This is a genomic window from Duganella sp. 1411 (assembly GCF_017833525.1).
Classification (GTDB): Bacteria; Pseudomonadota; Gammaproteobacteria; order Burkholderiales; family Burkholderiaceae_D; genus Rugamonas.
The window spans coordinates 340,854-397,411 of sequence record NZ_JAFICD010000005.1 but is presented as its reverse complement, the minus strand read 5'-3'; the positions used below and the strand labels follow the sequence as shown (position 1 = coordinate 397,411).

Below are 56,558 nucleotides of genomic sequence, written 5' to 3'. Positions count from 1 at the left end.
GCCGCGTTCGACCAGCCGCATTTCACACTGCGCGAGTCGCTGGAAGGCTATTACGGGCAGATGATCGCCCCGCTGCTGAACCAGAAGCAGGAGGCGGACGTGATGCTGCGCCTGTTCTTCCGCGAGATGCTCGAGCCCACCGGCTTATGGGTGGCGGAAGTGGAAAACAACATCAAGCCGGAGCACCTGGCGCTCACCCGGGTGCTGTGCCGCCATCTGGGCCTGGCCGGGGCGACCGACGAGGTCCACCGGCTGGCGTATGCGATTCCCGCGCTCTGCATACAATTATTGATCTCCCAGGACGTCATCAATGCCATCACGCCGCATATGTTGTCCACGCCGGAGGCGATTTCCGCGTGGTGCGGGCGGCTGGTCGACTATGCCGAAGCGCTGTTCAATGCCGAAAAACTTAGACTCCAAAGGAAAGCATGAAGATTATCGTCCGCGCGACGGCGGCATTGGCCGTCGCCGCAGCGCTTAGCGCCTGCGCCCTCACGCCGCCGGCGCCGCACGTCGACGCGCAGGCGCCGCAACAGTGGCAGGCGCCCTTGCCCGGTCCTTCGGACCAACCCCAACTTCCGCACAACGGCAACCAGGCCGACCTGGCCGACTGGTGGCGCCACCAGGCCGACGCGCTGCTGGTGCGGCTGATCGAATCGGCGCAAGCGGTCAGCCCGACGGTGGCGTCGGCCGCCTCGCGCATCGCGCAGTCGCGCGCCGACCGCGTGAGCGCCGGCGCCGCGCTGGTGCCCACGCTCGACGGCACGGGCAGCATCAGCCGCGCCAACCAGCAATCGGCGCTGCCGACGGGGACCACCTCGCAGGCGGCGCTGCAGACGGCGTGGGAGATCGACGTGTTCGGCGCCAACCGCGCCACCCGCGACGCGGCCCAGGCGCGCCTCGACAGCGCCCACGCGGGCTGGCACGACGCCCGCGTCTCGGTCGCCGCCGAAGTGGCCAACCAATACTACGCCCTGCGCGCCTGCGAGCAGCTGCTGGCCGTGGCCAAACAGGACGCCGCCTCGCGCGCCGACACCGCGCGCCTGACGCAATTGAGCGCCACCGCCGGCTTCGAATCGCCCGCCAGCCTGGCGCTGGCGCGCGCCAGCGCCGCCGACGGCAACAACCGCTACCTCACCCAGCGCGCCAGCTGCGACGTCGGCGTCAAGGTGCTGGTGGCGCTGACGGCCGTGCCGGAGACGGAGCTGCGCCAAATGCTGGCCAGCGGGGTGGCGGCGGCCGACGCGGTGGCGCCGGCCATGGCCATCAACGCGCTGCCGGCCAGCACCCTGAACCAGCGGCCGGACGTGTTCACCGCCGAACGCGAAGTGACCGCCGCCAGCGCCGAAGTGGGCAACGCCCAGGCGCAGCGCTATCCGCGCCTGACGCTATCGGGCTCGGTCGGCGTCGCCAACTTCCGCAGCGGCGGCGACAACACCAAGACCGATACCTGGACCATCGGTCCGCTGGCGGTGTCGGTGCCGATCTTCGACGCCGGCCGCCGCCGCGCCAACGTCGACGCGGCCGGCGCGCGCTACGACTACGCCGTCGCCAACTACCGGTCCACGGTGCGCACCGCCGTCAGCGAACTGGAACAGGCGCTGGTCAATCTGGACGGCACCGCCGCCCGCGCCGCCGACGCCCAGGCCGCGCTGGACGGCTACCGCGTCAACTTCACCGCCGTCGAGGACCGCTACAAGAACGGCATGGCGAGCCTGTTCGAGCTGGAGGACGCGCGCCGCACCCGCCTCGGCGCCGAACAAACCGTCATCAACCTGCAGCGCGAACGCAGCGCCGCCTGGGTGTCGCTGTACCGCGCCGCCGGCGGCGGCTGGACCGCGCCGGCCGGCGCCGCCCCCGCCGTCGCCAATGCCGCCGCGCCCAACGTCAAATAAAAGCAACCACACCGTCCATTATGAAAACTATCAAAACCAATCTGAAACCGCTTGCCATCGCCCTGCTGGCGCTCTTCGTCGCCGGCGGCGTCGGCATGGCCGTGTACTCGCCGGCCAGCCAGGCCGCCGATGACAAGAAAGCGGCGGCGCCGAAGCCGGCGCTGACCGTGACCACCACCAGGCCGTCCACCGCCAGCCTGCCGATCAAGCTGGCCGCCAACGGCAACGTCGCCGCCTGGCAGGAGGCGAGCGTCAGCAGCGAATCGAACGGCCTGCGCCTGACCGAGGTGCGCGTCAACGTCGGCGACGTCGTCAAGGCCGGCGACGTGCTGGCCGTGTTCTCGGCCGAGACCATCAACGCCGACATCGCCCAATCGAAAGCGGCGCTGCAGGAGGCCGAGGCCAACGCCGCCGACGCCGTGGCCAACGCCGCGCGCGCCCGCACCTTGCAAAACTCCGGCGCCCTGAGCGCGCAGCAGATCAGCCAGTACAACACCACCGAGCAAACCGCCAACGCCCGCATCGCCTCGGCCAAGGCGGCGCTGGCCAACCAGCAGCTGCGCCTGAAGTACACCAGGGTGGTCGCGCCGGACGGCGGCATCATCTCCGCCAGGACCGCCAACGCCACCGTCGGCTCGGTGTCCGCGCCCGGCACGGAGCTGTTCCGCATGATCCGCCAGGGCCGCCTGGAATGGCGCGCCGAAGTGGTGGCCGCCGACCTGCGCAACCTCAAACCCGGCACCGGCGCCATCGTCAAGGCGGCCAACGGCAGCGAGGTGACGGGCAAGGTGCGCATGATCGCGCCGACCGTGGACCTGCAAACCCGCTCGGCGCTGGTGTATGTCGACCTGCCCCCGGGCGCCGGCGCCGGCGCGGCGCCGTTCAAGGCCGGCATGTTCGCCAGCGGCCAGTTCGAACTGGGTAAATCCGACGCCCTGACCGTGCCGCAGCAATCGATCGTCGTGCGCGACGGCTTCAGCTTCGTGTTCCGCCTGAACGCCGACAGCAAGGTCAGTCAAATCAAGGTGCAACCGGGCCGCCGCCTGGGCGACCGCATCGAGGTCAAGGGCGGCCTGTCGGCCGACACCCAGGTGGTGCTGCGCGGCGCCGGTTTCCTCAACGACGGCGATCTGGTGCACGTCGTCGCCGAGACCGCGCCGGCCACGGTGTCGAAGTCGGCGTCGGCGGCCAAGCCGGCCGTCGTCAAGTAAGGGAACGCCATGAATTTCTCCTCCCTGTCGATCAAGAACCCGATCCCGGCGATCATGCTGTTCGCCCTGCTCACCCTGGCCGGGCTGATGGCCTACAAGGCCAATCCGGTGCAGGACTTCCCCGACATCGAACTGCCGATCGTCACCGTCACGGCCACCCTCGACGGCAGCGCGCCGGCGCAGCTGGAGACCGAGGTGGCCCGTAAGATCGAGGACTCCGTCGCCACCCTGCAAGGCGTGAAGAACATCCACACCACGGTGCTCGACGGCGTCTCGACCACCACCATCGAATTCGTGCTAGAGAAGCAGATCGCGGACGCCGTCAACGACGTGCGCGACGCGGTGGCCCGCATCAAGGCCGACATGCCGGCCGAGCTGCGCGACCCGACCGTAACCAAGGCCTCCACCGCCGGCCGCGTGGTGCTGACCTTCACCGCCTCCGCCGCCGAGGTACCCGGCGAGAAAATGGACAAGCAGGAACTGAGCTGGTTCGTTGACAATGTCGTCGCCAAGCGTTTGCTGGCGGTGCCGGGCATCGGTTCGGTCAAGCGCGTCGGCGGCGTGTACCGCGAGATCCGCGTGGAGCTCGACGACGCCCGCATGGCGGCGCTGCGCGTGTCGGCGCTGGACGTGTCGCGCCAACTGCGGCTGGTGCAGAAGGAAGCCCCGGGCGGACGCGGTGACGTCAGCGGCGCCGAGCAATCGGTGCGCACCATCGGCACCGTCAAGAGCGCGGCCGAACTGGCCGCCATGGACCTGCCGCTGAGCGACGGCCGCCGCGTGCGGCTCGACCAGGTGGCCACCATCACCGACACCGTCTCCGAACCGCGCGCCATCGCGCTGCAGGACGGCAAGGAGGTGATCGGCTTCGAGATCTTCCGCAACAAGGGCGCCAGCGAGCTGGCGGTGGCCAAGGGCGCGCGCGCGGCGATCAAGGAGCTGGAGGCGAACAACCCGAAGGTGGCGCTCAAGCAGGTCATCGACAACGCCCTGCCGGTCGAGGAAAACTTCGACGGCTCGATGGAGCTGCTGTACGAAGGCGCGCTGCTGGCGGTGCTGGTGGTGTGGTGGTTCCTGCGCGACTGGCGCGCCACGCTGGTGGCCGCCGCCGCGTTGCCGCTGTCGGTGATGCCGGCCTTCCTCGGCATCTACCTGTTCGGCTACACGCTCAACACCGTGACCTTGCTGTCGCTGGCGCTGGTGGTCGGCGTGCTGGTCGACGACGCCATCGTCGAAATCGAAAACATCGCGCGCCACCTGCGCATGGGTAAAACCCCGATGGAGGCGGCGATGGAGGCGGCCGACGAAATCGGCATGGCCGTCATCGCCACCACGTTCGCGCTGGTGGCCGTGTTCCTGCCGACCGCCTTCATGAGCGGCATCGCCGGCCTGTTCTTCAAGCAGTTCGGCTGGACCTCGGTGATCGCGGTGCTGGCGTCGCTGGTGGTGGCGCGCTTGCTGACGCCAATGATGGCGGCCTACCTGCTCAAGCCGATCGCGCACGCGGAGGAAAAGGACGGCTGGCTGATGGCGCGTTACCTGCGCGTGATGCGCTGGTGCCTGAAACACCGCGGCATCACGGCGCTGGCCGCCGCCGCGTTCTTCGCCGGCTCGATCTCGCTGGTCGGCCTGCTGCCCACCGGCTTCGTGCCGGCCGCCGACCGCGCCCAGACCCAGATCAACCTGGAGCTGCCGCCGGGTTCCACGCTGGCCGAGACCAGCGTCATCGCCGAACGCGCACGCCAGGCCGCGATGGAAGTAGCGGGCGTCAGCTCGGTGTTCAGCTCCATCGGCGGCGGCTCCAGCGGCGACGCCTTCGCGCCCGGCGCGGCGGCCGAGGCGCGCAGCGCGGTGCTGACCATCACCACCGTCCACCGCACCAAACGCAAGGAATCGATGGCCGACATCGACGACAAGATCCGCGCCCGCCTCGACGCCATTCCCGGCGCCCGCTTCAAGGTCGGCCCGCCGGACAACGGCGTCAAACTGCAGCTGGTGCTGCGCAGCGACGACCCGGTCGCGCTGCAGGCCACGGCGCAGAAGGTCGAGCGCGAAATGCGCACGCTCAAAGGCGTCGGCAACGTGCGTTCGAGCGCCTCGCTGGTGCGTCCCGAGATCATCGTCACGCCGGACTTCGCCAAGGCCGCCGACCTGGGCGTGACCGCCAACGCCATCGGCCAGACGGTGCGCGTGGCCACCGCCGGCGACTACGACACCGACCTGACCAAGATGAACCTGCCGGAGCGCCAGGTGCCGATCCGCGTCAAGCTGCCCGATTCGGTGCGGGCCGACCTCGACGCCATCGGCCGCCTGACGGTGCCCGGCAAAAACGGACCGGTGCTGCTGGCCACCGTCGCCACCATCACGATGGAGAGCGGCCCGGCGCAGATCAATCGCCTCAACCGCGCCCGCAACGTCACGTTCGAGGTGGAACTGGGCCGGCGCGCGCTGGGCGAAGTCGACGCCGAGGCGCGCGCGCTGCCGTCGCTGAAAAACCTGCCGCCGTCGGTCAAGATCGCGGAGCTGGGCGACACGCAGGAGATGGCCGCGCTGTTCGCCAGCTTCGGCCTCGCCATGCTGATCGGCGTGTTGTGCATCTACTGCGTGCTGGTGCTGCTGTTCAAGGACTTCATGCAGCCGGTGACGATCCTGGCGGCGTTGCCGCTGTCGATAGGCGGCGCCTTCGTCGCGCTGCTGATCACCCGCAGCGCGCTGTCGATGCCGTCGATGATCGGCTTGATCATGCTGATGGGGATCGTGACGAAGAACTCGATCCTGCTGGTCGATTATGCTATTCTGGCGCGCCAGGAAGGCATGAGCCGCTTCGACGCGCTGGTCGACGCCTGCCACAAGCGCAGCCGTCCGATTTTGATGACCACCATCGCCATGGGCGCCGGCATGATGCCGCTGGCGCTGGGCTGGGGCGCCGACCCGAGCTTCCGTTCGCCGATGGCGATCACGGTGATCGGCGGCCTGATTACGTCGACGTTACTGAGCCTGCTGGTGGTGCCGGCCGTGTTCACCTACATCGACGACGCCGAACACCTGCTGGGGCGCCTGATGCGCAAACTGCGCCGCCAGCCGGCGCCGGCCCCGGCGTCCGGACAGGAACCGCCGCTGCGCAAGATCGCCGGCGGCCATTAATCAAGCATCCATCAGGGAGACAAAAATGGAATACGAGATCAAGCAATTGCCGGCGGTGCGCGTAGCGTATCTGCGCTACAAAGGACCGTTCGGCGCCGCGATCGGCGAGTTCTGGAAGGAAGTGTTCACGCCGTGGCAGAAAGCCTTCGGCTTGGACAACCGCGTGACGTACGGCGTGGCGCAGGACGACCCGAGCACGACGCCGGCCAACGAATGCCGCTACGACGCCTGCGTCGAAGTGGCGGCGGACTACCCGGTCGCCGAACCAGCGCGGGAAGCGACGCTGCCGGCCGGGCGGTACGCCGTCGCGAAATTCCAGGGGACGGGCGACCAGATGCCGGCGGCGTGGGGAGAGTTCTTCGGGCAGATCCACGCCGAAGGCATTTTCGCGCCGGGACTGTGCATGGAGCGCTACGCGGCGGATTACACGATGGACCCGGAGACGGGCGTCTTCTCCGCCGAAATCTGCATCCCGGTGAAATAAGCAAACCACACCACGGAACCATGCCCACCACGGAGACACGTAGGGCGGATTAGCGCAGCGTAATCCGCCATGCATGCGCCGCCGCCGGAGCATGCATGGCGGATTACGGCGTTCCGCCTAATCCGCCCTACGGCCGCGCCACCCAACCGCCGCCCATGGCGCGGTACAAATCGACCGACGCCACCAGAATCCGCGTCCGCAATTGCAGCCGTCCCACATCGGCGCTATACAGCGTGCGCTGCGCGTCCAACTCCTCCAGGTACGAGGCATACCCATTGCGGTACCGGTTGTGCGCGATGCGCAGCGTCTCCGCCGCCGTTGCCCTGCGCGCGTCGTTCTGCACCGCCTGCTCCTTCAACTGATAAATCGCACCCAGGCTGTTATCGGTCTCCGAAAAAGCCGTGCGCACCGCGTTCTCGTAAGCGTAGGTGAGTTGATCGCGCTGCGCCGCCACGGAGTCGGTCTGCGACTGCACGCGGCCGCCCTCGAACACCGGCGCGGCGATGGCCCCGGTCAACCGCCACAACGCCGTCGGCGCATTCAGAAAATCGTGCATCTTCAAGCTCTGGATACCACCGACCGCCGTCAGCTTAAACGACGGCAGCAACTGGTCGCGCGTGGCCTGCAAATTGGCGTTGGCGGCGACCAGATTGTATTCCGCCCGTGCGATATCCGGCCGCCGGCGCAGCAGTTCCGACGGCAGCCCGGCCGGCACCGGCGGCGGCTCCAGTTGCCCCAGCTCCGCCCCGCGCGGGATCGGACCGGGATTGCCGCCGGTGAGCACGGCCAGCGCATTCTCCTGCTCGAAGATCGAACGTTTCAACTGCGGCACCTGCTCGGCGGTGGTCTGATACTCCGCCTGCGCCTGCAGCCATTCCAGCCGCGAACTGTAACCGACATCGAACTGGCGCTTGGCGAGATCGCGCGATTCCTCGCGCAGCTTGAGCGTCGCCTCGGTCAGCGCCAGCTGGGCGTCGAGCCCGCGCAAATTAAGATAACCCGATGCGACGGTGGCGGCGATCGACAAGGCCACCGCATCCGCGTTGGCCTGCTCCGATTGATAGGTGGCGGTGGCGGCATCGGTCGCCGCGGCCAGCCGACCCCAAAGATCGACCTCGTAGCTCGCCTGGATCTCGGCCTGATAGACGTTGGTGACGTACGGCGCGCCATTGGACGCCAGCTGGCGCGCGCGTGAGGGCGCCGTATCGACAATCACATTGGGCTTTTGCCCCGCCGCCGCCACGCCCACCAGCGCGCGGTATTGCGCCACGCGCGCGCGGGCGATGCGCAAGTCGCCATTGTGCTCCAGCGCCTTGGCCACCAGCGCGCTCAGAACCGGATCGCCAAAGGCCTGCCACCATTCCCGCTCGACCGGCGCGGCGCTCTGGCCGGGACCGGGCGCCGTGCGCCAGGCGGCCGGCGTTTGCAGCGTCGACGCGGGCGGCGGGCCCACCTTGGCCGCGCAGCCGGCCAGCGCCAGCGCGACCGTGACCGCGATCGCTACCGCGCCGGGGCGCAGGGGCATTGAAGACCGCCGGCATCTCATCGCTTGGCTCCGGGGGCCGCCGACACGGTGGTTCCATCCGCGTCGTTGAGCACAGCGGATGTATCGATGCTGACGATCACCGACATGCCGGGCGCCAGGCGCTGCGCCTTGGCCTGTCCCGGGTCGATGCGTATCCGCACCGGGATGCGTTGGGCGATCTTGACGAAGTTGCCGGTGGCGTTATCCGCCGGCAGCACGCTGAATTCCGAACCGGTTGCCGGCGATATGCGTTCCACCTGTCCCGTCAGCACCGCGCCATCGAGCGCGTCGACCTTGAAGGTGGCGCTCTGCCCCACCTGAACGTTGTTCATCTGCGTCTCTTTCAGATTGGCGATGACCCACAACTGGCGCGGCACCAATCCCATCAAGTTGGCGCCGGTGTTGACGTAGGCGCCTTTGCGCACGGTGACCTGACCAAGCTGGCCGTCCTCGGGAGCGGTGATGCGCGTGTTATCGAGATCCACCTTGGCCGCCTTGAGCGCCGCTTCGGCATTCGCCACCGCCGCCTCCAGCGACAGTTTGTTGACCGTCACCGATTGCACCTGCTGTTTGGCGATATCCAGATTGGCGCGCGCCTGCGCCACGGCGGCCGCCGTCTGCGCCTGCGCCGCCTTCGAGGCGTCCTGCTCGCGCAGCGACAGCGAGCCGTCGGCCGCCAGCGAGTTGACCCGGCCCAGATCCGCCAGCGACTTGGCCGCCTGCGCCTGCGCGTTGGCCAGCGTGGCCTGATTCAGCAGCACGCCCGATGCCGCCGTCTTGCGCGACTGGTCCCAGTTGGCCAGCGCCGCCTTTTGCGCGGCCAGTTGCGCCTGCGCCTGTTCATAGCGCTGCTGGTAGATGCGGTCGTCGATCTGGACCAGCAAGTCGCCCTGCTTCACCTGCTGGAAGTCCTGCACCTTGACGTCGATGACATAGCCGGACAACTGGGTGCCGATCAGCGTGACCTGTCCGCGCACCAGCGCGTTCTCGGTCGAGACGATGGCGCTGCTGAACGGCGGCAGCCGCCACGCGTACAGCACGATCAGCACCCCGATCAGCGCGACCAGCGAGAACGCGATCGTGGAAACGATCTGGCCGCGGCGGCTTGGCGGCGGCGGTGGCGCCGCGGCGGCAGGTGCGGCGGCGGCAGGAGCGGAGGAAGTATCGGGAGTATTGGTAGCCATGTCGTTCAGCGTGATCCGGAATTGTTAAGAGAGACGTTGGCCATGCCGGTTTGGGCGTTTTGCTCCGGTTTGGGCTGGCACACCACACAAATCGACCACAGGTAGCGCGCCAGCATCCAGGCGAACGTGAGCACCGCCACCAGCGTAATCATCAAAAACACATCGTTGTAGGCGAGGATGTTGGCCTCGCGCGTGGCTGCGGCGCCCAGCGTGGCCACGCCTTGCGCGCTGCGGATCGACGGGTCGGCCAGCGTGGCGCCAAGCGCGGCGCCGCCGCTCTGGACCCGGGCCGCCACCTGCGGATCGAGCAGGGTCAAATGTTCGACCAGTATGCTGGAGTGGTACTTCTCGCGCATCACCTGGAAGGTGCCGACGATCGCCGATCCGAGCAGGCTGCCCAGCGTTTGCGTGATCGAGAACATGACGGAGAAGCTGACCAGATTACTCGGCGCCGCGATCACGGCGCCAAAGCCGGAGACGAACGTCGGCCCGATAAACAGGGCGCCGCCGAAGCCGAGCAGGAACTGGCTGATATACATGTCGGCCGGCCGGGTCAGATTGGTGGCGTTGGAATCCATGTAGGCGCCGATCGCCATCACCACCAGCGACAGCATCAGCTGCGCCGGGATGCGCGCCGGCGTGATCGTCAGCGCGCTGGCCAGCAGTCCGGCCAGGGTGCCGGCCATGACGATGATCCACAGCGTTTGCATCTGGTCGTTGGTCAGGCCCAGCGCCTGCAGAAAGCCCACCGTGCCGCTGGCCTCGGACTGCACGATGCGGATCAGCAGCACCGACATCGCCAGCCGCGCGATATTGGCGGTGGTGAGCCAGCGCGTGTTGATCAGCGGGCGCGCGCGGTTATGCTCGATCAGCAGCGCGGCGGTGATCAATACGATGGCGCCGGCCAGGCTCAGGCCCAGCCAGCGCGATTCCAGCCACCACACGGTGCGGCCCAGCGCCAGCACCGCCGACAGCAGCGCCACGCCCGGCGCGAACAGCGCGAACGTGACGAAGTCCATTTTTTCAAAGGCCTTGATGCGGTCTCCCGGCGGCAGCTTGAGGAACAACACGCCGGCCAGCGACACCAGGGCCAGTCCCAATTCGAAGAAGTACAGGCCGCGCCACTCGCCGAACTCCATCAGGTCCGACGAGAACAGGCGCGCCATCGGCAGCGCCAGTTGCGAGAAGCCGATGCCCAGCACCACCGCCTTGATCCGGTGCTGGGCCGGAAACGCCTGCAGCACATAATAGAGACCCAGGGTGGAGAGCGCGGCTCCGCTCATGCCGTGGGCGGCGCGCACGGCGATGGCCGATGCCAAGCCGTGCACGAACAGGTGGGCTACGGTGGCGACCGCGTACAGCACCAGGAATAATTCGGTGAACAGCCGCAGGCCGTATTGCTGGCGGAATTTGACCAGCAGGAGGTTCATCGACACGTTGGCCATCACGTAGGCGGCCGGCAGCCACTGGATCTCGGCCGAATAGACGCCGAGCGAGCCTTGAAGATAGGGCAGGTTGACCAGCACCAGCGCGTTGCCCAAGCCGCCGGTGATGGCGACGATGAAGCCGATGATGAAGAACGCCACCCGGCGCTCGGTCGTGTGGATAGGACTCGATGGCGATCCGGGTAGTGTCGGTCGCTCGTGCGGAAGCCAGACTTGAGGGGCGTACACGTCCATCGATACCAGTTCTTATGGGTCTTTTAGGGGATAGAAGTTGCTAGGAACGAGCATATCACTATGCTCGTCATTGTTGAAGTTCTGGAGACTGGCCAGAAGGAAGGGAAGGCTGCGCGGCACACACCGGAACCACGGAACCACGTAGGGCGGATTAGGCGGAACGCCGTAATCCGCCAATGCATGCGCCGTCGAGACGCACGCATGGCGGATTACGCTGCGCTAATCCGCCCTATGTGTCTCCGTGGTTACAGGGCGGCCGCGTCGACCTCGCGCTGGAAGTTGCGGTGCGCGGCCAGAGCTGCCTTGAACTCCGTCAGCGCCGGCACCACGGCGCCCGCAGCGACCACCCACAATGAAGGATCGGCCGAACCGTCTTCCATCTTCTCCGGCACGCCGGCCTTGCGCAGCAAGTCGGCGCCCGCGCCCACCGCCAGAATCGGCTTACAGTGACGGAACTGCTGACGCACGAAATCAAGGGCGTCGGCGTCGCCCATCAACATCTTGACACTGGCTTCGCCGTCGGCCACGACCACCGCGTCGTACAGCACCGGCGGACCGCCCTGGATCGTGATCTCGACATCCAGCGCGCTGCCATCGGCGGCGACCAGTTGTCCAAGCTGCGGCGCCACCAGACGCGGCACCGCGCCGGCGGTCAGCAAATCGGCGTAGATCGCCTTGACACCGGCGGCATCGACGCCATGCGCGGCCAGGATGGCGACCTTGCGCGCCTGCACACCCACCTCGCCCGGCCGCGCCAGCAGCGACAGCGAAGGCGACGGCGCGTAGTGCGGCTGCGGCGCGGCGGTCGCCAGCGGCATCGGCGGCGGCACTTCCAGGCCCAGGCCCTGCGCCACGCCTTCGGCCAGCACCGGATCGACGTTGGCCAGCATCGACAGCAGGCGCACGCGGATCGCCGGTGTCTGCACGCGTCCCAGCTCAAAGCTGAAGGCGTTGACGATGTGCGACTGCTCCGACGGCGTCTGGCTGATCCAGAACAGGCGCGCCTGCGAATAGTGGTCGGCGAACAGCTCCGGCTTGCCGCGCACCTTGTCCTCCGGCGCCTGTTTGACGCTGCTGAAGGCGGTCTGGAAGCCGGCCATCCCGGCCTGGAACGGATTACCGCCGCCCAGCGAGTTCGGTTCGTAGGCCACGCGTCCGCGCGCGATCGCCTGGCGATGCATGCCGTCGCGCTGGTTGTTGTGCACCTGCGCCACCGGCGTGTTGATCGGGATCTCGTGGAAGTTGGCGCCACCCAGGCGGCTGATCTGCGTATCCACGTACGAGTGGATGCGGCCTTGCAGCAGCGGGTCGTTGGTGAAGTCGATACCGGGCACCACGTGCGCGGTACAGAAGGCCACCTGCTCGGTCTCGGCGAAGAAGTTGTCCGGATTGCGGTTCAGGACCATCTTGCCGACGATCTGCACCGGCACCAGTTCCTCCGGCACGATCTTGGTCGCATCGAGCACGTCGAACGGGAATTGCTCCGCCTGTTCCTCGGTGAAGATCTGCAGGCCCAGCTCCCATTCCGGATAGGCGCCCGCCTCGATCGCCTCCCACAGGTCGCGGCGGTGGAAGTCCGGATCGGCGCCGATGATCTTGGCCGCTTCGTCCCACACCAGCGAGTGCGTGCCCGGCACCGGGTTCCAGTGGAATTTACAGAACACGGAAACGCCCTGCGCGTTCACCAGGCGGAAGGTGTGCACGCCGAAGCCCTGCATGGTGCGATAGCTGCGCGGGATGGCGCGGTCCGACATCTGCCACAGCAGCATGTGGGTCGATTCCGGCATCAGCGTGACGAAATCCCAGAAGGTGTCGTGCGCGCTGGAGGCCTGCGGCATCGCGAAGTGCGGCTCCGGCTTGACGGCGTGGACCAGGTCCGGGAACTTCATCGCGTCCTGGATGAAGAAGACCGGCATGTTATTGCCGACCAAATCCCAGTTGCCTTCGTCGGTGTAGAACTTGACGGCGAAGCCGCGCACATCGCGCACGGTGTCGGCCGAACCGCGCTCGCCGGCGACGGTGGAAAAGCGCACGAACACCGGCGTGCGTTTGCCGGCGGCGGCGAACGGCGCGGCGCGCGTGACGGCGCTCAAATCGCCATAGCTTTCGAAGTAGCCGTGGGCGCCCGAGCCGCGCGCGTGCACCACGCGTTCCGGAATACGCTCATGGTCGAAGTGGGTGATCTTTTCGCGCAGGATGAAGTCTTCCATCGCGGTCGGGCCGCGCAGGCCCACCTTGAGCGAATTCTGATTGTCGGCCACCGGCACGCCCTGGTTGGTGGTCAGGCGCTGGTCGGCGGAATCGACACGCACGCGGTCCAGCGGCTCGATGGTGGCGTTGACGCCATGCGGCGGCACGCCGGCGCCGGTCTTCGGCGAGGCGCTGGTTTCGCCGGTGGTGCTGGCGGTGGCGATGGGATTGGGCGGGGTGACCGTCTGGCCGGGCTGCGGCGCGCGTGCGGCGTCGCCATGCTCGCCCGGTTTATTGACGTTGAACGGCATGCCCTCGGCGGTCGCCTGGGTGCCGCTCACCTTGGCCAACAAGGCGGCTTCCTGTGGCACGCCGCCCAAACTGGTCGGGGGCGCAGCCGATGATGGTCCTGCGACGGTGCTCAATACGGAGCCAGCCCCCATAACGGAGGCTGGCGTCTTTTTACTATTTGCCATTGGATGTCCCTTGTGAACGGCGCCCGCACGGACCACCGGTCGCACCGGCAGCGATACCGGTCGGGCAGCCTGGATTACTTGCGTGAGCTCAGCAGCTTGGAGATGCCATAGCCGGCAGCGGCGGCGATCAGCACCGAGATCGCTGGGCTGGAACGCACGTGGCTGCGGCCCGACTCGGCCAGCTTTTTGTAGCTTTCGGTGACTTGCTTGCTGCGCGCGGCAACGCGCTCGGAAACGCTATCCACGGTGCCGGAGACGCTTTCAACGCCGTTGGCGACCTTGTCGACGCCGTTGTGGGCGCTGGTGGCCAGACGGTCGGCGGCTGGCGGAACTTTATCGGCAACGCGGTCGATGGCGGCATGCGCATCGGCGCGCAGGTCCTTGCCAATTTGGGTGACGCCGTCGCGGGTATTGTTGATTTTAGAATCGATGCTGTTTTCCATGATGTTTTCCTCTAGTTGGTTTCTCGTTTGTTTCTCAACACTGCAGGAACGACAATAGGCTCATCCATGCCATAGAACCGTGCGGAACCTAACAAACAGAGCCCCCCGGGAAAAGTTGTGCCGCGTTTGCTCCGATAAGTGAGTTGCCACACGGACGGCGTCCGCGACAAGGAGGATGCTCAGATAAAATACTGTCAGGAGCGCGGCATGTTTCCCATCTCGTCCACCACTTTGAGCGCGCCCAATGCGGCGAACTTCCCGCTGGTTTCACCGACGGCGGAGACGGCGCCGGTGGCTCAGGTCAACTCCTCGACGATCACCCCGGTCGGCTCCGCCACAGATGCCCCAGCGCAAGCATCGGTGACGGTGGATTTGTCGCCGGTGGCCAATTTCTTGCTCACCGTGTCGCAGTCGCAGGAGCAGATCACGCAGTTGCAGACCGCCGTCGCCAATGGCGACGATCCCCAGGAGGCCGCCGCCCGCGCCGCGACATTAAATGACGCCACGCAAAATGTAGTGAACGCATTCAACTTATTGCCCGGCGTGGACTTCAATCAGACACAGCCGCAAGGCCCGTCGCTGCTCAACAGTCTGGTGGAAAGCTTGAACCGGCAAAGCGCCAGCCGGGAGGCGGCGCAGAACCAGGCGCAGGCCCAGAGCCAGGCCCAGAGTCTGGCGCGGATCGGCGTTACGCTGCAACCGCCGCTGCTGTCGGACGCCGCCGCCGGCCTGTCGCTCGACAACGAGATTTTGCGCGCGTCGTTCAACACCGATAAGCAGTCCACCACCGAAACGCTGCAAAACACGCTCAACACCTTCAGCGAACTGGCGACCCGGTTCGCCGAGCAGTTGAGCGCCGCCGGCAGTGGCGCCCTGCCCGCGCTGGCCACCGCGCAGCAAGCGGCGTTGACGCCGGCCGACCTGGCGGCCAACGCGCGGCTCGATCTGGCGCGCGCGGAACTCGATCAGCTGGCGCAAAATCCGTTCCAGGAAACCGCCGCCGACCGGCTGGCGGCGCAGCGCGCGGCGCTGGAGCAGCCGCTCACGCCACGGGACACGGCGCCGGATTCGCCGATCGTCAATCCGCTGCGCGCATCGACGGCGGAAGTGATCGCCGCGCAGAACGCCGAGGCGCGGGAAGCCGACATCAACGCGCTGGCCTCGCAACAAACGCAGCAAGCGCAAAACGCGCAGTCGCTGCAGGCGGCCGACCAGGCGCAGCGCGATCAGGCGGCGGACCAGCTGACCAATCAGACCCAAAACCAGGCAGCCACGCAAGCGGCGAACCAGCAGGCCGACGCCGCACGCGAACAGGCCGACAGCGCCGCCGACGTGAACGCGCAGCGCAACGCGGCGCAGACGGCATCCGAAGCCGCGCAGGCGACGGCGGCCGCACAGGCGGCGCGGCAGCAGGCCGCATCGGGATTGAGCGCGGCCACCGCCGCCCGCGCGCAGGCGGCGACGCAGGCGACCATCGCGCAAAACGCCGCGGCCACCGCCGCGTCCAACAATCAGGCCAACGCCACCGCCGAGCAGCAAGCCGTGGCGGCGCAGAACGCGGCCACGAATCTGGCGGCCGCCGATGCCGCCGCTTCGGCGGCCCAGGCCCAGGCCCAGGCGGCACAAAGCGCGGCGGACCAACTGGCAGCCAGCGCGGCGCAGGCCAGCGCCACGGCCGCGCAGGCGCGCGCCGCCCTCGCCGCGGCGGCCACGCCGGAGGCGGCGAATGCGGCGGCGGCTATCCTCGCGCAACAGGCGTCGGCCGCGCAAACCACCGCCAGCAATCTGGCGGCGGCCAACGCGGCGGCGGCCGACGCGGCGCAGCAGGCACGCGCCGCGCAAGTGGCGGCGGTGCAAGCGGCCACGGTGCAAACCAATCCGCTACAGGGCAATCCGGCGCTGGCGGCGGCCATCGCCGCGTACAACATCACCGACCCGGCGCTGCTGGGCGCCAACGCGCGCGCCACGCAAGCGACCGTCAGCGCCATTCCGCGCGTGGCGGCGGTCTCCTCGCCGGCCAGAACGCGCGGTGTCGGCCAAGGCCAGTAAGGCGCGGTTCACGGTGCGGGCTGCGTGCGGAAATCGGCACAAGAATGGCTTACCGGCCGCGCGCCATCGCGCCGGCGGTGCGCGCGGCGGCCGGCCTGCAACCGAATTTAATTTCGGGCTCCGCGCCTTTCAAGGCCGCCGGCGCCAAAAAATTCCCGATCCCATCGTAAAGTCACACGATAATACGATTCGTTTTTAGCGATAATCACGGATTGCATTTCATAACCATCGACATCGGGAGTTCGCATGAATTTGAAGCACAGCGTGAAGCACATCGCCGCCGCCACGGCGCTCATGGCCGCCACCGGCGCTTACGCGCAGGACACCGTGGTCAAAATCGGCCATAGCGGGCCGCTGTCCGGCGCCCAGGCGTTTTCGGGCAAGGACAACGAAAACGGCGCGCGCCTCGCGGTGGAAGAACTCAACGCCAAGCCGATCACCGTCGGCGGCAAGAAGCTCAAATTCGAACTGCTGTCCGAGGACGACCAGGGCGACCCGAAAGCCGGCATGGCCGCCGCGCAGAAGCTGATCGACAACGGCGTCAAATACGTCGTCGGTCCTTACAACTCGGGCGTGGCGATTCCGTCCTCGCGCGCGTACAACGACGCCGGAGTGCTGGTGGCCACCATCGCCACCAATCCGAAGATCACGCAGCAAGGTTACAAGGGCCTGTTCCGCGTCAACGCCAGCGACTCCCAGCTCGGTTCCAAGATGGCGCTGTACGCGGCCAACGAACTCAAATTCAAAAACGTCGCGGTCATCGACGACCGCACCGCCTTCGGCCAGGGCGTGGCGGAGGAATTCAAGAAGCAGGCGAAAGCCTCCGGCATGACGGTGGCCGGGCACGAGTTCACCACCGACAAGGCGTTCGACTTCAACGCCATCCTGACCAAGTTGAAAAACAAGAAGGTCGAGGCGATTTTCTTTGGCGGCTATGCGCCGCAGGCGGCGCCGATGGTGCGTCAGATGAAGCAGTTGGGCATCACCGCCAAGCTGCTGGGCGGCGACACCATCTGCACGGCGGAGATGGGCAAACTGGGTGGCGACGCGGTCGGCGACAATGTCCTGTGCTCGCAGGGCGGCGCGATACTGGACAAGGCCACCAGCGGCCCGGCGTTCAAGGCCAAGTACAAGGCGCGCTACAAGCAGGATGCCGATGTCTATGCGGCGTCCTACTACGACGCGACCATGATGTACGCGCAAGCGATGCAGAAGGCGAATTCGATCGATCCGCAGAAGGTGGCGGCGGTCATCGGCTCCGGTTCGTATAAGGGCATCGCCGGCACCTACGCGTTCGACGAGCGTGGCGACATGAAGCAGTCGCCGGTGACCATCTTTACCTTCAAGGGTGGGCAGCCGGTGCCTTTGACCAGCTATTGACCCGCTAATTACGCGATCGCGCGGATTCACGTAGGGCGGATTAGCGCAGCGTAATCGGCCATGTATGCGTCTCGACGGCGCACGCAATGGCCGATTACGGCGTTCCGCCTAATCCGCCCTACGCCTTACGTGCTGCATTGTTCAGCGCGATGAGGCTGTCGAACGCCCACTGCGCGCCTTCGCACGCCTCGGCGATTTGCCGCTCGCCGGCGACGTTCCCGCGCAGCGCGTCGATGAATTCGCGCCAGCGCGGACCGGGGGAACCGGCGCCCCGCAAATAATCCAGCGGATGCGGCGCCAATCGCTCCGCCAGCCTTTTGTACAGCACCGCGCCGCCCAGCTGCGACCCTTCGACCACATAGCAAACACCCCAGCGCCACGCCGCGCCGCCTTGCGCGGGACTAGCCTGCGCCGTTACGCCTGGCGCCGCCGCCCCCATCCCGGCCAACGCCACATGCGCCAGATCCCGCCGGATCGCATGCAGATAATCCGGCAGCACGGGACCGTCGTCGAACTGCGCCAGCCACGCCTGGATCGGCGCCAGCCACCGCTCCAGCAACCGCAGATGATCGTGGTATGCGCACAGATCCGCGTCGCCGGCGGCCAATGGCGTGCGCGAGTCGAGCTCCGCATGACGCCGCGCCGTTGCCTGCCGCAGCGCCGTCAGCACATCTCGTTCCACGACGGAAATTTCTTCCACGATACTTCCCGAGTTTTATTGATAGCAAGATTTTACACAGCGTAGTGCTAGACCGCGCACAGTAGACGTTGGCGTTTTCTGAAAAAATGGAGCTCAGGTAAAATTTATGGACTACCAGCATAATGCCTATGACCCAAAACCAATCCCAGAATTGCTCCGTACTGTTGATCGACGATGAAGCGATGGCCGAGGACTTGATCGGCTATCACATGGCGCGCCAGCAGGGTATCACGCTGCGCTACGACAACCGCGCCGAATTGGCCGTCGAACTGTGCAAGGAAACGGAAGCGAACGTCCTGCTGGTCGACCTGCGCATGCCAGGCGCCGACGGCTTCGACGTGATCCGCATGCTGCGCGCCGATCCGTACACCGAGCACCTGCCGGTGATATTGCTGTCGTCCGAGGACGATGCCGATATCAAGGCGCAGGCGTTCGCGCTCGGCGCCAACGACTACCTGGTGAAATGGCCGGAGGCGCGCGAGCTGGAGGCGCGCATCCGCTACCACTGCGCCGCCTACCAGGCGCGCCAGCAGCGCGACGCCGCCTTCCTGGAATTGCGCCAGCGCGAGGAGGAATTGCGAGTCAGCCAGGCCGCCCTGCACCAGGCGCAAAAGATGGAGGCCATCGGCCAGCTGACCGGCGGCGTGGCGCACGATTTCAACAACGTCCTGCAAATCATCAGCGGCAACCTGCATCTGCTGCAGATGGTCGGCGACGTCAACCCGCAAGGCATGGTGCGCATTGAGAACGCGCTCAATGGCGTCGAACGCGGCGCGCGGCTGGCCGCGCACCTGCTGGCGTTCGCGCGCCGGCAGCCGCTGCAAAGCGCGGTGGTCGACCTGACGCCGGTGCTGGCCGATATGGACGACATGCTGCGCCGCGTGCTCGGTCCGCGCGCGGTGGTGATCGCCGACATCGCGCCGCGCTTGTGGAACACCGACGTCGACGTCAGCCAGCTCAATAACGTGATCCTGAACCTGGCCATCAACGCGCGCGACGCCATGGGCGGCGACGGCACGCTGACCATCCGCGCCCGCAATCTGCAGGCCGGCTCGGAGCAGCTGGCCAAGATCGGCGACGGCCAGGGCGACTATGTGCTGATCGAGATCGCCGACACCGGGTCGGGCATGTCGCAGGAGGTGATGCAGCGCGCGTTCGAGCCGTTCTTCACCACCAAGCCGACCGGCCAGGGCACGGGGCTTGGCCTGAGCATGGCCTACGGTTTCGTCAAGCAGTCCGGCGGCGAGATCGCGCTGCAAAGCACCCTGGGCACCGGTACCTGCGTGCAGATCTACCTGCGCCGCAGCGAGGCGCAGGCCGAACCGGAGCACCACGCCGCGCTACAGGCTTTGACCGGCGGCGTGGAGACCATACTGGTGGTGGAGGACGAGGAGGCGGTGCGCGCGGCGACGGTCGACATGCTGGCGACGCTGGGCTACCAGGTGCTCAGCAGCGCCAACGCGGAACAGGCGACGCACCTGATCGACGGCGGCGTCCATATCGACCTGCTGTTTACCGATGTGATGATGCCGGGCCGCGTGAGCAGCCTGGAATTGAGCGAAATGGTACGCGCCAAGCTGCCCCACGCGCACATCCTGTTCACGTCCGGCTATGCGGAAGGCGTGCTGTCGCACGACGGCAGGCTACCGCCGGGCGTCAATCTGCTGCAAAAACCCTATACCGTCGAAACCCTCAGTTCGCGCATCCGCCACCTGCTGCGCAAGAACAACGCCGCTACTGCGGCTTGACGTAGCGGTGCGACCCCGGCGGGGGCTCGTTGAGCACCGCCCAGAATATCCCCAGGTCGGCGATCGCCCGCACGAACTCCTGGAAATCGACCGGCTTGACCACGTAGGCGTTCACGCCCAGTTCATAGCTGCGGATCAGGTCCTGCTCTTCGCGGGAGGATGTCAGCATCACCACCGGAATGCTCTTGAGCGTGGCGCTGCCACGGATCTCGGCCAGCACCTCCAGGCCGTCGACCTTGGGCAGCTTCAAATCGAGCAGCACCACGGCCGGATTGCCCTGCTCGCGGTTGGCGAACGTGCCGCGCGCGTGCAAATAATCGAGCGCGTCGGCGCCATCACGCACGACGATTACTTCGTTGGCCAATTGGCTGCGTTCCAGCGCAATCAGCGTCAGCTCCAAATCGTGAGGGTTGTCTTCAACCAGCAGGATAGGCTTTAACATAGGCGTGCCTCAAACTTTATCTGTATTTGTATTTGCATTGGTGGGGATGGCAAAGGAGAACGTCGCCCCCTCGCCCGGCGCCGACCGCGCCCAAACGCGGCCCCCGTGTCGTTCGACGATCCGCCGCACGTTCGCCAGGCCGATGCCGGTGCCCTGGAAGTCCTCCATCCGGTGCAGCCGCTGGAAAACGCCAAACAGCTTGTGAGCGTAGTCCATATTGAAGCCGACGCCGTTGTCGGCGATATGGAACACGGTTTCCTCGGGCAGCTGCTCGCTGGTGACGCGTATCACGGCCGGATCGCTCTGCCCCGTGAACTTGACGGCGTTCGAGAGCAGATTGTACAACGCCAGCTGCAGGAAAGACGGGTCGGCGACGATCTCCGGCAGGTCGTCCACCTGCCAGTCGATACGGCGCGCCGGCGTGTCCGGTTCCAGCTTGTCGATGCAGCCGCGCACCAGATCGGTCATGCGCACGCGCACCGGGCGCAGGGCCGCGCGGCCCATCTGCGAAAAACTGAGCAGATCGTCCACCAGCTTGCCCGCCAGCCGCGCCGATTCCTTGATGTTGACCAGGAAGCGCTGGCGCCGTTCCGGATTGTCGCTGCCGGCCGTTTCCATCAGCAGATCGGAAAAGCCGACGATGTGGCGCAGCGGCGCGCGCAGGTCGTGCGACACCGAATACGAGAACGCCTCGAGCTCCTTGTTGGCGCGCCCCAGCTCCTCGGCCAGATCGGCCATCTGCTCGGCGCGTTCGAGCGCGATACCCAGCAGCGCGGTGCGGAATTCCAGCGCCAGTTCGAGCTCGCCCTCGTGCCACGGCGCCGAAGTGCCGTGGACCGCCTCGCGCCAGCTGGTGAAGCTGGTGCGCGGCGACAGCTTGCCGGCGGCCTTTTCCATTTTTTCGGGACGGCCGGCCCAATCGATCGCGTACACCACCTCGGGACGGAACCACAGCAGATAATGCTGGTGGATGCGCGAAATAGGCATCGCCAGCAAACCGCTGGCGGAGCCGGTGTAGGCCGCCGCCGCCGGCACATGCGTGCTCAGATGGTCGCTGTGGAACAGGTCCTGGTGGACGTTGGCGCTGAGCCAGTCCACCAAGCCGCGTATCTGCTCGTCGTCCGGCGTGTGGCCGTAGCTGATCAAACGGTCGTCGACCACGATGGCGACGCCGCCGGCGCGGGCGAAGCGCAGCAGCTCGGGCAGCACGCTGCGCAGGTTTTCGATGAAGTCCGCGCCCTGTGTGAGCCCGCCCAGCAGGCTGACCATCACGCGCCGCACCTCGAGCCGGAACTGCATCTGGTCGGCGTCGGCGCGGTTGCGGATGCGCAGCGCCAGGATTTGCCCCAGCTGCTCGCACACGCTGCGCTGGTGGAAGCTCAGGTGGCGCGCCTGCGCGTGGTGGCACGAGATCAAGCCCCACAGCTTGCCCTTGACGATCAGCGACACCGACATCGACGCCAGCGTTCCCATGTTGCGCATGTATTGCAGGTGGATCGGCGAGACGCTGCGCAGCGACGCGAACGACAGGTCGTTGGGCTTTCCGGTCAGGGGATTCTCGGGCGGCACCAGCCGCGCCGGCTGGTAGTCGGCATCCTGGATCAGGCGGATCCGGTTGGCCAGATACAGCTCGCGGGCTTGGCGCGGAATGTCGCTGGCCGGGAAGCGCTGGCCAAGATAGCTGTCGTAACCGTCATCGACACATTCGGCAAGCACGTTGCCGTGGCCTTCGTCGTCGAAGCTGTAGACCAGCACCCGGCCGAAACCGGTCAGCGCGCTGATCTCGCTGGCGGCCAACTGGCACAATTCGGCGATCGTATCGGCATCGCTGATCTTGTTGAGGAAATCGCCGACCAGCGGATAGAGCTGCTGCATGCCGGCGCCGACGGTGCTGCGCGAACGCTCGAATTCGAGCACCAGCAATTCGTCGTAGGCGTGCGCCAGGACGTCGAACGACTCGCCCTCCAGACCGACCGTGGCGATGTAGGCGGGACGCTCGCGCAGCTGGCCGCCGCGCAGGTTGGGCTCCAGCGCCTGGGCGCCGGCGGCGCCGATGACGTCCGTCAGCGGCCGCCCCAGCGCGCTCTCCGGGGCGATACCGGTGAATTGGGCGAGATTGTCGCTAACCTGCAGCACCTCGAGGCGCAGCGACAGCGCCAGCAAAAAACCGTGCGGCTGAATGCTGCCTGGCGTGCGTATAGGCTCGCTTTCACATGTCGTCAAGTCGGTGTCGTTGCTGGCCTGTGGCATGGTGGCTGCGGGCGAACCCGGTGTTAACAAAGCCGCATGATATCAACTTTTGACGCCGCCCGACGCACGATGCATCGCCAAACACGGTTCATCGGTGGTCCACTTAACCGAGTTGCAGTTCCCAGTAGCCGACGTCGACCCAGCGGTCGAACTTGCGGCCCACCTGCTTGAAGTGGGCGACTTTTTCAAAGCCCAGGCGCTCGTGCAGCGCGACGCTGGCCGGATTGGGCTGGGCGATGCCGCCGATGGCCATGTGGATTTCCCGCGCGCGCAGCTCTTCGAGCAAGGTTTTGTACAGCGCCGAGCCGATGCCCTTGCCGCCCTGCCCCGGCGCGACGTAGACGCTGGTCTCCGCCGAAAAACGGTAGGCGCTGCGCGCGCGCCATTTGGTCGCGTAGGCATAGCCGGCCACCTTGCCCTCGGACTCGTAGACAAACCATGGCAAGGCCGCCGTCACGTCGCGGATGCGGCCGGCCATTTCGTCCGGCGTGACGGGGTGTTCTTCAAAGCTGATCGTCGTGGTGGCGACGTAGTGGTTATAGATATCGACGATGGCGGAGGCATCGTCCGGTGTTACGGGTCTGATCATAGTCATCTACTTACTCTACCTCGTGCGGTGTGAAAATCGTCGAAAAGGGGAATGATGGCCAGAGACAGCACCATCAACGCCAGGGGAACGGTGGCGATAAAGCCCACATACTTGAAACCGAAGGCGCCGGCCAGGCCGCCAAGCAGGAAAGCGCCCAGCAAGGAGCATAGCAGCGATAGCCGGTCGCGGTCTGCCACGACCTTGTCCCCCGCCGTCCCGGCGCCGCCCGCGTTCCAGTAAAGCAGTTTGCCCAGTTCGATGCCGATGTCGGTCACCAGTCCGGTGACGTGGGTGGTGCGGATTTCCGCGCGCGACACCTTGGTGACGATGGCGTTTTGAAGTCCCATCACAAAACACAGCAGCGCCACCGTGGCGGGAAGGTGGCCGTGCTCCGCCAGCCGGCTGCCCATCAGGCCGAACACCAGCAGCAGCGCCGACTCCAGCGTCAGCGGCAGCGCGTAGCGGCTATGCGCGCCACGGCGCCGGCCCCAGTTGATCAGGATGGCGGAGGTGGCCGCGCCCAGGAAGAAGGCGAACAACGACGCCGCCCCCGCCAGCAGCAGCCCCAAGTCGCCCAGCGCGGCGTTGTCGGCCAGCGCCGAGACGATGCCCGACATGTGGGACGTGTACTGTCCCACCGCGAAAAAACCGCCGGCGTTGACCGCTCCGGCCACGAAGGCCAGCGCGCGGCCAAGACGGCGGTTGCTGATATCGGTGCGGTGCGGGCTGGTTAGGGCACGCAGGTAGTGCATGGGCATGGCGGCCTCGCTTGCGGTCTGCTGTCGGCCATTTGATTGTAATCGATCCGCGTACGGAATCAGAAATCGTGATTGGGCGGATAATCGGAATAGAAGTCGTTATCCCACCGGAAGTGGGTGGTGGAGACGGTGATGGTGATATCGAGCGCCTCGACGAAATGCCACCAGCCGACCGGCAGGAACAGGATCTCGCCCGGCTCCAGCACGCAGTCGATCACCGGCACGCCGGCCATCATCGGGAAGCGCTGGACGTCGATGGCGCGTCCGTCGACCGGTGTAAAACAGTGCCGCTGGTTGTACAAGCTGGGGATGTCGCATGGCGCGATCAGGCGCACGCGCTTGCGGCCTGCGATCTGGATCATGAAGTTGTTGGTCAGGTCGTGGTGGAACGGCGTGAGCGTGCCGGCCGGCCCAAACCAGAAAAAGCCGCGCCGCTCCTGGTTCAGATACTCGTCCAGCGGCGGCAGATCGGCCATCAGCTCTTGCAGCGCCTCGCGATTCTGTTCGTCGTTGTTGGCGGTCATGTAGAAATCGTTGGTGCGGCCGCTGGCGCGCACCAGCTCCACATACACGCCAAAGGGCATGCGGCGCTTGTGGGCCTGGCTATTCAACTCGTAGTTTGGATCGGCGTCGCGGCCGAACTGCACCTCAACCTCACGTTCGCCCAGATGTCCGCTCAAATAATCCAGCGTCCACTTGGTGCGGGCGACGCAGTCTTCCAGCATGCCGGTGATGATCACCGGCTGGTTGCGGCGGTAATGCTCTTCGAGGAACGCCTCGCCGGACAGGCGCTCGCGGCGCGGCACTTCTGACGGCGCCAGCCGGTTCAAGCGCGACTGGATGCCCAGCACCCAGTCGCGCTTGGCCAGCCGGTTGTGCAAACGCGACGCGCCCCGCAGGTAGGGGCTGCGCAGCGCGGCGTCCACCTCCGCGACGGCATCGTGCTCGCTGATGCCGGACTGGATCAGGATGCCGGCCAAAGCCTGCGGCCGGCCGCCGAGCATCAGGTTCTCGGCGATCCAGGTGCGCCATGCGTCGTCCACAACGACAGGGGAAACGGCTGCATGGCGCGTCATCGCTTAACGTCCTTTCCAGACGGCGCTGGTCAGGGCGCCATTGGCGTCGCCGTCCAACTCCCAGGAGAAGGCGCCGCGCAGGTTTTGATCCCGGACGTACTGCATCTTGGTTGCGATCACGGTCGGGTCGTCGTAGCTCCACCACTCACCGCCGCCGGTGTACAGGTATAGCTGCTTGGTCGTTGGATGATACCAGCGCGACCCGGTTTTGTTAATCAGCACCTTGTAGTCGTCGATGCCGGCCTCGTAGGCGCCGGTCGCCGCGCCGCTGGCGCCCTGATACAGGCCGTTGCCGTTCGGCCCCGCCGCCACGCCCTTCCATCCGCGCCCGTAGAACGGCACGCCGAGCAGGATTTTATTGCGCGGCATCCCGGCGGCCACCAGCGCCGTGATGGCGTCGTGGCTGTTGTACTTGGCCAGGTTGCCGGTCGATGGATCGGCCGGATCGTGGTACAGCGGCGCGTGGAAGTTGGTGGTCGATTCCCAGCCGCCGTGGAAGTCGTAGGTCATCAGATTGACCCAGTCCATGTACTGGCCGTAGAGCGCCGGTTCGGTCTGGGCGATCTTCTCGCCGCCGGCGCCGATGGCCGCCGTCAGCGCATAACGCTTGCCGTCGATGGCGCCCTGGGCGTCGAGCTGGGCGCGGAATTCGGCCATCAGCAAGGTGAAGTTATGCTTGTCGTTGGCCGTGTCGACCGTGTTGTAAGGCTGGCCGCCGCCGCCCGGGTATTCCCAGTCGATGTCGATGCCGTCAAACACGCCCTTGGCCGCGCCCGCGCCGCCGCGTCCATCCTGGACCGGCAGGTCGCCGGCGATGAACATCTTCACGCAGGACTTGGCCAGCTGTTTGCGCAGCGCGTCGGTCTTGGCGGCCGCCGAGAAGTTCTTCGACCAGCTCCAGCCGCCGAGCGAGATGAAGACCTTGAGGTTCGGATGCGCGGCCTTGAGCAGCTTCAGTTGCAGGAAGTTGCCGCTCAATGGCGCATCCCATGGCACGGCCTGGCCGTTGACGGTGCGCGCCGGCGACCGCTGATAGTCGGCGTAGGCGTCGCCGCCGGTGCCGGCGTCCGGAGAGCTGGGATTCGATCCGCCCGTTTCGGCCTTGGTGACCATGTCGCATTCATAGCCGCCGTTCTTGGCGTAGGTGTTGCCGAAGGCGTAGTTGATGAACGTGAGCTGGTCGGCGACGCTGGTCTGCACGCCATTGACCGGCGTTTTGGTGGTGTGGATGTCGGCCACTTCGTAGCTGCGGCCGTACACGCCCCACTGCGCGAAGTAGGAGCCGATTTCGCGGCCGCCGGGGGTGGGCGTGGGCGTGGGCGTCGGAGTAGGTGTCGGCGTTGGGGTGGGTGTCGGGGTGGGCGTCGGCGTCGGGGTGGGTGTCGGAGTAGGCGTCGGCGTGGCGGTTTGCAGAGCCCAAGGACCCCACTCCTCCGTGCCGGGCACGTTGTTCTGCGTCCACCACTTGGCCTTGTAGACCGCGCCGTTGTAGGTGACGCACATGTCGACCGTGTAGATCGCCGTCGCGGACCAGGCCGGACAACTATCGGCGGCCGCCGCGGCGGTTTGCACCGCCGCCAGCAACTTCATGTTCGGTGTATCGGAAGCGGGGGTTTCGCTACCCCCGCCACAAGCCGCCAGCATGCCGGCGATCAGGCCCATCACGGCCGCATTCCCCTTCACTGCACGTTCCATCATCTCTCCTTCGGGTGGGTGAACTATGCTTTTCTTGTGTTTTCAGGATGGAACCGAAAGAATTGGTAGTCAAGTGGTTTTAATAATTACCGCCACTTCAATACCAGTTTCACATAGAGAAGAGTTTCCGGAGAAAGGAACCATGGCAGTTAAGACATGGATAGTAAGCACACACTAACGATGCCGCCCATTGGCTGCACAAGCGGGTGAAACAGGCATCTTAATACCCGCACATAAAACATTTTGTTAAGCGGCGAGTACCAATTTCGAGGAATAAAAAAGTGGTACTGCAGCAGAGCTGATATTAAAGCTGTTAATGGGAGACGGGTAAAACAGCGCGCGCGATACCGTCGCGAATTTCCAGAACGCGCGGCGAGGTTTTACCAAAACTCATTTTGTAGCAAACCTGGCCATCCTTCCAGGCGGTCGGCAATACCATCAGCAATTGGAAGGCGCTCGGGTCCTCGTCCTTGCAGGGAAAGATGGTCGGCGTGCCGGCCAGCACGATGGCCTGCATGGGCCGCTCGCCGTCGATTTCCACGTGGTGGCCGCGCACCGAGATCGCCCTGCTGGCGCCAGCGAAATCGTCAAGCTGAACGTGTCCCACGACACTATCGTTGCGCCCATCGACGACCAGATTGAGCCGCAGGGTCGGGCCGCCGTCGACGGCGCTGTTGACTTCGTATATGGCGGTAAATAATTGACTCATGATGTACTCTCCAGGTGGACGCAAATGCATGGGTGCACTGTATCGACCGGCTGGGAAAGCCGCCTTCCGGTTACCTTCCGGCTGCTAAGCGACTGATTTCAAAGAGTTTCATGAATTAAAAAACAACATCCCGCAGGCGCTTGCGCGGCTGCGGGATGGCATCGGAAACGGCTATGGGGCCGTATCAGCGCTTCGGAAGCCGCCAGTCCGGGCGCACGTAGTGGCAGGTGTAGCCGTTCGGAATGCGCTCGAGGTAATCCTGATGCTCCGGTTCCGCCTCCCAGAACGGGCCGGCCGGCGCAAGCTCCGTGACCACCTTGCCCGGCCACAAACCGGAGGCGTTGACGTCCGCGATGGTGTCTTCGGCCGTGGCTTTTTGTTGATCGTCGACATAGAAAATAGCCGAACGATAACTCGTGCCGACGTCGTTGCCCTGCCGGTTGGGGGTGCTGGGATCGTGGATCTGGAAGAAGAACTCCAGGATTTTGCGGTAGCTGATGACCGACGGATCAAAGTTAATTTCGATCGCCTCGGCATGCGTGCCGTGATTGCGGTAGGTCGCGTTGGCCACGTCGCCACCGCTATAACCGACGCGCGTGCTCTCGACACCCGGCATTTTACGGATTAAATCCTGCATGCCCCAAAAACAGCCGCCGGCCAGAATGGCTTTCTCAATCGTCATCATCATTCCTTTTTAATATGGGATCTGCACTCAACTTGGTGACGACTATGCAATTATTCAAGAAATACCCGGGCTTAATCGCACAGAAATGTTAAATACCTTGCCTTTACATACCACTTTGCATCTATAATTTCGTTCAGGAAGGCAAGTCTTTTCCTGACCGCCGTGCCCAGATTCGCCGCACGCGCACCCAACCCCGGCCTGGCCCCAGCCGAAAGACGCAACGCTTCAGTTGCCCACTTTTTCGATCGATATCATGGACCAGTCCACCTCAAGCAAACGTATCCTCATCATCGACGACAACAACCAGGCGGCCGATGTGGCGGCGGAGTTGCTCGCGCTTTACGGCTACCAGACCGCCGTCGCCTACAGCGGCAGCCAGGGATTGCAGACGGCGAAGGAATTCGCGCCCGACGTCATCCTGCTGGACCTCGGCATGCCGGTGATGGACGGGTTCCAGGTCGCCGCCGCGTTGCGCGCGCAGCCGGAATTCGGCAACCTCGCGCTGGTCGCCTTCACGGCCTGGGGCGACAGGGGCACGCGGCAGCGCACGCAGGATGCCGGCTTCGACCAGCACATCACCAAACCGGCCGGCATGGAAGAAATTCTACGCGCCATCAGCACCGCGTGCGACATGCGCGCCGGCTTCGCGCGCAAGATAGCGTAACGGCGCGCGGCGGGTGCGCGCAAGGCAATTGCTTTCGTGATACTGTCTTGTCAACGACAGGAGGCCCTATGATGATAGAACGACGTTCCCGACCAGACCGTGTCAAGGCCATCGCCGTGCACGCCGGCATCGCCATGCTCGAGACCGATGGGCGCGAAGCGGCCGCCGTTTTCCTCGAGGAAGCGGGCGTGCCGCTGCCGGTCATCGCCCGCGTGCTCAACGAGCCGGACAAGCGCCGCGCCGCCGACCGCGGCTAGGATGGACAGGCGGGCCAGGCCCGCTTGCCCGCCCGCGCCTTATCTTTACTTATCGCCGACCAGCTGCACCGCATCGATGGTCTTGTAATCGTGCTGCAGGTTGTTGGCATAGGTGATTTTCACCGCCTTCGCCTTGTACGGCGTCTTGCTGAAAGTGCGCACGAACCAGGTACGGTTGCCGCGGTCATCGCGCTTGACGTCGCTCACGCCCTCCCACACGGTGTTCCACTTGCCGTCGGTATCCTGCAACTCCACCTTGTTGACCGCCTCGACGCCCTGCCCGCTCGGCAGCACGAAGCGCACCTCGGTGGCGTTGACCGGGGTGGCGAAGGTGGTTTCCAGCCAATCGAAACCCTTGTCGGTATTATTGTTGGTCCAGGCGTTGCCGTCGCTGGCGCCGACCGCGTTCTTGGCCAGGTTCACATCGGACGGCGTCTTGCCGCCGTCGTCGCCAAAGACGGAGCTGGCCTTGGCCTCCGTCGCCCACTGCGCGCGCGGATCGTTGATATATTTATCCTCCATCACGCCATAGGCCAGCAGCGCCTGCTTCTTGGCCATCTCGCGCTGCTCGTCGGTCTGCTCGGCCGCCGGCACCTTGCCGGCGGAGGCCGGGTCGGGCGCGGTGACGGGAACGGGCGCGGCGACGACCGGCGCTTCCTCGACCTTCTCGTGTTTTTTGCAGGCGGCAAGCGATGCCGCCACGATCATGGCGCCTATCAGGGCATTGCGTTTCATCCGGTGTTCTCCCTAGTGAAGTAAGTTATCAAAATGATCTTACATTATTTGGGCGGGTTGGAGCGCACTCGTCGCTATTCAGTTGCGATGCGGGTGCGAAACACACTCCTTGACGTGATGTGACATATGTCGCATTATTGCTATCACAGTCACATATTCGAGACATCATGCCCATTCCGTCGATTACCGTGCCGAGCCTGTTGAAGGGCCTGCTTGCCGCCAGCCTGTGCGGGCTCGTCACTTTGCCAGCGCCAAGCCACGCACAGGAACAAGACACCGTCACGCCGACGGTGACCGTCACCGCCAAAAAAGAGCCGGTCGTCAAAAAGCTCGACAAGACCGTCTACGACGTTTCCAGCATGCCGAGGGCGGCCAACGGCAGCGCCCAGGACGTTTTGCAATCGACACCCGAGCTATCGGTGTCGGCCGACGGGAAAATCTCGGTCAAGGGAAATACGCAGGTCACGGTGCTGATCGACGGCAAGCCGACGGCGATCACGTCGGGGGCCGGCGACGAGCGCGCGGCGGCGCTGCAGACGATGAGCGGCGCCGACATCGCCAGCGTCGAAGTCATCACCAACCCTTCCGCCGCCTACAACGCCAATGGCGGCGCCATCGTCAATATCGTGTTGAAGCGCAATCGCAAGCCCGGCGCCCACGCGCAGGTGCAGGCCAGCGCCGCCGACCAGGGGCTGTGGAATGTGGGAACCTCCGGCGACGTGACGCGAAAGAATATCAGCGTGCATGGCAACCTGGCGTTACGCCGCGACGGCACGCGGAAAATCCGCGAATCGGCGGTCGACTGGAATAATCCACTCACCGGCAACACCGGACAAACGCTGCAGACGTCGGATGTCTTCATCCGCCGCACCGTCGAAAGCGCGGCGCTGGGTGTCGACGCGGCGCTGAGCGACACCGAGAGCATCAGCCTGTCGGGAAGGCATAATCGTCGCCGCTCCCGCCCGCTGTTCGACGTGCTCAACATCAATCGCGCGGACGCCGCCGAGACCGTTTTCCATCGCATCTCCGAAGGCCCCAACGAGCAATCCGACAACAGCGCCAGCCTCAGCTACAGCCACCAGGACAAGGGCACGGCGCTCAAGGCCATGCTCCAGCGCAGCACGACGAGCGCGCTGATCGACAAATCGTATCGCGACGTGTATGTCGAACCGCTGTACGCCACCGGCTACAGCCACGGCGCCACCGGCTCGGAACGCCGCCTTACCCAGGCCACCATCGACTGGAGCCGCGCCACCGAAGCGCTCGGCCAGTGGGGCATGGGCCTGGATTTCCAGAGTAAGGTCGACGACATGCACAACTATCAGGCGGCCGTCGATCCATCGACCGGCGCGGAAACGCCGGATCCCGTCACGACCAATGGCTACGCGGTGACGACAACGCTGAGCGCCGCCTATCTGACCGAGAAGATCCGGCACGACAAATGGGAAGCGCTGCTGGGCGGACGGGCCGAGCGGATGGCGCTGCAAGTGAGCCCGGCGCAGGGTTACACGCGGACGGAGCGTTGGCAGGCGTTCAATCCCAGCCTGCATGTGCAATATGCCGCCAGCGACAAAACCGACCTGACGCTGGCTTATCGCCGCAGCCTGCAAATGCCCGATCCGCGCGACCTCAATCCCCACACCACCTATGTCGACGCGCAGAATCTCAGCCGGGGTAATCCGGGCCTCCGGCCGCAACTGCTGAGCTCATGGGAAATCGGCGCCAACGCCGAAGCGCCGCACCTGAACGGGAATGTAAGCGCCTTCCACCGCGGCAGCCGCGACACCGTGACCGACGCGCGCGGTTTCGCCGACAACGTGCTGATCACGTCGAAGCAGAATGGCGGGCGGGCGCGCTCGACCGGCGTCACCGGCTCGCTGGACTGGACGCCGAATACCAAGCTGCGTTTCGGCGTGGATGGCGGCGCCTACCGGGTGCGGCTCGACACGCCCGACTTGTCCGGTCCGGTGCGCCAGAAAGGCGTCTCGGGCTATGCCAATCTGCGGGCCGCGTACAGCGGCGAACAAGACGACGTATCGCTCGACGCGCATCTGCAGTCGTCGGGGATCACGCCGCTCGGGCGCTATGGCGCGACCAGCAACGTGAACCTGACCTGGAAGCGCCAGCTGACCAAGACGCTAAGCCTGACCGTCAACACCAACGATATTTTCGATGGAGCCAAGCGCACCTATCGGACGGACGCCAGCACCTTCCGGCAGTCCGGATTCGATCACTTCGTCGCGCGGCGCGTCTATGTGGGCTTGGTAAAAAAGATCGAGTAGCGCGCTATTTGAGGCGATGAAGCGCGCACAGCTTGTTGCCGTCGGGGTCGCGCACGTAGGCCAGATGCATCGCGCCAAGGCTACCGTTGCGCAAGCCGGGCGGCTCTTCGCAGGTCGTGCCGCCGTGCGCGAGCGCGGTGTCGTGAAAGGCCCGCACCTGCTCGGGAGAGTCGCATTTGAAGCCGACGGTGCCGCCATTGGCGCAAGTCGCCTCCTCGCCGTTGATCGGCTGCGTGATGCAGAAGGTGTTTCCTTCGTGCCGGTAGAACAGCCGCTGATGGCCGGTGGCCGCCGTGTTGCTGAACGGCTCGCCGGCGCCCAGCACGCCGAGTACGGCATCGTAGAACCGCTTCGAGCGTTCGATATCATTCGAACCGATCATCACATGACTGAACATCTTGGTCGTCCTTTAGTCTATTGGAATCGAGTGGCGACGCGCCGCGGCTAGTGTACCTTGATTGATTCCGCAGAATCAATCGGCGCGGTCCGCCGGTGTATGCTCTCGCCATGGACTCCCTGATCGCCGCCGCCGCGCGGGCCCTTGCCGCCGGCGACGCCCTCGGCGCCCTCAAGCATGTCGCCTTGCGCGACGACCCGCCGGCGCTGGCGTTGCGCGGCATCGCCATGGCCCAGCTCGGCGAGCACCCGCGCGCACGCGAACTGCTCAAGCGCGCCGCCCTTGGCTTCGGCTCGCACGAGGAACTGGCTCGGGCCCGCTGCGTCGTGGCCGAGGCGGAAGTGGCGCTGGCCGTGCGCGATTTCAGCGGCACGCCACGCGCGCTGACGGCCGCGCTGGCCACGCTGGAAGCCCACGCCGACCACGCCAACGCCATGCAGGCGCGGCTCATCGCCGTGCGCAAGCTGTTGCTGCTGGGCCGGCTCGACGAGGCGCAAGCGCAACTGTCCCATTTGAACGGCCGCGCGCTGCCGCCAGCCCTGGCCGCCGTCGCCGAACTGGCGTCGGCGGAACTGGGCCTGCGCTCCCTGGACGTCGCGCCCGCGCGCGCCGCGCTGGCCCGCGCGCACGCGGCGGCCAAACGCGCCCACCTGCCCGCCCTGCTGGCCGAAGTGGAGGAAGCGCGCGGCGCGCTGGAGCAGCCGGCGGCACGGCGCCTGTCCGCCGGCCAAGCGCACGCGCTGCGGCTGGACGAAGTCGCCGGCCTGCTCGATTCCGGCGCGCTGGTGGTCGACGCCTGCCGCCATGGCATCGGCACCGACACCCATTGGCGGCCACTGGCCCGCCGTCCCGTGCTGTTCGCGCTGGCACGTGCGCTGGCCGAGGCCTGGCCCGGCGACGTGGACCGCGAGGCGCTGATCGACAGCGCCTTCAACACGCGCCAACCGGATGACACCCACCGCGCCCGGCTACGGGTCGAGATCGGCCGCCTGCGCGCGCTCGTCACGCCGCTGGCGCGGATCGAAGCGACGGCGCGCGGCTTCGCGCTGCGTCCGCTGGACGGGCGCGAGGTGGCGCTGCTGGCGCCGCCCATCGACGGCGAACAAGGCGCGCTGGTCGCGCTGCTGTCCGACGGCGCCGCCTGGTCGACCTCGGCCCTGGCGCTGGCCTTGAACGCCAGCCAGCGCACCGTGCAGCGCGCGCTGGCCGAGCTGGCGGCCGAGGGCCGGGTGCGCTCCATCGGACGCGCCCGCACCCAGCGCTGGCTGGCGCCACCGCTGGCCGGATACACGACAATCTTGTTACTCCCCGCCGCGCCGCAGATGGCATAAAGTTCTCTTGCGGCGCCGATCCCGGGCGCATCAACAGGAGACGACTATGACCAGCAAAACCAGCAAACCCGCCGAGCCGGCGCTGCGCCCGGCCGAGATCGTGCGCGAATACGGCCCCTTCCCCGACACCGACAAGGTGAACGGCGTCACCCACGACGGCAAGCGCGTCTGGGCCGCCACCGGCCGGCGCCTGATCTCCTTCGACCCGGCCAGCGGCGATCCGACCGACTCGCTGCCCTGCCCCTGCGACGCCGGCACCGCCTTCGACGGCACCCACCTGTACCAGATCGCCGAGCGGCGCATCGACAAGATCGATCCCGCCAGCGGCAAGGTGGTGGCATCGATCCCGGCGCCAGGCGACGGCAACGACTCCGGCATGGCATGGGCCGACGGCAGCCTGTGGGTGGGCCAGTACCGCGACCGCAAGATCCACCGGATCGACCCGGCCACCGGCCAGATCCTGCGCACGATCGAATCGAAACGCTTCGTCACCGGCGTGACCTGGGTCGACGGCCAGCTGTGGCACGGCACCTGGGAGGGCGACGAGAGCGAACTGCTGCACGTCGACCCGGCCAGCGGCGCCGTGCTGGAGCGGCTGGGCATGCCGCCCGGCACCGGCGTCAGCGGGCTCGAATCCGACGGCGGCGACCTGTTTTACGCCGGCGGCGGCCCCAGCGGCAAGGTGCGCGCCGTGCGCCGTCCCCAATCATCGCATTGACCAACATCGCAGGAGCAGATCATGAACACCCTACATCATCCTGTGGCGTCGGCGGAGCAATGGCTGGCGCAACGCAAGGCGCTGCTGGCGCGCGAAAAAGAATTGACGAACTTGAAGGACCAGGTCGCCCGCGAACGCCGCGCGCTGCCATGGCTACGCATCGACAAGTACTACGTGTTCGACACGCCGTCCGGCCCGCGCACGCTGGCGGAGCTATTCGAAGGCCGCCGCCAACTGGTGGTGCAACACTTCATGTACACGCCGGGCGCCGAGCAGGGTTGCAAGAGCTGCTCGTACATGGCCGACCACACGGACGGCGCGCTGGCGCATCTGGCGCAGCGCGACACCACGGTGGTGGCGGTGTCGCGCATGATCAGGTCATGGCTGAAATGCGTGCCTTAATCGCGTCGAAGCGCAGAAAGCACAAACCGACGGATGCATCCTAAAGCCAGAATGAATACCGGTTCTCTCAGCTGTATTTTCTGGAGGACAAATGCTTCCCGTTCGGTGGCTTCCAGATGCCCCGCATCAAGCTGGCCACGATCATCGAGTACATCGCGGAGCGTAATGACGTAGCCGCTTCCAAGCTGCAGGATGAAATCGAGCACGCGACTTCACAGTTGCCACAACATCCCTACCTTTACCGCCCTGGCCGGGTCGCCGGCACCCGAGAGATCGTAGTGCACCACAACTACGTGGTCGTGTATCGCGTTCGCCCCAGCGTGATCGAGATTGTGTCAGTGCCACATTCCCGGCAACGATATCCAGCCAAACGCCCGTAAGGTCGGCACAGGTGCTGAGGACTAGCGCCCGGGGATGAGCCCATGATGGACGCAATAGCAAAAAACCGGCCCCGGCGTAGAACGCTCGTTGCTGTCGACTTGAGCTTCAATCCTCACGCCAGGCTTGCGCAAGAGTCCGATGAAACACGCCGTTAAGCTGCGGCAAGACCTCGGGCCGCTGCACGCGTTCCGGGCTGACGATCTCCAGTCGAGCCAATTCCGCCTCGATGAAGGCATCTATACTTGGAACCGGCTTATCAAGCCCCATTTCCGGAGCCGCACGTTTTTTTGCCAGCAGAGCATCAATATCAGCCAGCAAAGTGTGTTCGCCTTCGATTAAATGCAACAGCTTGCCGAACTCGATGGGCGCGGCACAACCATAGCGTTCCAACCAGCGCACCGACAACAAAGGGCGCAGCACGTAAAAATATTTCTTGAGCGGCACCATGTCGGCCCTCAGGTAGCCGCGATAATTGGTTTTGGCCATGCTGCGATAGTGATATATACCGCTCTCGCAGGAGTACACCTCGGACAGCAACTTACGCGACTCTTCGGCGAAATCGCCTTGCTCCGTATAAATGATCGGCGATTGTATCCATTCCACAAACGCGGGATTGGATTTCCAGAACAAGCGCAACGCCTTGCGCAGATCCCAGCCGTTGATGTCGATGTCATCCACTATCGGATACTCGATGACATCGCGCTGCTCTTCCAAGCCCACCGACACATACCAATCCTTGGGGTGGACATAAATAAACCGCGCATCGTAATCGCTGTTGGGCGACGCGAAGCCCCACGCGCGGCTGCCCGACTCGACGGCCAACAACACACGCACGCCATGCTCGGCTTCGGCGTCGCGTATCCGTCGCAGAATGTCGGCTCTTACTTCAACAGGAATCATGAAATAACCTTTAAATTTAGTCTCGTTCGACTTTACCGTTAGGAGAGCGGGATCGACTTGTCCCCATGCTGCATACTCTAGGTAGCACGTATTGCGAGCCTGACGTATTGAATATTCAAGGTTATCGTCTCGCTATACCGTAGCACGAACGAGTCGCCGTCGACATCGTAAAACCGAACCGGCTCGGTGATCGCCGCAACTCCGTCGCTGGTGCATGCGGCCGGTTTGTCTCGTGATAGCGGACGACGCGCAACGTTTTGCAATACAAGGCGGTCGAGTTGACCCTCAGAATCGACATAGAATTCATCGAGCACACCCACGTAGAGTACTGCTTCTTTCCCAACCTCGACAATTGCCGAAATCAGAATCATATCGGGCGCTTCGTCTTCGGCAAAGTCTGCGCCGGTCAATAAATAGTACCAAGGCGCTTTGTGAAAGCGAAATATGTAGCTGAAGCGCGACGCTGAGCGATCAAGCCTGTATTTCGTAATAATTGCTCGCAATGCCATGGGAAAGACGAATGCGGCGATTAAAAGGCTCAAGAAATAAGAGATAACCCACCAGAAGCTTGCGGCAAAAGCAGCGGCGGCGCCTTCCTGCACGGTTACCGCGCCAGACAGCAACTTCAACAGAACCAGCGGCTGAAAGGTTTGGCCCGCGATGACGTTAGCAAGACCCAGCCACGCGCAGTGAACCAGCACCGACCATACAACCGCCTCGGCCACTACTTCGCCAAAAGGCGAAAAATCAAGCGAAGTTCGTTCTACACGCTTCAGCCGAGTGCGAAGAATAAATCCAGGAAGTAGCACGAAGAAGATAACGATGGCGGGAAGCGCAACGTTCACGGCTTTGTCAGTCAGCTTTTGCCTTGGGGACGACAGTAGCACTAACAGTCACCGCAGTGCTGCCCCGGCGAACATGTATCCGACTAGACTCCGCGTCAAGCGAAGGTGATTTGGAACGATTGCTCACCAAAAAACGACGCAGCTCGTTGCGAGCTTGTTCGTCTGCAAGCAGATCTTTCGCTAGCTGGCTTTTGAGTGCCTTCATCGCTTGACTATGCCATAACTGACAGGTAAAAGCACGCGGTTCATCGCGCCGTTCGCACCGTAGAAGCAGAAAACCCGCGCCTTCTTGCGAAGGCGCGGGTCTCTGTTACTGCCTAATTCTTGGTGCCGCTTGCCGGAATCGAACTGGCGACCTTTTCATTACGAATGAACTGCTCTACCAACTGAGCTAAAGCGGCGAAGTCGCACATTCTAACAAATATTTCTCACAGCGCGCTAGCCCTAAACCAATAAATTTTAGCCATGCTGCAAAAAAGACATTGCTTTGCCCGCGAAACGGACTAATTACCCCTGGTGGTAGCCCGTCACCACCGCCACCTCATCCCGCGATCCCAGGAACACCGGCACGCGCTGGTGCAGCTTGTGCGGCTGGATGTCCAGGATGCGCTGCTGGCCGTCGGTGGCCGCGCCGCCCGCCTGCTCGACGATGAAGGCCATTGGATTCGCCTCGTACATCAAACGCAGCTTGCCCGGCATCGAGGTGTCGCGCGTGTCGGCCGGGTACATGAAGATGCCGCCGCGGTTAAGGATACGGTGCACGTCGGCGACCATCGAGGCCACCCAGCGCATGTTGAAGTTGGTGCCGCGCGGGCCGTTTTCGCCTTCCAGCAGCTCGTCGACGTAACGCTTGACCGGCGCGTGCCAGTGGCGCGCGTTCGACATGTTGATCGCGAATTCCTTGGTCTTGGCCGGGATCTTCATGTCGCGCTGCGTCAGCACCCACGAGCCCATTTCGCGGTCCAGCGTGAAGCAGTTGACGCCATTGCCGGTGGTGAGCACCAGCATGGTCTGCGGGCCGTACACGGCGTAGCCGGCGGCGACCTGCTTGGTGCCCGGCTGCATGAACGCTTCCTCGGTCGGTTCGCCCATGCCTTCCGGCGCCTTCAGCACCGAGAAGATGGTGCCGATCGAGACGTTGACGTCGATGTTCGACGAGCCGTCCAGCGGGTCGAAGGTGAGCATGTATTCACCCTTCGGATAGCGGTTCGGGATCGGGTGGATGGTTTCCATCTCTTCCGACGCCATCGCCGCCAGGTGGCCGCCCCATTCATTGGCTTCGAGCAGGATCTCGTTGGAGATGATATCGAGCTTTTTCTGCACTTCGCCCTGGACGTTTTCGGTGTCGGCGGTGCCGAGCACTTCGCCCAGCGCGCCCTTGCCCACGGCGTGGCTGATGGTCTTGCACGCGCGCGCGACCACTTCGATCAGCAGCCGCAGTTCGGCCGGAATCGTGTTGTTCTGGCGCTGTTCTTCGACCAGGTATTGTGTGAGGCTGATGCGTTTCATGGATTCCCTTGTGGTGAAATATAAATCGTATAAATTGTTTGTTAGTTGGCCAGCGCCTTGGTCACCACTTCCAGCACGTCGTTCGAGAGCTTGGCGCGGGCGGCGACCTTCTCCAGCGCGCGCTTCATCTTGGCCTGCAGCGCCGGGGCGTAGCGGCGCCAGCGGTCCATGCCGCGCGCCAGCCGCGCCGCGACCTGTGGGTTGATGGCGTCAAGCTTGATCACGTACTCGGCCCAGAACTCGTAGGCGCTGCCGTCGGCGGCGTGGAATTGCGACGGGTTGCCGCTGGTGAAGTTGAAGATCAGGCTGCGCGCGCGGTTCGGATTCTTCAGCGTGAAGGCCGGGTGCTGCATCAATTGGCGCACGGCGGCGACGTTGGTGGTCGGCGCGGCGGCCTGCATGGCGAACCATTTGTCGATGACCAGCGCTTCGCCTTCGAAGTCCTCGTAGAAGTTCTTCAGATACGGGCCGGCCTCGGCGCCGCTGTGGATCATCGCCACCAGCGCGGCCGAGCGGTCGGTCATGTTGCCGGCCTTTTCGAACTGCTGCTGCGCGAGTTTGAGCTCGGCAATGTCCGGCGCCACCATCAGGTACGACAGGCACAAATTCTTCAAGGCCCGCTTGCCGGCCGACAGCGCGTCCGGGCTGTAGTCGCCGGGCGTCTGGTTGGCGTGGTATTGCGCCAGCAGCTCGGTCTTGAGCGCGGCGCCGATGGTGCGGCGCATGAACTGGCGCGCGGTGTGGATCGCCTGCGGATCGACCACGTCCACCTGCTCGGCGATGATGGTTTCCGACGGCAGGATCAGGGCCAGCTCGCGGAAGGCCGGGTCGAGCGTGTCGTCGGTCAGCACGGTGCGCTGGGCGCTGATGAAGGTGGCGTCCAGCTTCAGGTGGGCGTCGCTGCCGCCGGCGGCCGCCACTTGCGCTGTCAGCTTGAGCAGGCGCGCCATCGCCAGGCGCTGGCCCGCTTCCCAGCGGTTGACCGGGTCGCTGTCATGGCTGAACAGGTGCAGCAGTTCGGCGTCGGTGTAGTCGTATTCGAGCACCACCGGCGCCGAGAAGTCGCGCAGGATCGATGGCGTCGGACGTTCGTCGACGTGGCGGAAGCGGAAAATCTGCTCCTGCTCCGTCAACTCCAGCACCACCGTGGTGGCGCCCTTGGCGTGCTTGCCGCCTTCGAGCGTCAACGGCAAATCCTTGCCGTTGGCGCCCAGCAGGCCCACCGCCACCGGGATGTGGAACGGCAGCTTGTCCGACTGGCCGGCCGACGGCGCGCAGCGCTGGCTGAGGATGATGTCGAAGTGGCGCTTGGCGGCGTCGTAGCGCGTGCGCGCGGTCACCACCGGCGTGCCGGCCTGGCTGTACCAGCGTTCGAACTGGCGCAGGTCGCGGCCGTTGGCGTCGGCCATGGCGGCGCGGAAGTCGTCGCATTCGACAGCCTGGCCGTCGTGGCGCTTGAAGTACAAGTCCATGCCCTTGCGGAAGCCGTCGCGGCCCACCAGGGTTTGGTACATGCGCACCACCTCGGCGCCCTTTTCATACACGGTCACCGTGTAGAAGTTGTTGATCTCGACGAAGGAGTCCGGCCGCACGGGGTGCGCCATCGGGCCGGCGTCCTCGGGGAACTGGGCCTGGCGCAAGGTGCGCACCTGGTCGATGCGGGTGACGGCGCGGCCGCTGTCGGTGCCGATCATGTCGGCGCTGAACTCCTGGTCGCGGAACACGGTCAGGCCTTCCTTGAGCGACAGCTGGAACCAGTCGCGGCACGTGACGCGGTTGCCGGTCCAGTTGTGGAAGTACTCGTGGCCGACCACCGCCTCGATGCCGGCGTAGTCGACGTCGGTGGCCACGCGCGGGTTGGCCAACACGAACTTGGTGTTGAAAATGTTGAGGCCCTTGTTCTCCATCGCGCCCATGTTGAAGTCGCCCACGGCGACGATCATGAAGCGGTCCAGGTCCAGCTCCAGGCCGAAGCGCTCCTCGTCCCAGCGGATCGAGTTTTTCAGCGACTGCATCGCGTAGTCGGTCTTGTCGAGGTTGCCGTCCTCCACCCACACCTGCAGCAGCACTTCGCGCCCGGACTTGAGCGTGTACTGCTCCTCCTGGCACACCAGGCGCGCGGCCACCAGCGCGAACAGGTAGGACGGCTTCTTGAACGGGTCTTCCCATTTGGCGTAGTGGCGGCCATCGCCCAGGTCGCCCTCCTCGATCAGGTTGCCGTTCGACAGCAGCACCGGATAGGCGGCCTTGTCGGCGCGCAGCATGACGGTGTACTTGGCCATCACGTCCGGACGGTCGGGGAAGTAGGTGATGCGGCGGAAGCCTTCGGCCTCGCATTGCGTGAAGAAGTTGCCGTTCGAGACGTACAGCCCGGACAGCGTGGTGTTTTGCACCGGCGCGCACAGCGTTTCGATCTCCAGCACCACGTTGTCCGGGGCCTTTTTGATGGTCAAGGTCGAGCCGTCGAGCTTGTATTCGGTCGGCGCCAGCGCCTTGCCGTTCATGCGCAGCTGCACCAGTTCGATCTCTTCGCCGTGCAACACGATGTCCTGGCTCTGGCTCGCCGGGTTGTGCCGCAGCGTCACGCGGTTGGCGACCACCGTGCGGTCCGGGTCGAGGTCGAAACCAAGTTCAACCGTATCGACCAGGAAAGCTGGAGGGGTGTAATCTTTGCGGTATACCGTCGTTGGGCTGCTATCTGTGCGCATGGGGGCTCTGGGTGGACGTAGGCAAAAGCCTATTTTACCAACACCAGCGCCAGCGGACGTGTGAATCGCCGGCCGGCGCCGTGTCATAGCTGATAAGTTGCCCCGAATAAGTTGCTTGTTTCCACGCTGCCGTAACAATCTGTAATAATCATGCAACGTCCGCATGCGCGTCGTAAACTTAGTACTGGAATATACCGTCCGACCTGAGAGGGCTCTATCATGAAATATCTCGCCATCCTGGCGACTGCCGCCGTCATGCTGTTGAGCGGCTGCGCCACCACCATCCGCAGCGACGTCACCGCCTTCAACGACTGGCCGGCCGACCTGCAGGACAAATCCTATGCCTTCGAAGCGCCGCAGGGCGCCGACGACACGCTCGAATACCGCAGCTACCAGGTGCTGGTGGCCAATGAACTGGCCAAACTGGGCTTCCGCCAGACCGCCGACGGCCAACAGCCGAAATTGCTCGTGGGAATGAAATTCGTGACGATCGACCATCCGGTGCGCGTGTTGCAGGCCGAGGACCCGTTCATGGGTCCGTACTGGGGGGCGGGCTACGGCCGCTATGGCTGGGGCTATTCGCGCTGGGGTTATTCGCGCTGGGGCTATCGTCCCTATTTTTACGATCCGTTCTTCTACGGCCCTATGACGATCGAGGAACGCGTGCGGCACCAGTACCAGCGCCAGTTGCGCATCACCATCAACACCACGACCGGCCGCAAGCTGTATGACGTGACGGTGCAAAATACCAGCCTGATCCAGGCCACGCCGCACGTGATGCCGGCGCTGGTGCAAAGCGCGTTCACCGGCTTCCCCGGTCCGAGCGGCGTGCCGCGCCGGGTCGATTTGAAGATAGAGCCGACCACCCAGACGGTGGAGGCGCCGGCCACGGTGGCTGGCCAGCCCGCACCGGGCAAGACCAACTAATCCGCCCGGCGTGTTTCACCACACGCCGAGGCCCACCTGAAAAAACCCCATGTGCGCGCGCACATGGGGTTTTTTGTTCTTCACGGATTGCCGGCACATCTGATACCGCGAAGTGAAGCGGTTTTCGTCGGGCGGATTAGGCGGAACGCCGTAATCGGCCATCGATGAGCCGCCGATAACGCATGCATGGCCGATTACGCTGCGCTAATCCGCCCTACGCCAGCCCACGCGAAAAAGCCCGCGACGGAAACAAAAAATGCGCCGAAGCGCATTTTTTGCTGGGACGTTCACCAATTACTTGGTGGCGACGCGGGCGGCTTCTTTCAGATCGCCGACTTTCTCTTGCAGCTTGCCTTCGACTTGTTTGCCCAGGCCTTTGGCTTCCTGCTCTGGCGAGTCGATCACGTCGCCGACTTCTTCTTGAATCTTGCCGCCGATGTTTTTCAGTTTACCTTCGATTTGGTCTTTGTTCATGATGTTGCTCCTGAGTAGTTGCAAACCGGTATGGCTTGGCTTGAGAGACAGAATAGCCAAACCACGCTAGCTCATCTGTACGGTTCCGTACCGAGCAGGCGTTGCCGATTTTCGGCGGCGCGTCCGCTACACCCCGGCGTGCCGCTTCAAATACATCGGCATCAGCCACCACGCGACCGCGACCAGTGCCGCCATCACGCCCGCCATCGCCATGCCCACCGTGGACCCGAACACCTCCGAGATCACCAGATCCGTCCCCAGCACCAGCGCGATCGCCAGCGTGAACGAGCCGGCGACGATCTGCTTGGTCGCCACCCGCTTGAAGCGCGCCCGGTCCTTCAACGGCCGCATCAGCCGATGCTGGATCGCCGGCGCGCTCAATAACACCAAACTGGTCAGCGACAGGAAAAACGTCGCCAGAAACAGCAGCTTCTCGGTATGGTCGATCTGCGCGAACCCGGCGTTGAACGGCAAGATGATCAGGAAGGCCGACAGCATCTGCGCACCCGGCAGCAGGATGCGCATCTCGCTGAGCATGTCGGAGAAATCGCCGTCGTCGTCCCCTTCCTCGTCACCGCGCCGCGGGTCCTTGAGCCGGTCCTCCTCGAACAAACTGCCGCTCATGGCACTAAAATCGTCGAGCCGGTGGTCTTGCGCGCCTCCAGATCGATGTGCGCCTGGGCCACGTCGGCCAGGTCGTAGCGCTGGCGCACGTCGACCTTGACGGCGCCGCTGTTGACGACGCCGAACAGCGATTTGGCCGACGCCTCCAGATCGTCGCGCGTAGCCATGTACGCGCCCAGCGACGGCCGCGTGACGAACAGCGAGCCGCGGTTGGCCAGTTCACTGAGCGAAAACGGCGGCACCGGTCCGGACGCGTTGCCGAAGCTGACCATGGTGCCCAGCGGCGCCAGGCAATCGAGCGAAGCGAAGAAGGTGTCCTTGCCGATCGAATCATAGACCGCGCACACGCCCTTGCCGCCGGTGATCTCGCGCACCCGCTCGGTGAAGTTTTCGCGGTTGTAGTTGATCACGTGGTCGGCGCCGTGCGCGCTCGCCAGCGCCGCCTTCTCGTCCGAGCCGACGGTGCCGATCACCGTCACGCCCAGCACCTTGGCCCACTGGCAGGCGATCAGCCCGACCCCGCCGGCGGCGGCGTGGAACAGGATGGTGTCGCCCGCCTTCAGGTGCACGGTGCGGTGCAGCAGGTACTGCACCGTCAAGCCTTGCAGCATCATGGCGGCGGCGGTGTCGAAGCCGATTTTCTCCGGCAGCACCAGCAACTGCGACGCCGGCATGTTGCGCGCCTCGGCATAGGCGCCGTTGGGGCGCCCGGCGTAGGCCACGCGGTCGCCGACCTTGACCTCGGTCACGCCCTCGCCGACCGCCTCCACAGTGCCGGCGCCCTCCATGCCCAGGCCGCCCGGCAGCGGCTGCGGATACAGGCCGGTGCGGAAGTAGACATCGATGAAATTGAGCCCGATGGCGCTATGGCGCACCTGCGCCTCGCCGGGACCGGGCGGCGCCAGGTCCACGTCCACCAGCTCCATCACTTCCGGACCGCCCACGCGGTTGATACGAATTGCCTTGGTCATCACTGCCTCCGTTACACAATATCCAGAGTGTAACGCGCCTCATGCTGTGGCGCCGCGCAACTGCTTCGAGCGGCGAGCGACGCCCTCCACGCCCTGCGCGTGAAATCGGGGGACTCGACCAATGGCACAGCTGGCAATCCGTCATCGACTCGATCAGGAATAGGTCCAGCAGCCAATCCGTAGCCGGAACCGCTGCGAGCAGAGATGGCTAAGCGAGTTCAGTTTTCTTAAAAAACAATATCCTGTTTTTCCGCAAAGCAACACCATTATTTCTTGGCTATGATTGGCTTTTCAATACTCATAGTGGGGAAGATGCCAAACCATGCCGTCTACCGCTATTAAGAGTCTGTGCCTAGCAGTCGCTATACTGGGCGCCAGTGCGAGCGCCCAGGAAAGCGACCTTCCTCCGCAATTCGTGCAAGACCCCGTCTTGGGCTTGCGGCTCCCGCTAGCTCGAATCACACTGGAGCCGCTGCCTGAGGAAATACGTGCCATGTGCGCGCCGATGGCCGACACAGAAACCTGGACTGGACGTCAATGGATTTTCGGCGTTACAGAGTATGCCTCAGCTACTTATTACCTCGCGCACGGGTATATGAAGCGCCGCCATCCAAAACCTGGCCAGCGCCTGTATTTTCAGCCTATCGAGGGCGGTGTCTATAAGGTTGCAGGGAAACAGTGCCGTGGCGATCAGGCACGCGAAACCTTCGACGTGCGCGACCCTGAACAAATTCCACGCGAGGTTCTGCAACAACTTGCCCGTGATCTGGCGGTCCGGCTGGTGCGTGCCACCGGCGGCCCGGATCGTTTGCGTACCGAAATCGCGAACCAGCGTATCGACTTCCAGCTGCTCCCACCTGAGATACAGCAAGCATTCAAACCTTACTTTGAGCCCGTCAATTAGCTGGCGCATGCCGGGCGACGATAACAGCTCGATCTGACCCGACCGCTCTGACGCGCCCTATATTTCGCACTCATCAATCGCCCCTCCGCCCCCGGCGGCGCCGCGCGGAAACAAGAGTCAGGCCGCCGCGGCGCGCGCCTGCAACTGCGACAACACCAGATGCGCCGACGACACGTTCGTCGCGCACGGCGTGTTGTGCACGTCGCACGCGCGCACCAGCGCGTTGATGTCCGGCTCGTGCGGCTGCGGCGTCATCGGGTCGCGCAGGAAGATCACGCAATCGATCTGCCCCTCGACCAGCATCGAGCCGATCTGCAAATCGCCGCCGAACGGCCCCGAATGCTTGCGGTCCACCTCCAGCCCCAGCTCGTTGATCAGGCGCCCGCCAGTGGTGCCGGTGGCCACCAAGGTGCAGGTCGACAGGAAGGCGCGGTACTCGCCCGCCAGCAGGATCATGTCGTCTTTTTTCTTATCGTGGGCAATCAGGGCGATGCGGGTCTTCATAAGGTCATCCATTCAATGGGGTTTTACTTCTTACTTTTCGACAGCAGATATATCCCGGCCATCACCAGCGCGGTGCCGGCCAATTGCCAGGACGTGACGGACTCGCCCAACAGCAGCGCGCCCAGGAACAAGGTCGACACGGGGCCGATCATACCCGCCTGCGAGGCGGCGCCGGCGCCGATGCGCTCGACGGCGGCCATCGTCATAAACACCGGCATCACCGTGCAAAAGATGCCGTTGGCCAGCGACAGGCCGTACACCGCCATCGGCTGCACCAGCGCCGACGCCGGCCGCAGCACCAGGAACTGGGCGATGCAGGCCACGCTCGAGACGCACATCGCGTACGACACCAGCCGCAGCGCGCCGAGGCGCTTGACCATCTCGCCCGACAGCAGCAGGTAGACGGCGTAGGCGGCGGCCGATCCCAGCACCAACGTCGCGCCCAGCGCCACGTTGTCGCCGCCGTTGCCCAGGTCGTGCACGAACACCAACACGATGCCGCAGTAGGACGTCAGCAGCGCCAGCCACTGGCGGCCGCTGATGTGCTGCTTGAGCAAGGTCGAACTGATCAACAGCACGAAGGTCGGCGTCAGGAACAGGATCAGCCGCTCGAGGCCGACCGTGATGTACTGCAGCCCGAGGAAATCGAGAAAACTCGACAGGTAGTAGCCGACCAGCCCCAGGCCGATCAGGCGCCAGCGGTCGGCCGCCGACAGCGGCGCGCCGGCGCGCATCTTCCACACGGCGACGGCGGCGAACACCGGTAGCGAAAACAGCATGCGGAACGCCAGCACGGTGACGGCGTCGAGGTGATAGCGGTACAGCAGCTTGGCGACGACGGCCTTGGTCGAGAACAGCACCGCGCCGCCGATGGCGATGCCCAGCCCGCCCAGGTAGGCCGCGCGAGGGGAGCTCCCTTCGGGGCCGGTATTCGTTATGCTTTTGTCCATCCCTCGATTGTAAGGCCAAACGGCCCCGGCCGCCGAGGGCGCGCTTTTGGCGCCCCGCGTTATGGTAAAATACCGCCCTCACCGCATAGCAACGACTATCACCAACCGAACACACCGCGCCGAAGGAAGACCGAACATGGCTGGACACAGCAAATGGGCCAATATCAAGCACAAAAAGGCCGCGACCGACGCCAAACGTGGCAAGATCTGGACCCGTCTGATCAAGGAAATCACCGTGGCCGCGCGCATGGGCGGCGGCGACATCCAGACCAATCCGCGCCTGCGCCTGGCCGTGGACAAGGCGGCCGACGCCAATATGCCCAAGGATAACGTGCAACGCGCGATCACCCGCGGCACCGGCGGCGAGGACGGCGCGGCCTACGAGGAAGTCCGCTACGAGGGCTACGGCATCGGCGGCGCCGCCATCATCGTCGACTGCATGACCGACAACCGCGTGCGCACCGTGGCCGAGGTCCGCAACGCCTTCAACAAAAACGGCGGCAACATGGGCAACGAGGGCTCGGTGGCCTTCATGTTCAAGCACTGCGGCCAGTTCCTGTTCGCGCCCGGCACCAACGAGGACGCGCTGATGGAAGTGGCGCTCGAAGCGGGCGCCGAGGACGTCGTCGCCGACGACGAAGGCGGCTTCGAAGTGCTGTGCGGCCCGCACGACTTCGCCGCCGTCAAGGACGCGCTGGAAGCGGCCGGGTTCAAGGCCGAAGTGGCCGAGATCATCATGAAGCCGGCCACCGAAACCGTCATCACCGGCGACAACGCCGTCAAGATGCAAAAACTGCTGGACGCGTTGGAAGCGCTGGACGACGTCCAGGAAGTCTATTCCAACACGCTGATCGAAGACTGAGGATTTATGAAAATATTGGTAGTCGGCTCCGGCGGCCGCGAACACGCGCTGGCCTGGAAATTGGCGCAATCGGAACGCATCCAGATGGTCTACGTCGCCCCCGGCAACGGCGGCACCGCGCGCGATTCGCGCCTGGTCAACGTCAACATCACCGATCTGCACGAACTGGCGAACTTCGTCGAGCAGGAGCACATCGGCCTGACCGTGGTCGGCCCGGAAACCCCGCTGGCCGGCGGCATCGTCAACCTGTTCCGCGCCCGCGGCCTGAAGATCTTCGGCCCGACCAAGGAAGCGGCGCAGCTGGAGTCGTCGAAGGACTTCGCCAAGGCGTTCATGCAGCGCCACGGCATCCCGACCGCCAAATACCAGACCTTCTCGGACGTGGCCCAGGCGCACGCCTACATCGACGCCAACGGCGCGCCGATCGTCATCAAGGCCGACGGCCTGGCCGCCGGCAAGGGCGTGGTGGTGGCGATGTCGCTCGACGAAGCGCATCAAGCGGTCGACGACATGCTGGCCGATAACCGCTTCGGCGACGCCGGCGCCCGCATCGTCATCGAGGAATTCCTGGCCGGCGAGGAAGCGAGCTTCATCGTCATGTGCGACGGCAAACACGTGCTGCCGCTGGCCACCAGCCAGGATCACAAGCGCCTCAAGGACAACGACGAAGGCCCGAACACCGGCGGCATGGGCGCCTACTCGCCGGCGCCGATCGTCACGCCGGCCATGCACGCGCGCGTCATGCGCGAGATCATCAACCCGACCATCGCCGGCATGGCCAAGGACGGCATCGTCTTCACCGGCTTCCTGTACGCCGGCCTGATGATCGACGCCGCCGGCAATCCGCGCACCCTCGAATTCAACTGCCGCATGGGCGACCCGGAGACGCAGCCGATCATGTCGCGCCTGAAGACCGACCTGGTTACGGTGATGGAACACGCCGTCAACGGCACGCTCGACACGGTCGAACTGGAATGGGACCGCCGCACCGCCGTCGGCGTGGTGCTGGCCGCCGCCGGCTACCCGGACGCGCCGCTCAAGGGCGCGGTCATCGACGGCATCCCGGCCGAGACGCCGGAATCGGTGACCTTCCACGCCGGCACCGCCGAAGTGGGCGGCCAGTTGCAGGTCACGGGCGGACGCGTGCTGTGCGTGGTCGGCCTGGCCGACAGCGTCAAGCTGGCGCAAAAACAGGCCTACGAGGTGGTCGACCAGATCTCCTTCGACGGCATGCAGTGCCGCCGCGACATCGGCTGGCGCGGTTTGAAGCATTAAGGACGCGGGCTTTCACCCCGCACGGCGGCCCGCCCCGGGGTCGTACCCCGCGCGGGGTACGCCCCCCCACCGCCTGGGGTGAAAACACCGCCAAATCAGCGGCAGCTATCCCAAAGCTCCGCATCAGGGTACAATCGACCCTTGGTTTTTTTAACGCACACCGCACCATGCTGTCATCCCCCAATCCGCAAGCCGTCAAGGCCTTCCTGCTCGATCTGCAGGATCGCATCGTGCTGGCGCTCGAAGCGCTGGACGGCAAACCGTTCCTGCGCGACGAATGGGACCGTCCCGAGGGCGGCGGCGGCATTTCGCGTCTGCTCGAGGAAGGCAACGTCATCGAGCGTGGCGGCGTCAACTTCTCGCACGTGATGGGCGCCAAGCTGCCGCCGTCGGCGTCGGCGGCGCGCCCCGATTTGGGCGGCAACCCGTGGCAGGCGATGGGCGTGTCGCTGGTGATCCATCCGCGCAATCCGTACGCGCCGACGGTGCACATGAACGTGCGCTTCTTCACCACCACCACGGTCAACGGCGATCCGGCATGGTGGTTCGGCGGCGGCATGGACCTGACGCCCTATTACGGCGACAAGGAAGACGTCAAACACTTCCACCGGAGCTGCCGCGACGCGCTGGCGCCGTTCGGCGACGACCTGCACGCGCGCTACAAGCAGTGGTGCGACGAGTATTTCTACCTGAAGCACCGCAAGGAGGCGCGCGGCGTCGGCGGCATCTTCTTCGACGATTTGAACGAGGCAGGCTTCGAGCGCAGCTTCGCGCTGATGCAAAGCGTCGGCAATGCGTTCCTGACGGCCTACCTGCCGATCCTGGAGCGCCGCAAGGACACGCCGTACGGCGAGCGCGAACGCGATTTCCAGGCCTACCGGCGCGGCCGCTATGTCGAATTCAACCTGGTGTTCGACCGCGGCACCCTGTTCGGCCTGCAGTCGGGCGGCCGCACCGAGGCGATCCTGATGTCGATGCCGCCCATCGTCAAATGGCGCTATCGCTGGGAACCCGAGGACGGCACGCCGGAGGCGGCGCTGTACACCGACTTCCTGCCGCACCGCGACTGGCTGACGGCGTGACAAAGGCCATGGCACAGCGGGTTGCACTGCTGGGCGGCAGCTACGATCCGGTCCACCACGGTCATATCGCCCTCGGCGCCTATTTCGCCAAGCTGCTGCAGGTGGACCAGCTGCGCGTGATCCCGGCCGGCCTGCCGTGGCAAAAGGCCATGCTCAAGGCGACGCCGGAACAGCGCGCCGAGATGGTGGCCATCGCTTTCCGGGACCAGCCGTTCGACGTCGTCATCGATCCGCAGGAAATCGAGCGCGCCGCCAAGGGACTGCCGACCTACACCATCGACACGCTGCGCCTGGTGCGCGCCGAGCTGGGGCCGGACGCCTGCATCGCCTTCGTGATGGGCGCCGACCAGCTGCAGCGGCTCGACACCTGGAATGAATGGCAGGCGCTGTTCGACTACGCCCACATCTGCGTAGCGGCCCGCCCTGGCTTCGACATAGGCGCCGCCGGCCTTCCGCCGGCGGTCGCCGCGGCGTTCTCCAGCCGTTTGGGAACGCCTGAACAAATCCGCAACACGCCGCACGGTCTGACTTATCTGGCACAGGACTTCGCGGTGGATATCTCCGCCACCGAAATACGTGCGGCATTACAACGGGGGGAACAGGCAAACTCGCTTATCCCGCCGCTAGTGCTAGACTATATTGAACAACATAATCTCTACAAAAGCTAAATGGACATCAAAAAACTGCAATCCCTCGTCGTTGACGCCCTCGAAGACGTCAAGGCCCAAGACATCGCCTTGTTCGACACCACCCACCTGACCAGCCTGTTCGACCGCATCGCCATCGCCTCCGGTACCTCCAACCGCCAAACCAAGGCGCTGGCCGCCTCGGTGCGCGACAAGGTCAAGGCCGCCGGCGGCGACGTCTACGGCATGGAAGGCGAGGACACCGGTGAATGGGTGCTGGTCGACCTGGGCGACATGATCGTCCATATCATGCAGGCGCCGATCCGCGCCTACTACCGCCTGGAAGAGATCTGGGGCGACAAGCCGGTCAAGCTGGGCGCGGCCAAGCGCAAGTCGACCAAGGAAGGCGAGGAAGCGGACGCGCCGAAGAAGGTCAGCAGCCACCTGGCCGCCGGCAAAAAAGCCGTCGACGCCTCGCCGGTGATCGAGAAGAAGGCCCCGGCCCGCAAGGCCGCCGCCGCCAAACCGGCCGCCGAGAAGAAGCCGGCCGCCAAGAAGGCCGCCGTCCCGGTCGGCAAGACCATCAAAGTCGGCAAGAGCAAGAGCGCGGTCGCCTCGGCCGAAGCGCTGAAAGCCCTGCCGCCGAAGCCGAAAGCACCGAAGGCCGCCAAGCCGAAAGCCGACGAGGCGCCGGCCAAGACCGTCATCAAGCGCATCAAAAAAGTCGCGGAATAATTTGCGATGCAGCTGATCATCGCTGCGGTCGGCCATAAAATGCCGGCCTGGATCGAGACCGGCTTCGCCGAATACGCCAAGCGCATGCCGCCCGAACTGAAGATCGTACTGAAGGAAATCAAGCCGGTCGACCGTTCGGGCAGCAAGACCGCCGCCACCGCGATGGCGCTCGAACGCGAACGCATCGAGGCGGCGCTGCCCAAATCGGTGCGGATCATCGCGCTCGACGAACGTGGCAAGGACCTGACCTCGGTCGGCTTGTCGCAGCAGCTGGAAGCCTGGCAGCAGGACGGGCGCGACACCGCCTTCCTGATCGGCGGCGCCGACGGCCTCGATCCGGAGCTCAAGGCGCGCGCCGAAGGCTTGATTCGGATTTCCAGTATGACGCTGCCGCATGGTATGGTACGGGTATTGTTGGCCGAGCAACTGTATCGCGCCTGGTCGATCACCCAGAACCACCCCTACCATAGGGTTTGACGGCGTTAAAGAAGCATCCCATGAAACTGGTCGAAAAGAAGATCTACCTCGCCTCCAAAAGCCCGCGCCGGCGCGAACTGCTGCGCCAGATCGGCATCGATTTTGAATTGCTGCTGCTGCGCGCCGACGGTCCGCGCGGCGCCGACGTCACCGAGGAGGTGATCGAGGGCGAGGCGCCGCTCGACTACGTGGCCCGCGTGGCGCAGGAAAAAGCCGCCTTCGGCTACAAGCTGGTGCAGCGCCGCCACCTCAAGCCGCGCGCCGTGCTCACCGCCGACACCACCGTCACCATCGACGGCCAGATCCTCGGCAAGCCGGCCGACCGCGCCGAGGCGAGCGCCATGCTCACCCAGCTGTCGGGCCGCACCCACCAGGTGCTGACCGCCATCGCCGTCCATTCGGCCGACTTCACCGGCCAGATCACGCAGGTGTCGGAGGTGCGCTTCGGCGTGCTGTCGCCGGCGGCCATCGCCGCCTACTGCGCCACGCTCGAACCGTACGACAAGGCCGGCGGCTACGGCATCCAGGGTCCGGCGGCGCAATTCATCGAACACATCGCCGGCAGCCACTCCGGCATCATGGGCCTGCCGCTGTACGAAACGGCGCAACTGCTGCGCCAGGCCGGTTTGCCGCTGCCGTAACTCTCCGATTGATCGCCAACCCGCACCCGGACGCAGGGGTCGTACCCCGGGTGGGGTACGACCCCTTTTTGCTGCGGTGCGGGTTCGTGTATGATCAGTTTTCACCAGCCACAGAAGCCGCGCAACGCCCCGTTTGACCGGCCAGAGAGACACATGAACGAAGACATCCTGATCAACATCACCCCGCAGGAAACCCGGGTCGCCCTGATTTTGCAGGGCGCCGTGCAGGAGCTGCACATCGAGCGCACGCTCACCCGCGGCCTGGCGGGCAATGTCTACTCCGGCAAGGTGGTGCGGGTGCTGCCCGGCATGCAATCGGCCTTCATCGACATCGGCCTCGAACGCGCCGCCTTCCTGCACGTGGCCGACATCTGGGAGGCGCGCCCGCACGACGGCGGCCAGAACGCCGCCCCCACCCCGATCGAAAAAATCCTGTTCGACGGCCAGGTGCTGACGGTGCAAGTCATCAAGGACCCGATCGGCACCAAGGGCGCGCGCCTGTCGACGCAGATCTCCATCGCCGGCCGCATGCTGGTGTACCTGCCGCAGGACGCCCACATCGGCATCTCGCAGAAGATCGAAAAGGAAGCCGAGCGCGAGGCGCTGCGCACGCGGCTCCAAAGCCTGCTGCCGGCCGACGAAAAAGGCGGCTACATCGTGCGCACGCAGGCCGAGGACGCGTCGGACTCCGACATCGCCGCCGACGTCGAATACCTGCGCAAGACCTGGAGCGCGATCATGCTCGGGGCGAAAACCAAACCCGCCACCACCTTGCTGCACCAGGATTTGAGCCTGGCGCAACGCGTGCTGCGCGACTTCGTCCACGACGACACGGCCACCATCCAGGTCGACTCGCGCGAGAACCATTTGAGCCTGGTCGAATTCGGCAAGGCCTACACGCCGGGCGTGCTGCCACGCCTGCAGCACTACACGGGCGAGCGGCCGCTGTTCGACCTGTACGGCGTCGAGGAGGAGATCCTGCGGGCGCTGGGCCGGCGGGTCGACCTCAAATCGGGCGGCTACCTGATCGTCGACCAGACCGAGGCGATGACCACCATCGACGTCAACACCGGCGGCTTCGTCGGCGGGCGCAATTTCGCCGACACCATCTTCAAGACCAACCTGGAGGCGGCGCACGCGATCGCGCGCCAGCTGCGGCTGCGCAACCTGGGCGGCATCATCATCCTCGACTTCATCGACATGGAGAACAACGAGCACCGCAACGCCGTGCTGCAGGAGTTGAAGAAGACGCTGTCGCGCGACCGCACCAAGGTGTCGGTGTCGAACTTCTCGGCGCTCGGGCTGGTGGAGATGACGCGCAAGCGCACGCGCGAATCGCTGGCGCACATCCTGTGCGAGCCCTGCCCCGCGTGCGCCGGCAAGGGCCAGGTCAAGACCTCGCGCACGATCTGCTACGAGATCCTGCGCGAGCTGCTACGCGAGGCCAAGCAGTTCAACCCGCGCGAGTTCCGCATCCTCGCCTCGCAGGAGGTGGTCGACATGTTCCTCGAGGAGGAATCGCAGCACCTGGCCATGCTGGGCGACTTCATCGGCAAGAAGATCTCGCTGCAGGTGGAGACGGCGTACCATCAGGAGCAGTACGACGTCATCCTGATGTGACTTGATGACGTAGGGCGGATTAGGCGGAACGCCGTAATCCGCCATGAGCCGCCGACGGCACTTGGCGGATTACGCTACGCTAATCCGCCCTACGTGATTCCGATGACCCCTTATCTCTCCATCGTCGACGACGCTGACGACCTGTCGTCGTGACTTGCACCGTGCATCTTGGCGGCTCCGCCCGCGCGTAATCCCTCCAAATCCGCACCCGTTTTTTTGATGATGTGCCCGCTTGAACTTTGGCGGCGACCGGCTATATTGACCGCTATCATCCCTTTGCCCGCAGGATAAAAAGCGCTCCCGTTGCCATCTTCAGGAGAACAACATGCCACTGCACCACTACGGCGTCCTCAAGGGGCGGCCGATCAATCGCCAGCTCGGTTCCAGCCAAAACGCCCACTACCAAGTGCACGTCGTCGACGACACCACCGACTACCGCATCGCCATCAACGTCAAGTCGCAGCTGGCGCCGTCCGAGGTCGAGTACGTGGTCGACGCCCACTTCGACCATCCGCTGCTGGCCCACCTCGACGAGCTGCCGGTCGGCTGGTCGGCGCTGCCGTCCAAGCCGGCCGGCGCGGCGCTCGATTTCATCCGGGGCAACCTGTTCGATCCGCGCCAGATGGTGCCGCTGCCGCTGAGCATCAACGGCCCCGACAACGACCTCAACGACAAGATCGACCAGCACATCCAGCGCGCCATGAGCGACGAGAACGCGCTGCTGTACGCGTTCGGCGAGCGGTGGGGGCCGGAGCCCGGCAAGAAGGACAAGATCTTCGGCTTCCTCCCCGGCAACGGCGTGCACGACATCCACATGAACCAGGCCAACGACGCCGACTTCCAACAGGACGACGGCGTCTACCAGGACGGCGGGCTGCTGCTGCACTTCCCCGGCCAGAACCAATGGGTCGCCATCTTCCTCAAATTCCAGTCGCAGACCTGGCACAGCGACGACCAGACCGGCCACCGCATCGAGGGCGGCGTCAGCGGGCCGCCGGGCGACCAGCCCACCCCGTCCGACCCGTTCGAGCCGGGCGGCCTGCCTACGCCCGAGGCGCCGGACGGCGCGCTGCGCATCGTCGCCGCGCTGGTCAACCCGGTGCGCTCGCCCGAGGTGGAAACGGTCACCCTGCTCAACCGCACGCCGCAGGCCGTCAATCTGGCGGGCTGGAAGCTGCTCGACCGCGACAAGCACGCGATGCCGCTGTCGGGCACCATCGGCGCCGGCGAGACCCTGCGCGTGACCCTGGCCGCGCCGGTGGTGCTGCCCAACAGGGGCGGCATCATCACGCTGCTCAACGCCGACGGACTGCGGGTCGATGGCGTCAGCTACACCAAGGCCGACGCCTCCAATCCGGGCTACTCGCTGAAGTTCTAAGCCGCACGGGGGACGCATGCGCGCACACCGCACCGAGGGCGACCTGCACGTGCAGGCGATCGCCGGCAGCCATGTCGTGATCTTCGGCTTCGACTGGCCGGCCGCGCGCGCCGGCGGGCTGCAGGGCTTCGCGCTGCACCGCACCGACCATGGCACCGGACGCGCCGACTGGCTGCAAAGCCAGAAGCGCTATCTGTCCACCGATCCCGGCACCGCGCGCGGCGCGCTGGTGTCGACGCGGCGCCATCCGCTGCAAACCTTCCAGTGGGCCGACTACACCGCGCAGCCGGACGCCGACTACACCTACCGCGTCGTCGCGCTGGGCGGCACGCCGGCCGCGCTGACGACGCTGGCCGAGGCGGCGGTCACGGTGCGCACGATCACGCGCACGGCATCCGGCCACGCCGTGCATTTCAACCGCGGCGCTGTGGCGGCGCAGGAATACGCGCGCCGCTTCAACAACCGCGCGCCGGAGGACGTGCCGAACGGCCAGGCCTTCGATTGGCTCAGCCGGGGGCTGCTCGAATCGCTGCTGGCCTTCATCGACCAGGCCCACAGCGGCGACGCGCTGCACGTGGCGATCTACGAAGCCCGCTACGCGCCGGTGCTGGCGGCGCTGCGCCAGGCGCGCGGGCGCGGCGTGGACGTGCGCCTCATTTACGACGCCAAGCAAAACGGCGACGACGACAGCCCGGCCTTCCCGCGCGAAGAAAACATCGACCAGATCGACGCCGCGCACCTGGACGACGCGGCCATCGCGCGCGAGCAAAATCCGAGCTACATCGCCCACAATAAATTCCTCGTATTGTCGAAACAGGGAACGCCGGCGGCGGTGTGGAGCGGCTCGGTGAACTGGTCGCAGAACGGCTTCTTCGGCCAGCTCAACGCCGGCCACGAGGTGTGGAACGAAGCGGTGGCGCGACGCTTCCTGGCCTACTGGGAACAGCTGTCGGCCGATCCCGGCGGCGCCGACCTGCGCGCAGCGGTCACCGCCGCCTTGCCGCTGCCGGCGCGCTGGCCGGACGGCTGCACGCCCGTGTTCAGCCCAAGGCAGGAGCGCGACGCGC

Annotated in this window: 52 protein-coding genes, 1 tRNA gene and 1 pseudogene (2 of these 54 cut by a window edge); 27 read left to right on the top strand and 27 right to left on the bottom strand. The window is 65.1% G+C overall.

Annotation, left to right across the window (positions count from 1 at the left end; all coding sequences use genetic code 11):
* The 5 genes in view from JOD97_RS24680 to JOD97_RS24660 are tightly spaced (at most 25 nt apart) and all read left to right on the top strand, a layout consistent with a single transcriptional unit that may run on beyond the window.
* Positions 1-432, top strand: the 3' portion of a protein-coding gene (locus JOD97_RS24680; RefSeq protein ID WP_209724471.1) for a CerR family C-terminal domain-containing protein. The gene continues 273 nt to the left of window position 1, outside the view; only the last 432 of its 705 coding nucleotides appear in the window; its start codon lies beyond the left edge, outside the window; its stop codon occupies positions 430-432.
* A complete protein-coding gene (locus JOD97_RS24675) occupies positions 429-1,895 on the top strand; it encodes an efflux transporter outer membrane subunit (protein WP_209724469.1) in 1,467 nt (488 codons plus the stop codon). Before JOD97_RS24680 ends, JOD97_RS24675 begins: the two co-directional genes overlap by 4 nt.
* 20 nt (positions 1,896-1,915) lie before the next feature.
* On the top strand, positions 1,916-3,106 hold the full coding sequence (locus JOD97_RS24670) for an efflux RND transporter periplasmic adaptor subunit (RefSeq protein WP_209724467.1): 1,191 nt from the start codon (positions 1,916-1,918) through the stop codon (positions 3,104-3,106).
* 9 nt (positions 3,107-3,115) lie between these two features.
* A complete protein-coding gene (locus tag JOD97_RS24665) occupies positions 3,116-6,250 on the top strand; it encodes an efflux RND transporter permease subunit (protein WP_209724465.1) in 3,135 nt (1,044 codons plus the stop codon).
* A 25-nt stretch (positions 6,251-6,275) separates the two neighbouring features.
* A complete protein-coding gene (locus JOD97_RS24660) occupies positions 6,276-6,734 on the top strand; it encodes a GyrI-like domain-containing protein (RefSeq protein ID WP_209724463.1) in 459 nt (152 codons plus the stop codon).
* A 127-nt stretch (positions 6,735-6,861) separates the two neighbouring features.
* Here JOD97_RS24660 and JOD97_RS24655 read toward each other — a convergent pair whose 3' ends face one another.
* From JOD97_RS24655 to JOD97_RS24635, 5 genes are all read right to left on the bottom strand, one after another.
* A complete protein-coding gene (locus JOD97_RS24655) occupies positions 6,862-8,259 on the bottom strand; it encodes an efflux transporter outer membrane subunit (RefSeq protein WP_209724461.1) in 1,398 nt (465 codons plus the stop codon).
* A gap of 17 nt (positions 8,260-8,276) precedes the next feature.
* Entirely contained in the window at positions 8,277-9,443 is a 1,167-nt protein-coding gene (locus JOD97_RS24650; RefSeq protein ID WP_209724459.1) for an HlyD family secretion protein, read from the bottom strand.
* A gap of 5 nt (positions 9,444-9,448) precedes the next feature.
* Complete coding sequence (locus tag JOD97_RS24645; protein ID WP_373999931.1) at positions 9,449-11,029, bottom strand: MFS transporter; 1,581 nt, start codon at positions 11,027-11,029, stop codon at positions 9,449-9,451.
* 338 nt (positions 11,030-11,367) lie between these two features.
* The gene (locus JOD97_RS24640; protein ID WP_209724455.1) at positions 11,368-13,788 is read right to left on the bottom strand and encodes a catalase; all 2,421 of its coding nucleotides are present in this window, start codon (positions 13,786-13,788) and stop codon (positions 11,368-11,370) included.
* A gap of 74 nt (positions 13,789-13,862) precedes the next feature.
* The gene (locus JOD97_RS24635; protein WP_209724453.1) at positions 13,863-14,231 is read right to left on the bottom strand and encodes a hypothetical protein; all 369 of its coding nucleotides are present in this window, start codon (positions 14,229-14,231) and stop codon (positions 13,863-13,865) included.
* Between the two features lie 207 nt (positions 14,232-14,438).
* Here JOD97_RS24635 and JOD97_RS24630 point away from each other — a divergent pair, with 207 nt between their 5' ends.
* Positions 14,439-16,280, top strand: coding sequence for a hypothetical protein (locus tag JOD97_RS24630; protein WP_209724451.1), 1,842 nt, complete (start codon positions 14,439-14,441; stop codon positions 16,278-16,280).
* Between the two features lie 246 nt (positions 16,281-16,526).
* Positions 16,527-17,660, top strand: coding sequence for a branched-chain amino acid ABC transporter substrate-binding protein (locus JOD97_RS24625; protein WP_209724449.1), 1,134 nt, complete (start codon positions 16,527-16,529; stop codon positions 17,658-17,660).
* 118 nt (positions 17,661-17,778) lie between these two features.
* Here the strand turns inward: JOD97_RS24625 and JOD97_RS24620 are convergent, their stop codons facing one another.
* On the bottom strand, positions 17,779-18,360 hold the full coding sequence (locus tag JOD97_RS24620; protein WP_373999930.1) for a biliverdin-producing heme oxygenase: 582 nt from the start codon (positions 18,358-18,360) through the stop codon (positions 17,779-17,781).
* A 128-nt stretch (positions 18,361-18,488) separates the two neighbouring features.
* On the opposite strand from JOD97_RS24620, the gene JOD97_RS24615 reads away from it, so the two are divergent.
* Positions 18,489-20,108, top strand: a complete 1,620-nt coding sequence (locus JOD97_RS24615) for a response regulator (RefSeq protein WP_209724447.1) — start codon at positions 18,489-18,491, stop codon at positions 20,106-20,108.
* Here JOD97_RS24615 and JOD97_RS24610 read toward each other — a convergent pair.
* The 8 genes from JOD97_RS24610 to msrA form a co-directional block, all read right to left on the bottom strand.
* The gene (locus JOD97_RS24610; protein WP_209724445.1) at positions 20,095-20,550 is read right to left on the bottom strand and encodes a response regulator; all 456 of its coding nucleotides are present in this window, start codon (positions 20,548-20,550) and stop codon (positions 20,095-20,097) included. The two genes, JOD97_RS24615 and JOD97_RS24610, sit on opposite strands and share 14 nt — an antisense overlap.
* A gap of 9 nt (positions 20,551-20,559) precedes the next feature.
* Entirely contained in the window at positions 20,560-22,800 is a 2,241-nt protein-coding gene (locus JOD97_RS24605) for an ATP-binding protein (RefSeq protein WP_209724443.1), read from the bottom strand.
* A gap of 103 nt (positions 22,801-22,903) precedes the next feature.
* Entirely contained in the window at positions 22,904-23,389 is a 486-nt protein-coding gene (locus JOD97_RS24600) for an arsinothricin resistance N-acetyltransferase ArsN1 family B (protein WP_209724441.1), read from the bottom strand.
* 2 nt (positions 23,390-23,391) lie between these two features.
* Entirely contained in the window at positions 23,392-24,147 is a 756-nt protein-coding gene (locus JOD97_RS24595; protein WP_209724439.1) for a YoaK family protein, read from the bottom strand.
* Between the two features lie 59 nt (positions 24,148-24,206).
* A complete protein-coding gene (locus JOD97_RS24590; protein ID WP_209724437.1) occupies positions 24,207-25,223 on the bottom strand; it encodes a cupin-like domain-containing protein in 1,017 nt (338 codons plus the stop codon).
* A gap of 3 nt (positions 25,224-25,226) precedes the next feature.
* Positions 25,227-26,918 carry a glycosyl hydrolase family 18 protein gene (locus JOD97_RS24585; protein WP_209724435.1) on the bottom strand — a complete coding sequence of 564 codons (1,692 nt, stop codon included), beginning with the start codon at positions 26,916-26,918 and terminating at the stop codon, positions 25,227-25,229.
* 313 nt (positions 26,919-27,231) lie between these two features.
* Positions 27,232-27,627 (bottom strand): DUF1842 domain-containing protein, encoded by a 396-nt coding sequence (locus JOD97_RS24580; RefSeq protein WP_209724433.1) that lies wholly within the window; start codon positions 27,625-27,627, stop codon positions 27,232-27,234.
* Positions 27,628-27,811: 184 nt separating this feature from the next.
* On the bottom strand, positions 27,812-28,315 hold the full coding sequence (gene msrA, locus JOD97_RS24575) for a peptide-methionine (S)-S-oxide reductase MsrA (protein WP_209724431.1): 504 nt from the start codon (positions 28,313-28,315) through the stop codon (positions 27,812-27,814).
* A gap of 250 nt (positions 28,316-28,565) precedes the next feature.
* Here msrA and JOD97_RS24570 point away from each other — a divergent pair, with 250 nt between their 5' ends.
* Positions 28,566-28,976 (top strand): response regulator, encoded by a 411-nt coding sequence (locus JOD97_RS24570; protein WP_209724429.1) that lies wholly within the window; start codon positions 28,566-28,568, stop codon positions 28,974-28,976.
* Between the two features lie 68 nt (positions 28,977-29,044).
* The gene (locus JOD97_RS24565) at positions 29,045-29,233 is read left to right on the top strand and encodes a hypothetical protein (protein ID WP_209724427.1); all 189 of its coding nucleotides are present in this window, start codon (positions 29,045-29,047) and stop codon (positions 29,231-29,233) included.
* Between the two features lie 45 nt (positions 29,234-29,278).
* Here JOD97_RS24565 and JOD97_RS24560 read toward each other — a convergent pair whose 3' ends face one another.
* Positions 29,279-29,968 carry a hypothetical protein gene (locus JOD97_RS24560; RefSeq protein WP_209724425.1) on the bottom strand — a complete coding sequence of 230 codons (690 nt, stop codon included), beginning with the start codon at positions 29,966-29,968 and terminating at the stop codon, positions 29,279-29,281.
* Positions 29,969-30,135: 167 nt separating this feature from the next.
* Here JOD97_RS24560 and JOD97_RS24555 point away from each other — a divergent pair, with 167 nt between their 5' ends.
* Entirely contained in the window at positions 30,136-32,250 is a 2,115-nt protein-coding gene (locus JOD97_RS24555) for a TonB-dependent receptor (protein ID WP_209724423.1), read from the top strand.
* A gap of 4 nt (positions 32,251-32,254) precedes the next feature.
* Here JOD97_RS24555 and JOD97_RS24550 read toward each other — a convergent pair whose 3' ends face one another.
* Positions 32,255-32,647, bottom strand: coding sequence for a VOC family protein (locus JOD97_RS24550; RefSeq protein WP_209724421.1), 393 nt, complete (start codon positions 32,645-32,647; stop codon positions 32,255-32,257).
* 110 nt (positions 32,648-32,757) lie between these two features.
* On the opposite strand from JOD97_RS24550, the gene JOD97_RS24545 reads away from it, so the two are divergent.
* The 3 genes and pseudogenes from JOD97_RS24545 to JOD97_RS24535 all read left to right on the top strand — a co-directional run.
* The gene (locus JOD97_RS24545) at positions 32,758-33,978 is read left to right on the top strand and encodes a helix-turn-helix domain-containing protein (RefSeq protein ID WP_209724419.1); all 1,221 of its coding nucleotides are present in this window, start codon (positions 32,758-32,760) and stop codon (positions 33,976-33,978) included.
* A gap of 46 nt (positions 33,979-34,024) precedes the next feature.
* On the top strand, positions 34,025-34,696 hold the full coding sequence (locus tag JOD97_RS24540; protein ID WP_209724417.1) for a hypothetical protein: 672 nt from the start codon (positions 34,025-34,027) through the stop codon (positions 34,694-34,696).
* A gap of 21 nt (positions 34,697-34,717) precedes the next feature.
* Positions 34,718-35,065 (top strand): annotated as a pseudogene (locus tag JOD97_RS24535) (DUF899 family protein); the annotation flags it as partial.
* A 29-nt stretch (positions 35,066-35,094) separates the two neighbouring features.
* Here the strand turns inward: JOD97_RS24535 and JOD97_RS24530 are convergent.
* Positions 35,095-35,304, bottom strand: coding sequence for a hypothetical protein (locus JOD97_RS24530; RefSeq protein ID WP_209724621.1), 210 nt, complete (start codon positions 35,302-35,304; stop codon positions 35,095-35,097).
* Between JOD97_RS24530 and JOD97_RS24525 the strand changes: the two genes are divergently transcribed.
* The gene (locus tag JOD97_RS24525; RefSeq protein WP_209724412.1) at positions 35,215-35,478 is read left to right on the top strand and encodes a type II toxin-antitoxin system RelE/ParE family toxin; all 264 of its coding nucleotides are present in this window, start codon (positions 35,215-35,217) and stop codon (positions 35,476-35,478) included. The genes JOD97_RS24530 and JOD97_RS24525 overlap by 90 nt on opposite strands.
* Positions 35,479-35,584: 106 nt before the next feature.
* Here the strand turns inward: JOD97_RS24525 and JOD97_RS24520 are convergent, their stop codons facing one another.
* From JOD97_RS24520 to pepN, 5 genes are all read right to left on the bottom strand, one after another.
* Positions 35,585-36,379: a nucleotidyltransferase domain-containing protein gene (locus JOD97_RS24520; RefSeq protein ID WP_209724410.1), complete on the bottom strand. Its 795-nt coding sequence runs from the start codon at positions 36,377-36,379 to the stop codon at positions 35,585-35,587.
* A 77-nt stretch (positions 36,380-36,456) separates the two neighbouring features.
* Positions 36,457-37,224: a hypothetical protein gene (locus JOD97_RS24515; RefSeq protein ID WP_209724408.1), complete on the bottom strand. Its 768-nt coding sequence runs from the start codon at positions 37,222-37,224 to the stop codon at positions 36,457-36,459.
* 325 nt (positions 37,225-37,549) lie between these two features.
* Positions 37,550-37,625 (bottom strand) — tRNA-Thr (locus tag JOD97_RS24510).
* 106 nt (positions 37,626-37,731) lie between these two features.
* On the bottom strand, positions 37,732-38,733 hold the full coding sequence (locus JOD97_RS24505; protein ID WP_209724406.1) for a class 1 fructose-bisphosphatase: 1,002 nt from the start codon (positions 38,731-38,733) through the stop codon (positions 37,732-37,734).
* A 41-nt stretch (positions 38,734-38,774) separates the two neighbouring features.
* Complete coding sequence (pepN, locus tag JOD97_RS24500) at positions 38,775-41,441, bottom strand: aminopeptidase N (protein WP_209724404.1); 2,667 nt, start codon at positions 41,439-41,441, stop codon at positions 38,775-38,777.
* A gap of 219 nt (positions 41,442-41,660) precedes the next feature.
* Here pepN and JOD97_RS24495 point away from each other — a divergent pair, with 219 nt between their 5' ends.
* The gene (locus tag JOD97_RS24495; protein WP_209724402.1) at positions 41,661-42,368 is read left to right on the top strand and encodes a DUF4136 domain-containing protein; all 708 of its coding nucleotides are present in this window, start codon (positions 41,661-41,663) and stop codon (positions 42,366-42,368) included.
* A 294-nt stretch (positions 42,369-42,662) separates the two neighbouring features.
* On the opposite strand, the gene JOD97_RS24490 is transcribed toward JOD97_RS24495, so the two are convergent.
* The 3 genes from JOD97_RS24490 to JOD97_RS24480 all read right to left on the bottom strand — a co-directional run bounded on the left by JOD97_RS24490 (position 42,663) and on the right by JOD97_RS24480 (position 44,437).
* Positions 42,663-42,842 carry a CsbD family protein gene (locus JOD97_RS24490; RefSeq protein ID WP_209724400.1) on the bottom strand — a complete coding sequence of 60 codons (180 nt, stop codon included), beginning with the start codon at positions 42,840-42,842 and terminating at the stop codon, positions 42,663-42,665.
* A 126-nt stretch (positions 42,843-42,968) separates the two neighbouring features.
* Positions 42,969-43,466, bottom strand: a complete 498-nt coding sequence (locus tag JOD97_RS24485) for a DUF6328 family protein (RefSeq protein ID WP_209724398.1) — start codon at positions 43,464-43,466, stop codon at positions 42,969-42,971.
* Positions 43,463-44,437 carry a quinone oxidoreductase gene (locus JOD97_RS24480; protein WP_209724397.1) on the bottom strand — a complete coding sequence of 325 codons (975 nt, stop codon included), beginning with the start codon at positions 44,435-44,437 and terminating at the stop codon, positions 43,463-43,465. The genes JOD97_RS24485 and JOD97_RS24480 overlap by 4 nt, the downstream gene beginning before the upstream one ends.
* Positions 44,438-44,930: 493 nt before the next feature.
* On the opposite strand from JOD97_RS24480, the gene JOD97_RS24475 reads away from it, so the two are divergent.
* The gene (locus tag JOD97_RS24475) at positions 44,931-45,341 is read left to right on the top strand and encodes a hypothetical protein (protein WP_209724395.1); all 411 of its coding nucleotides are present in this window, start codon (positions 44,931-44,933) and stop codon (positions 45,339-45,341) included.
* Between the two features lie 117 nt (positions 45,342-45,458).
* On the opposite strand, the gene JOD97_RS24470 is transcribed toward JOD97_RS24475, so the two are convergent.
* Both JOD97_RS24470 and JOD97_RS24465 read right to left on the bottom strand, forming a co-directional pair.
* Positions 45,459-45,845 carry a methylglyoxal synthase gene (locus tag JOD97_RS24470; protein ID WP_209724393.1) on the bottom strand — a complete coding sequence of 129 codons (387 nt, stop codon included), beginning with the start codon at positions 45,843-45,845 and terminating at the stop codon, positions 45,459-45,461.
* Positions 45,846-45,868: 23 nt separating this feature from the next.
* The gene (locus JOD97_RS24465; RefSeq protein WP_209724390.1) at positions 45,869-46,795 is read right to left on the bottom strand and encodes a DMT family transporter; all 927 of its coding nucleotides are present in this window, start codon (positions 46,793-46,795) and stop codon (positions 45,869-45,871) included.
* 136 nt (positions 46,796-46,931) lie between these two features.
* Between JOD97_RS24465 and JOD97_RS24460 the strand changes: the two genes are divergently transcribed.
* The 10 genes from JOD97_RS24460 to JOD97_RS24415 all read left to right on the top strand — a co-directional run.
* A complete protein-coding gene (locus JOD97_RS24460; RefSeq protein ID WP_209724388.1) occupies positions 46,932-47,657 on the top strand; it encodes a YebC/PmpR family DNA-binding transcriptional regulator in 726 nt (241 codons plus the stop codon).
* A 6-nt stretch (positions 47,658-47,663) separates the two neighbouring features.
* Entirely contained in the window at positions 47,664-48,932 is a 1,269-nt protein-coding gene (gene purD / locus JOD97_RS24455; RefSeq protein WP_209724386.1) for a phosphoribosylamine--glycine ligase, read from the top strand.
* A 167-nt stretch (positions 48,933-49,099) separates the two neighbouring features.
* A complete protein-coding gene (hemF, locus tag JOD97_RS24450; protein ID WP_209724384.1) occupies positions 49,100-50,014 on the top strand; it encodes an oxygen-dependent coproporphyrinogen oxidase in 915 nt (304 codons plus the stop codon).
* Between the two features lie 8 nt (positions 50,015-50,022).
* A complete protein-coding gene (locus JOD97_RS24445; RefSeq protein ID WP_209724382.1) occupies positions 50,023-50,682 on the top strand; it encodes a nicotinate-nucleotide adenylyltransferase in 660 nt (219 codons plus the stop codon).
* The gene (gene rsfS / locus JOD97_RS24440; protein ID WP_209724380.1) at positions 50,683-51,375 is read left to right on the top strand and encodes a ribosome silencing factor; all 693 of its coding nucleotides are present in this window, start codon (positions 50,683-50,685) and stop codon (positions 51,373-51,375) included.
* A gap of 6 nt (positions 51,376-51,381) precedes the next feature.
* Complete coding sequence (gene rlmH, locus JOD97_RS24435) at positions 51,382-51,852, top strand: 23S rRNA (pseudouridine(1915)-N(3))-methyltransferase RlmH (protein WP_020701344.1); 471 nt, start codon at positions 51,382-51,384, stop codon at positions 51,850-51,852.
* Between the two features lie 20 nt (positions 51,853-51,872).
* A complete protein-coding gene (locus JOD97_RS24430; RefSeq protein WP_209724378.1) occupies positions 51,873-52,493 on the top strand; it encodes a nucleoside triphosphate pyrophosphatase in 621 nt (206 codons plus the stop codon).
* A gap of 153 nt (positions 52,494-52,646) precedes the next feature.
* Positions 52,647-54,113, top strand: coding sequence for a ribonuclease G (rng, locus tag JOD97_RS24425; RefSeq protein ID WP_209724376.1), 1,467 nt, complete (start codon positions 52,647-52,649; stop codon positions 54,111-54,113).
* A gap of 325 nt (positions 54,114-54,438) precedes the next feature.
* The gene (locus tag JOD97_RS24420) at positions 54,439-55,491 is read left to right on the top strand and encodes a DUF2278 family protein (RefSeq protein WP_209724374.1); all 1,053 of its coding nucleotides are present in this window, start codon (positions 54,439-54,441) and stop codon (positions 55,489-55,491) included.
* 16 nt (positions 55,492-55,507) lie between these two features.
* Positions 55,508-56,558 carry the 5' portion of a phospholipase D-like domain-containing protein gene (locus JOD97_RS24415; RefSeq protein ID WP_209724372.1) on the top strand. Its footprint extends 623 nt past the window's final position, so the window shows 1,051 of its 1,674 coding nt (coding positions 1-1,051); its start codon is at positions 55,508-55,510; the stop codon falls past the right edge of the window.

What these genes read in the sequence shown, in the direction of transcription:
- JOD97_RS24675 (WP_209724469.1), top strand. Translation starts at nt 429, where the DNA reads ATGAAGATTATCGTCCGCGCGACGGCGGCATTGGCCGTCGCCGCAGCG.
- JOD97_RS24670 (WP_209724467.1), top strand. Translation starts at nt 1,916, where the DNA reads ATGAAAACTATCAAAACCAATCTGAAACCGCTTGCCATCGCCCTGCTG.
- JOD97_RS24665 (WP_209724465.1), top strand. Translation starts at nt 3,116, where the DNA reads ATGAATTTCTCCTCCCTGTCGATCAAGAACCCGATCCCGGCGATCATG.
- JOD97_RS24660 (WP_209724463.1), top strand. Translation starts at nt 6,276, where the DNA reads ATGGAATACGAGATCAAGCAATTGCCGGCGGTGCGCGTAGCGTATCTG.
- JOD97_RS24655 (WP_209724461.1), bottom strand. Translation starts at nt 8,259, where the DNA reads ATGCCCCTGCGCCCCGGCGCGGTAGCGATCGCGGTCACGGTCGCGCTG.
- JOD97_RS24650 (WP_209724459.1), bottom strand. Translation starts at nt 9,443, where the DNA reads ATGGCTACCAATACTCCCGATACTTCCTCCGCTCCTGCCGCCGCCGCA.
- JOD97_RS24640 (WP_209724455.1), bottom strand. Translation starts at nt 13,788, where the DNA reads ATGGCAAATAGTAAAAAGACGCCAGCCTCCGTTATGGGGGCTGGCTCC.
- JOD97_RS24635 (WP_209724453.1), bottom strand. Translation starts at nt 14,231, where the DNA reads ATGGAAAACAGCATCGATTCTAAAATCAACAATACCCGCGACGGCGTC.
- JOD97_RS24630 (WP_209724451.1), top strand. Translation starts at nt 14,439, where the DNA reads ATGTTTCCCATCTCGTCCACCACTTTGAGCGCGCCCAATGCGGCGAAC.
- JOD97_RS24625 (WP_209724449.1), top strand. Translation starts at nt 16,527, where the DNA reads ATGAATTTGAAGCACAGCGTGAAGCACATCGCCGCCGCCACGGCGCTC.
- JOD97_RS24615 (WP_209724447.1), top strand. Translation starts at nt 18,489, where the DNA reads ATGACCCAAAACCAATCCCAGAATTGCTCCGTACTGTTGATCGACGAT.
- JOD97_RS24610 (WP_209724445.1), bottom strand. Translation starts at nt 20,550, where the DNA reads ATGTTAAAGCCTATCCTGCTGGTTGAAGACAACCCTCACGATTTGGAG.
- JOD97_RS24605 (WP_209724443.1), bottom strand. Translation starts at nt 22,800, where the DNA reads ATGCCACAGGCCAGCAACGACACCGACTTGACGACATGTGAAAGCGAG.
- JOD97_RS24600 (WP_209724441.1), bottom strand. Translation starts at nt 23,389, where the DNA reads ATGATCAGACCCGTAACACCGGACGATGCCTCCGCCATCGTCGATATC.
- JOD97_RS24595 (WP_209724439.1), bottom strand. Translation starts at nt 24,147, where the DNA reads ATGCCCATGCACTACCTGCGTGCCCTAACCAGCCCGCACCGCACCGAT.
- JOD97_RS24590 (WP_209724437.1), bottom strand. Translation starts at nt 25,223, where the DNA reads ATGACGCGCCATGCAGCCGTTTCCCCTGTCGTTGTGGACGACGCATGG.
- JOD97_RS24585 (WP_209724435.1), bottom strand. Translation starts at nt 26,918, where the DNA reads ATGGAACGTGCAGTGAAGGGGAATGCGGCCGTGATGGGCCTGATCGCC.
- JOD97_RS24580 (WP_209724433.1), bottom strand. Translation starts at nt 27,627, where the DNA reads ATGAGTCAATTATTTACCGCCATATACGAAGTCAACAGCGCCGTCGAC.
- msrA (WP_209724431.1), bottom strand. Translation starts at nt 28,315, where the DNA reads ATGATGATGACGATTGAGAAAGCCATTCTGGCCGGCGGCTGTTTTTGG.
- JOD97_RS24570 (WP_209724429.1), top strand. Translation starts at nt 28,566, where the DNA reads ATGGACCAGTCCACCTCAAGCAAACGTATCCTCATCATCGACGACAAC.
- JOD97_RS24565 (WP_209724427.1), top strand. Translation starts at nt 29,045, where the DNA reads ATGATGATAGAACGACGTTCCCGACCAGACCGTGTCAAGGCCATCGCC.
- JOD97_RS24560 (WP_209724425.1), bottom strand. Translation starts at nt 29,968, where the DNA reads ATGAAACGCAATGCCCTGATAGGCGCCATGATCGTGGCGGCATCGCTT.
- JOD97_RS24555 (WP_209724423.1), top strand. Translation starts at nt 30,136, where the DNA reads ATGCCCATTCCGTCGATTACCGTGCCGAGCCTGTTGAAGGGCCTGCTT.
- JOD97_RS24550 (WP_209724421.1), bottom strand. Translation starts at nt 32,647, where the DNA reads ATGTTCAGTCATGTGATGATCGGTTCGAATGATATCGAACGCTCGAAG.
- JOD97_RS24545 (WP_209724419.1), top strand. Translation starts at nt 32,758, where the DNA reads ATGGACTCCCTGATCGCCGCCGCCGCGCGGGCCCTTGCCGCCGGCGAC.
- JOD97_RS24540 (WP_209724417.1), top strand. Translation starts at nt 34,025, where the DNA reads ATGACCAGCAAAACCAGCAAACCCGCCGAGCCGGCGCTGCGCCCGGCC.
- JOD97_RS24525 (WP_209724412.1), top strand. Translation starts at nt 35,215, where the DNA reads ATGCCCCGCATCAAGCTGGCCACGATCATCGAGTACATCGCGGAGCGT.
- JOD97_RS24520 (WP_209724410.1), bottom strand. Translation starts at nt 36,379, where the DNA reads ATGATTCCTGTTGAAGTAAGAGCCGACATTCTGCGACGGATACGCGAC.
- JOD97_RS24505 (WP_209724406.1), bottom strand. Translation starts at nt 38,733, where the DNA reads ATGAAACGCATCAGCCTCACACAATACCTGGTCGAAGAACAGCGCCAG.
- pepN (WP_209724404.1), bottom strand. Translation starts at nt 41,441, where the DNA reads ATGCGCACAGATAGCAGCCCAACGACGGTATACCGCAAAGATTACACC.
- JOD97_RS24495 (WP_209724402.1), top strand. Translation starts at nt 41,661, where the DNA reads ATGAAATATCTCGCCATCCTGGCGACTGCCGCCGTCATGCTGTTGAGC.
- JOD97_RS24490 (WP_209724400.1), bottom strand. Translation starts at nt 42,842, where the DNA reads ATGAACAAAGACCAAATCGAAGGTAAACTGAAAAACATCGGCGGCAAG.
- JOD97_RS24485 (WP_209724398.1), bottom strand. Translation starts at nt 43,466, where the DNA reads ATGAGCGGCAGTTTGTTCGAGGAGGACCGGCTCAAGGACCCGCGGCGC.
- JOD97_RS24480 (WP_209724397.1), bottom strand. Translation starts at nt 44,437, where the DNA reads ATGACCAAGGCAATTCGTATCAACCGCGTGGGCGGTCCGGAAGTGATG.
- JOD97_RS24475 (WP_209724395.1), top strand. Translation starts at nt 44,931, where the DNA reads ATGTGCGCGCCGATGGCCGACACAGAAACCTGGACTGGACGTCAATGG.
- JOD97_RS24470 (WP_209724393.1), bottom strand. Translation starts at nt 45,845, where the DNA reads ATGAAGACCCGCATCGCCCTGATTGCCCACGATAAGAAAAAAGACGAC.
- JOD97_RS24465 (WP_209724390.1), bottom strand. Translation starts at nt 46,795, where the DNA reads ATGGACAAAAGCATAACGAATACCGGCCCCGAAGGGAGCTCCCCTCGC.
- JOD97_RS24460 (WP_209724388.1), top strand. Translation starts at nt 46,932, where the DNA reads ATGGCTGGACACAGCAAATGGGCCAATATCAAGCACAAAAAGGCCGCG.
- purD (WP_209724386.1), top strand. Translation starts at nt 47,664, where the DNA reads ATGAAAATATTGGTAGTCGGCTCCGGCGGCCGCGAACACGCGCTGGCC.
- hemF (WP_209724384.1), top strand. Translation starts at nt 49,100, where the DNA reads ATGCTGTCATCCCCCAATCCGCAAGCCGTCAAGGCCTTCCTGCTCGAT.
- JOD97_RS24445 (WP_209724382.1), top strand. Translation starts at nt 50,023, where the DNA reads ATGGCACAGCGGGTTGCACTGCTGGGCGGCAGCTACGATCCGGTCCAC.
- rsfS (WP_209724380.1), top strand. Translation starts at nt 50,683, where the DNA reads ATGGACATCAAAAAACTGCAATCCCTCGTCGTTGACGCCCTCGAAGAC.
- rlmH (WP_020701344.1), top strand. Translation starts at nt 51,382, where the DNA reads ATGCAGCTGATCATCGCTGCGGTCGGCCATAAAATGCCGGCCTGGATC.
- JOD97_RS24430 (WP_209724378.1), top strand. Translation starts at nt 51,873, where the DNA reads ATGAAACTGGTCGAAAAGAAGATCTACCTCGCCTCCAAAAGCCCGCGC.
- rng (WP_209724376.1), top strand. Translation starts at nt 52,647, where the DNA reads ATGAACGAAGACATCCTGATCAACATCACCCCGCAGGAAACCCGGGTC.
- JOD97_RS24420 (WP_209724374.1), top strand. Translation starts at nt 54,439, where the DNA reads ATGCCACTGCACCACTACGGCGTCCTCAAGGGGCGGCCGATCAATCGC.